Here is a 54,020-nt window from a genome sequence, read left to right on the forward strand (position 1 = left end):
GCGATGCTGATGCACCTGACGCTGGTGCCGTACATCGCCACCGCTGGCGAAACCAAGACCAAACCAACTCAGCACTCGGTAAAAGAGCTGCGTTCGATCGGTCTGCAGCCGGACGTGCTGGTGTGCCGTTCCGATCATCCGATCGACATCTCGTCGCGTCGCAAGATCGCTCAGTTCACCAACGTTGAAGAACGTGCGGTGATCGCGCTGGAAGACGCCGACACCATCTACAAGATCCCGGGCATCCTGCACTCGCAAGGTCTGGACGATTTCGTCGTTGAGCGTTTCGGTCTGCAATGCGGCAGCGCTGATCTGTCCGAGTGGGAAGCGGTGGTTGACGCCAAGCTGAACCCGGAACACGAAGTGACCATCGCCATGGTCGGCAAGTACATGGAACTGCTGGACGCCTACAAATCGCTGATCGAAGCGATGAGCCACGCCGGCATCAGCAACCGCACCAAGGTCAACCTGCGTTACATCGATTCCGAAGACATCGAAAACCAGGGCACTGCGCTGCTCGACGGTGTCGACGCGATCCTCGTGCCGGGCGGCTTCGGTCTGCGCGGCGTGGAAGGCAAGATCACTGCCGTTCAGTACGCTCGCGAAAACAAGGTTCCGTATCTGGGCATCTGCCTCGGTATGCAAGTGGCGGTCATCGAATTCGCCCGTAACGTGATGGGCTGGAAAGACGCCAACTCCACCGAGTTCGATCGCACCAGCGGCCATCCGGTTGTCGGTCTGATCACCGAGTGGGAAGACGCGACCGGTGCCGTTGAAGTGCGTACCGAATCGTCCGACCTGGGCGGCACCATGCGTCTCGGCGCTCAGGACTGCCTGCTCGAAGCCGGCTCCAAGGTGCACGACTGCTATGGCAAGGACGTGATCGTCGAGCGTCACCGTCACCGTTACGAAGTGAACAATAACCTGCTGCCACAACTGATCGAAGCCGGCCTGAAAATCTCCGGTCGCTCCGCTGATGCTGCGCTGGTTGAAGTGGTGGAGGCGGCCGATCACCCATGGTTCGTCGCTTGCCAGTTCCACCCTGAGTTCACCTCGACACCACGCGATGGCCATCCGCTGTTCAGCGGTTTTGTCAAAGCCGCTTTGGCTCAACACCAGAAGAAGGCGTAACCCCGATGGCACAGAAGATCATCCGCGTCGGCGACATCGAGATTGCCAACGACAAACCCATGGTGCTGTTCGGCGGCATGAACGTGCTGGAAAGCCGTGACATGGCCATGCAGGTTTGCGAAGAGTACGTGAAGGTCACCGAAAAACTCGGTATCCCTTACGTGTTCAAGGCCAGTTTCGACAAGGCCAACCGTTCTTCTGTGACCTCCTATCGCGGTCCTGGACTGGAAGAGGGCATGCGCATCTTCCAGGACATCAAACAAGCCTTCGGCGTGCCGATCATCACCGACGTCCATGAGCCTGAGCAGGCCGCGGTCGTCGCTGAGGTCTGCGACATCATTCAACTGCCGGCCTTCCTGTCGCGCCAGACCGATCTGGTCGTCGCGATGGCCAAGACCAATGCAGTGATCAACATCAAGAAAGCCCAGTTCCTCGCACCTCAGGAAATGAAACACATCCTGAACAAGTGTGTGGAAGCGGGTAACGATCAACTGATCCTCTGCGAGCGTGGTTCGAGCTTTGGCTACAACAACCTCGTGGTCGACATGCTCGGCTTCGGCATCATGAAGCAGTTCGAGTACCCGGTATTCTTCGACGTGACCCATGCGCTGCAAATGCCGGGTGGTCGTGCCGACTCCGCAGGCGGTCGCCGTGCACAGGTTCTGGATCTGGCCAAGGCCGGCATGAGCCAGTCGCTGGCGGGTCTGTTCCTTGAGGCGCATCCGGATCCGGACAACGCCAAATGCGACGGCCCTTGCGCATTGCGACTGGACAAACTGGAGCCATTTCTGGCCCAGCTCAAAGCTTTGGACGAACTGGTGAAGAGTTTTCCGACGGTAGAAACCGCGTAACACTCAATTCTCCGGTAAAGTACCGCACGATTTGTCGCTCATGCCTTCGGGCATGAGCGTTATCGTCTGCAAGTCTGCCCGCTGCACACCCCTTGCCGACGGTAAAAAGATTTCCTCTAGCTGCGTCGTTTTCGTCAACTTTGGAGTGTTTACAACAATGGCAAAAATCGTCGACATCAAAGGTCGTGAAGTTCTCGACTCCCGTGGCAATCCCACCGTGGAAGCGGACGTGCTTCTCGACAACGGCATCATCGGCAGCGCTTGCGCGCCGTCCGGTGCATCCACTGGCTCGCGTGAAGCGCTCGAGCTGCGTGATGGCGACAAGAGCCGTTACCTGGGCAAGGGCGTGCTCAAAGCGGTAGCCAACATCAACGGTCCGATCCGCGATCTGCTGCTGGGCACCGACCCAAGCGACCAGAAAGCCCTGGATCACGCGATGATCAAGCTCGACGGTACCGAAAACAAGGCAACCCTGGGCGCCAACGCCATCCTCGCTGTGTCCCTGGCTGCGGCCAAGGCTGCTGCACAGGATCAGGACCTGCCGCTGTACGCACACATTGCCAACCTCAACGGCACGCCGGGTGTGTACTCGATGCCGGTGCCGATGATGAACATCATCAACGGTGGCGAGCATGCCGATAACAACGTCGACATCCAGGAATTCATGGTGCAGCCGGTTGGCGCCAAGTCGTTCTCGGAAGGTCTGCGCATGGGCACCGAGATTTTCCATCACTTGAAAGCCGTGTTGAAGGCCCGTGGCCTGAGCACTGCCGTTGGCGACGAAGGCGGTTTCGCACCGAACCTGGCGTCCAACGAAGACGCGCTGAAAGTGATCTCCGAAGCTGTTGCCAACGCCGGTTACAAGCTGGGTACCGACGTGACGCTGGCTCTGGACTGCGCGGCCAGCGAATTCTACGAAGACGGCAAATACAACCTGTCCGGCGAAGGCCAGGTGTTCACCGCTGAAGGTTTCGCTGATTACCTGAAAGGCCTGACCGAACGTTATCCGATCATTTCGATCGAAGACGGTCTGGACGAGTCCGACTGGGCTGGCTGGAAGATCCTCACCGACAAGATCGGCGAGAAGGTTCAATTGGTAGGCGACGACCTGTTCGTGACCAACACCAAGATCCTGAAAGAGGGCATCGATAAAAACATCGCCAACTCGATCCTGATCAAGTTCAACCAGATCGGCACCCTGACCGAAACCCTGGAAGCCATCCAGATGGCCAAGGCTGCCGGTTACACCGCAGTGATCTCGCACCGTTCGGGCGAAACCGAAGATTCCACCATTGCCGACCTGGCTGTGGGCACCTCGGCTGGCCAGATCAAGACCGGTTCGCTGTGCCGTTCCGACCGCGTTTCCAAGTACAACCAACTGCTGCGTATCGAAGAGCAGTTGAATGGCAAGGCCAAGTACAACGGTCGCAGCGAGTTCCGCGGCTAAGTACAAATCGATGGAAGGACACCGGATTGTGTCGAAAAAGTCGTGACAGCGATGGATTTGCCACTAATCTGATGCCTTAACAGCACAAGCCTGGATCTTTCCAGGCTTCGTGCTATCAGATGCTTCAAAGTTTTGGCGTGGCTGTCTTTTTTCACTGGATACCTGATATTCGATGCGCAGTCCTTACTGGTTGTTTCTCGTTTTGCTCTTGCTACTGGCCGGTCTGCAGTACCGCCTGTGGGTGGGCAATGGCAGTCTGGCGCAAGTCGCCGAGCTGAATCAGCAGATTGCTGATCAACACGCCGAGAACGAAGGTTTGCTGGAGCGCAATCGGGTGATGGACGCTGAAGTCAGCGAGTTGAAGAAGGGCATGGAGACCGTTGAAGAACGGGCTCGTCACGAACTGGGCATGGTCAAGGACGGCGAAACCCTTTACCAGTTGGCCCAATGATCAATTCCCTGCCGGCCTTCTGGGCCGTGATTCCTGCCGCGGGCGTCGGTGCCCGAATGGCCGCGGACCGTCCCAAGCAATATCTGCAACTGGGCGGGCGCACAATTCTCGAACACAGCCTCGGCTGTTTCCTTGATCACCCAAGCCTCAAGGGTTTGGTGGTCAGTCTTGCGGTTGATGATCCTTACTGGCCGAACCTGGCCTGCGCCAGCGATCCGCGAATTCAGCGAGTTGAGGGCGGGGCCGAGCGTTCTGGCTCGGTGCTCAATGCCTTGCTGCACTTGCATGCGCAGGGTGCCGATGATGAGGATTGGGTGCTGGTGCACGATGCGGCGCGACCGAATCTGAGTCGTGAAGATCTCGACAAGTTACTTGATGAGCTGGCGGATGATCCGGTGGGCGGTTTGCTCGCGGTGCCGGCGCGCGACACGTTGAAGCGGGTCGACAAGCACGGGCGCGTGGTTGAGACCGTGGATCGCAGCGTGATCTGGCAGGCGTACACGCCGCAGATGTTTCGCCTCGGTGCGTTGCATCGGGCGTTGGCGGACAGTCTGGTGGCGGATGCCGTGATTACCGATGAAGCTTCGGCGATGGAGTGGGCCGGGTTGGCGCCGCGACTGATTGAAGGGCGGGCGGATAACCTCAAGGTCACCCGGCCGGAAGATCTGGAGTGGTTGCGACAGCGTTGGGCTAACCGCCGCTGAGTGCAGTGGCGTTTTTCAGATTGCATTCACCGCCGATCCCCTGTGGGAGCGAGCCTGCTCGAGAAAGCGATAATTCAGGCAACCCATCACTCAGCTTCGATACTCTGGCCGCTCAGCCAACCCTTCCTTAAGAAAATCCACCAACTTGCGCACCTTCGGCGACAAGTGCCGTTGCTGCGGATACAGCGCCCACACTGCCGTATTCGGCGGCTGATGCGCCTCCAACAGCGAAATCAGCGCGCCACTGTGCAAATGCTCGAGCACGTAATAATCCGGCAACTGACACAACCCGACTCCCTGCAACGCCGCATCCAGCACCGCTTGCCCACTGTTGCAACGCCAGTTGCCCTGCACCCGCTGGGAAAACTCCCGCCCGTTTTGCTCAAGTTGCCAGATGTCCGAGCTGCCGATCAGGCAATTATGGCGAGAGAGTTCCGACAAACTGTGTGGGCGACCGTACCGTTCAACGTAGGACGGTGAAGCGCAGAGATACATTCGCCGAGGCGCCAGGCGTGTCGCGACCAACCGCGAGTCCTGCAAACGACCCAAGCGAATCGCCAGATCCAGCCCTTCATGCACCAGATCGAGTTGGCGATTGCTCAGCTCGATATCGACGCGCAGCTGCGGATACAGGCCCATGAACCGCGTCACTAGCGGCACGATAAAACGTTCGCCATATGCGACGGCGCAGGTCATGCGCAGCATGCCTTTCGGTTCGCTGGTCAGATCGCCGACGGCGCGCAATGCTTCCTCGCGACCATCCTGCAAGCGTTGGCAATGTTGCAGAAAGGTCTGCCCGGCCTCGGTCAGTGTCACGCGACGGGTACTGCGATAAAGCAGGCGCGTCTGCAAGCGCTCTTCCAGCCGTACGATTTGTCGACTGACGTGCGAGGACGAAACCCCGAGACGTTCGGCGGCGGCAGTGAACTGGCTGCATTCAGCAACGGCGACGAACTCGTCGATGCCTTCCCAGCGATTTTCGGACATCCTGATTATCCCTGTATGGCAATAATGTTTTGCTTTTGTCCGGATTATTCATCGTAGAGCCATGTATTACACTCCTTGTCTGGTTTTTTTATTCAATGGATTCACTGGAGAGTCAGCATGATCAAGTCGCGCGCCGCCGTTGCCTTCGAGGCCAAGAAGCCGCTGGAAATCGTAGAAGTCGATGTCGCCATGCCCAAGGCCGGTGAAGTGTTGCTGCGCGTAGTCGCTTCCGGGGTTTGCCACACTGACGCCTACACCCTGTCCGGCGCTGATCCGGAAGGTATTTTTCCTTCGATTCTTGGCCACGAAGGTGGCGCCATCGTTGAAGCGATCGGCGAGGGCGTGACCTCGGTTGCCGTTGGCGATCACGTCATTCCGCTGTACACCCCGGAATGTGGTCAGTGCAAATTCTGCAAGTCGGGCAAGACCAACCTGTGTCAGGCGATTCGCGCCACCCAAGGCAAAGGTTTGATGCCGGACGGCACTTCGCGTTTTTCCTACAAGGGCGAAACGATTTTCCACTACATGGGCACTTCGACATTCTCGGAATACACCGTGTTGCCGGAAATCTCCGTGGCCAAGATCTCCAAAGATGCGCCATTGGAAAAGGTTTGCCTGCTAGGCTGCGGCGTCACCACCGGTATCGGGGCGGTGCTCAACACCGCCAAGGTCAAACCGGGTGACACCGTGGCCATCTTCGGTCTGGGCGGCATCGGCCTCTCTGCGGTGATCGGCGCGGTGAAAGCCAAGGCTGCGCGCATCATCGCCATCGACATCAATCCGGCCAAGTTCGAGATTGCCAAGCAACTCGGCGCCACCGACTGCGTGAACCCGAAAGATTTCGATCGTCCGATCCAGGAAGTGATCGTCGACATGACCGATGGCGGCGTCGATTTCTCCTTCGAATGCATCGGCAACGTGCAACTGATGCGCGCCGCCCTTGAGTGCTGCCACAAGGGGTGGGGTGAGTCGGTGATCATCGGTGTTGCCGGTGCTGGTCAGGAAATTTCGACCCGTCCGTTCCAGTTGGTGACGGGTCGCGTCTGGCGCGGTTCGGCATTCGGCGGCGTGCGCGGTCGTACCGAGTTGCCCAGCTATGTCGACATGGCGCAAAGCGGCGAGATCCCACTGGATACTTTCATTACCCACACCATGGGCCTGGAAGACATCAACAAGGCCTTCGACCTGATGCACGAAGGCAAGAGCATCCGTACCGTCATTCATTTCTAAAAGCAGCCCCAAGTTACAAGCTTCAAGCTGCAAGCAAAGGCGCTTTTGCCTTTTCTTGAAGCTCGAAGCTTGCCACTTGCAGCTGGGAGAATCCCATGAATCTGGAAAACATCTCCTGCCAGAAAAGTTTTGGCGGTTGGCACAAGCGTTATCGCCATCGCTCTGACGTGCTGGGTTGCGACATGGTGTTTGCCGTGTACCTGCCGCCGCAGGCGGAGCAGGGCGGCAAGCTGCCGGTTCTGTATTGGTTGTCCGGCCTGACCTGCACCGACGAAAACTTCATGCAAAAGGCCGGCGCGATGCGCATGGCCGCTGAACTCGGCTTGATCATCGTTGCGCCTGATACCAGCCCACGTGGTCCTGATGTGCCGGGTGATCCGGACAACGCTTGGGATTTCGGCCTCGGCGCCGGGTTCTATCTGAATGCCACGCAGGAACCTTGGTCGCGTCACTACCGGATGCATGAATATGTCGTGCAGGAATTGCCTTCACTGGTTGAAGCGCATTTCCCGGCGTCGGACAAACGCAGCATCAGCGGCCACTCCATGGGCGGTCACGGTGCGTTGGTCTGCGCGTTGCGCAACCCAGGTCGCTATCAATCGGTGTCGGCGTTCTCGCCGATCAACAATCCGATGGATTGCCCATGGGGGCAAAAGGCGTTCTCCCGTTACTTGGGCGAAGACCGTTCGAAGTGGAAAGAGTGGGATGCCTGCGCACTGATCGCCGAAGCGGATGAAAAACTGCCGCTGCTGGTCGATCAAGGGGATCGCGACGACTTCCTCGCCACTCAGCTCAAACCCGAAGCCTTGCAACAAGCGGCAAAACAAGCGGGCCATCCGCTGACATTGCGCCTGCAACCGGGCTACGACCACAGCTATTTCTTCATCTCAAGCTTTATAGACGACCACTTGCAGCATCACGCACGCGCTCTGCGCGGTTAATGCGGGTAGAATCACGCCCTGACAAAAATCGGGGCGTTTTTTTTATGCGTATTGGCCACGGCTATGATGTGCACCGTTTCGCTGAAGGCGATTTCATTACTCTGGGCGGCGTGCGCATTGCACACAGCTTCGGGCTGCTCGCTCATTCCGACGGTGACGTCCTGCTGCATGCCTTGAGCGATGCCTTGCTCGGCGCTGCGGCGCTGGGTGATATCGGCAAACACTTCCCGGACACCGATCCGCAATTCAAGGGTGCCGACAGCCGTGCGTTGCTGCGTCATGTGGTCGCGCTGATCCATGCCAAAGGCTGGAAAGTCGGCAACGTCGACAACACCATTGTTGCCCAGGCGCCGAAAATGGCCCCGCATATCGAATCGATGCGCGCGCTAATCGCAGCGGATCTTCAAGTTGAGTTGGATCAAGTGAACGTAAAAGCTACCACCACCGAAAAGCTTGGCTTTGTCGGTCGCGAAGAAGGTATCGCCGTGCACTCCGTTGCCTTGTTGCTGCGCGCATGAATGAACTGCAATTGCTCGGCCCGCGCGCCTATGGCGAACCATTGGGCACCGCGGTACTGAAAGCCATCGCTGAAGATTTTCAGGTCGATGAAGTCCTCGACATCCCGTTCAGTGGCGACGGTGAACACTTGTGGATCTGGGTCGAGAAACGCGGCCTGAACACTGAAGAAGCTGCGCGGCGTATCGCCAAGGCTGCCGGCGTGCCGCTGCGCACGGTCAGCTATGCCGGTCTCAAGGATCGTCAGGCGCTGACCCGCCAGTGGTTCAGCGTGCAATTGCCGGGCAAGGCCGATCCGGATCTGTCGGCGGCGGAAAACGACACGCTGAAAATCCTCAAGACCACGCGCCATAAACGCAAACTGCAACGTGGGGCGCATTCGGCCAATGGTTTCACCTTGCGCTTGACTCAGTTCGCTGGCGATAAAGACGCGATAGAACAGCGACTGCAACTGATCACCAGGCAAGGCATCCCCAATTATTTCGGCGCCCAGCGTTTCGGCCATGACGGCGGCAACGTCGTTGATGCGCGTGCGTGGGCGGTGCGCAAGGCTTTGCCGGAGCAACGCAATGTGCGTTCGCGCCTGCTCTCGACCGCGCGCAGTTTTCTGTTCAACAAGGTACTTGCCGCACGTGTGGCCGATGGCACCTGGCAAAAAGCCCAGGTCGGCGATCTGCTGGCCTTCACCGACAGCCGCAGTTTTTTCCCGGCCGGTGAGGCCGAGTGCAGCGACCCGCGCCTGGCGATTCTTGACCTGCATCCGACCGGCCCGCAGTGGGGCGAAGGTGACTCGCCGACCGCAGGCGCTGTCCATGATCTGGAGCAGGGGATTGCCGCCGGTGAAGCAGATCTGCGCGATTGGTTGATCAACGCCGGTATGAGTCACGAACGTCGCATCCTGCGGCTGCCCATTGGCGGGTTGACGTGGCATTATCCCCAGCCTGACATTCTGCAACTGGAATTCGTCCTCCCGGCCGGATGCTTCGCCACTGTATTGGTGCGCGAACTCGTTGATCTGGTGCCGGTGGGGCAGACGGACAGCCCATGCGTATTCTGATTTCTAACGACGATGGGGTAACCGCACCCGGTCTCGCCGCGCTTTATGCTGCGCTGGCGGATTATACCGAGTGTGTGGTTATCGCCCCGGAGCAGGACAAAAGCGGCGCCAGCAGTTCGCTGACGCTCGACCGTCCGCTGCACCCGCAATATCTGGCCAACGGCTTTATCAGCCTTAATGGCACACCGACCGACTGCGTGCACCTGGGCCTCAACGGCTTGCTGGAGCGCGAGGCGGACATGGTGGTTTCCGGGATCAACCTCGGGGCCAATCTGGGCGATGACGTGTTGTATTCCGGAACCGTCGCGGCAGCGCTCGAAGGGCGCTTCCTCGAACGTCCGTCGTTTGCCTTCTCGCTGGTCTCGCGTCAGGTGGATAATCTGCCGACAGCGGCGTACTTTGCGCGCAAACTGGTTGAAGCCCATGCCGGGCTCGATCTGCCACCGCGCACGGTGCTCAACGTGAACATTCCCAATCTGCCCATCGATCACATTCGTGGCATCCAGCTGACCCGACTCGGCCATCGCGCCCGCGCGGCGGCGCCGATGAAAGTGGTCGATCCGCGTGGCAAGGCCGGTTACTGGATTGCCGCTGCCGGCGATGCCGAAGATGGCGGCCCGGGCACAGACTTTCATGCGGTGATGCAGGGCTATGTGTCCATCACGCCTTTACAGCTCGATCGCACCTTCAACGATGCCTTTAGAAGCCTCGATGGCTGGCTGGAGGGACTGCGCTGATGGCCCGTGAGCACGAAGACCGACTGCGCAGCGGTATCGGCATGACCTCGCAGCGAACCCGTGAGCGTCTGATCCAGCGCCTGTACGAAGAGGGTGTGTCCAACGCCAAGGTGCTGGAAGTGATTCGGCGCACGCCGCGTCACCTGTTCGTCGATGAAGCACTGGCCCATCGCGCCTATGAAGACACGGCGCTGCCGATAGGCAATAACCAGACGATTTCCCAGCCTTATATGGTGGCGCGCATGAGCGAGCTGCTGTTGGAGGCGGGTCCACTGGATAAAGTGCTCGAGATCGGCACCGGATCCGGTTACCAGACCGCGGTGTTGTCGCAACTGGTTGAGCGAGTGTTCTCGGTCGAGCGCATCAAGGTGCTGCAGGACCGTGCCAAGGAACGTTTGGTCGAACTGAACCTGCGCAACGTGGTGTTCCGCTGGGGCGATGGCTGGGAAGGCTGGCCGGCGCTGGCGCCGTATAACGGCATTATCGTCACCGCCGTGGCCACGGATGTACCGCAAGCCTTGCTCGATCAATTGGCTCCGGGCGGGCGCATGGTGATTCCCGTGGGCTCGGGAGAAGTGCAGCAATTGTTGCTGATCGTGCGTGAGGAAAACGGCTTTTCCCGGCACGTTCTGGGCGCTGTTCGCTTCGTGCCTTTGCTTAATGGGCCACTGGCCTGAGCATTTGTTTGCGTACGCTGAATTCCTTTCGTTCGCCTGTGTCTTACTCCGGCAGCGATGGTTTAAACGCAGCAGATTGCCAACTTGCAAACGTGTGCGCGAAGCGATTTCGCTTCATTAAAGGTAAAGCCGATCCGGCCCGTTATACTTGCGACACCTCATGCCGGAATCCGGCATTTCACATTTTTCAGCCACCACAAAGGGAGCGGCGGGTGAGTCTCACAGTCATTGCGCAGCGTATGGGTAACACGAGCTTTCAGCGCCTGGTGACTGGCCTTGTCTTGAGCACCTTGCTGGTCGGTTGCTCCAGCACCAAATCGAGCAATGTCCGGGTGGTCGATCGCAACAATGCGGTGGCCCAGCGTCCTACCGTAACGACCGGACAGTATGTAGTCCGTCCGGGCGATACGATGTTTTCAATCGCGTTTCGCTATGGTTGGGACTACAAAGCCCTCGCGGCCCGGAACAATATTCCTACGCCGTACACGATCCATCCGGGTCAGACGATTCGCTTCGATGGTCGCACCGGTTCAACGCCGACGGCGGTGGTCAGCAACAGCAGTTCTTCGCCTTCTTCTTCGAGTAAAACCACGGTAATCCGGCGCCAGGCAAATGGCACGACGACCACCACAACCACCGGTTCTGCTGGCGGTTCGGCAGGCGTTGCACCGTCCGTCGCCAACAAGCAAACACCCGCGCCCTTGCCTCCGGCAGGTCCGGCCCCGACCGGCTGGGGATGGCCATCTAATGGCATTCTGATTGGAAAATTCTCTTCAAACGGTAGTTTGAATAAAGGAATTGATATCGCCGGAGATTTGGGACAGCCTGTTTTAGCTGCGTCTGATGGGACGGTGGTATACGCCGGGAGTGGCTTAAGGGGCTACGGCGAATTAGTCATCATCAAACACAGCGAAACCTACGTCAGTGCCTACGGCCATAACCGCAGGCTGTTGGTTCGGGAGGGACAGCAGGTCAAGGTCGGACAGACAATTGCCGAAATGGGGTCAACGGGTACAGACCGGGTGAAACTGCATTTTGAGATTCGCCGCCAAGGTAAACCTGTAGATCCGCTGCAGTTCCTGCCAAGACGTTGATTTGTAAGCCAGCCTGTTCCGTCACGTAGAGGGGACAGGCTCCAGCGCTGCCAAGGATAAAGGCGTCGCTTGAGCTTGGGGTCGAACTCACCAAAGGACTATAACAATGGCTCTCAGTAAAGAAGTGCCGGAGTTTGACATCGACGATGAGGTTCTCCTTATGGAGACCGGCATCGATTCGGAATCTTCGATGTCGAATGATGAAGGGGCTGCTCCACCTTCCGTTCGTTCCAAATCCAAACACTCCGCTTCACTTAAACAACATAAGTACATCGATTACACACGTGCACTTGATGCCACGCAGTTGTATCTCAACGAAATCGGCTTTTCCCCATTGCTCTCCCCGGAGGAAGAAGTTCATTTTGCGCGCTTGTCGCAAAGTGGCGATCCGGCCGGGCGCAAGCGCATGATTGAAAGTAACCTGCGGCTGGTGGTCAAAATCGCCCGGCGTTACGTCAATCGGGGTCTGTCGCTGCTGGATCTGATCGAAGAGGGCAACCTCGGGCTGATCCGGGCGGTGGAAAAGTTCGATCCCGAGCGCGGCTTCCGTTTCTCGACCTACGCGACCTGGTGGATTCGTCAGACCATCGAGCGCGCGATCATGAATCAGACCCGGACCATCCGGTTGCCGATTCATGTGGTCAAGGAACTCAACGTGTACCTGCGGGCTGCACGGGAGCTGACGCAAAAGCTCGACCACGAACCTTCACCCGAAGAAATCGCCAACCTGCTGGAAAAACCGGTGGGCGAGGTCAAGCGCATGCTGGGCCTGAACGAGCGGGTTTCTTCGGTCGACGTCTCGCTGGGTCCGGATTCGGATAAAACCCTGCTCGACACCCTCACCGATGATCGTCCGACCGATCCGTGCGAACTGTTGCAGGATGACGACCTGTCGCAGAGCATCGATCAATGGCTCTCGGAGCTGACCGACAAGCAGCGCGAAGTGGTTGTACGCCGCTTCGGCTTGCGCGGTCACGAGAGCAGTACGCTGGAAGACGTAGGCCTGGAGATCGGTCTGACCCGGGAACGGGTGCGGCAGATCCAGGTGGAGGGCCTCAAGCGCCTTCGTGAAATCCTCGAGAAGAATGGCCTGTCGAGCGAATCGCTGTTTCAGTAAGCGCCTCTCACGTCCGCTCGCAGAAAGCCCCGACTGGTTCGGGGCTTTTTTGTTGGTCTGGATTTAATGGTCATCTCGCAAGCCTTTTTTATTGTCAGACGTACGGTTGCCATTTCCATCGTTTGTAGTCTCGCAGTGTAAGCCTTGGCTTACTCTTTCGTAAGTGTTCACTATCTTTACAAGACGGCAGACGTCGATTGGCTTCCATGTCGCTGCATAACGCATTGATTTATATATTTATTTTTTAATGTGAAGTGCTTATTACAGCGCTTCTTCGGTTTCAGGGACGATTGCTCTTGGCAGGGAACTCTTTAGTATCTGGGTTGTGTCGACGGACAGACACGCCCTTCAAGGAAGAGGGGAACGGACATCGCAGGAAGCGATTCATCAGGATGATGAAAAGGAATACAGGGAATAGGGAAAAAATGTGGGCGGGTCATACCGCCCCTTTTTTTGCCCGTAAAAAAGCAAATGACAGAAAAGCAAAAAGGCCCGCAAGGGGCCTTTTCATTCGAGCGCGGGGCAGATCAGCGTTCGAGGTCTTTGATCTTGCCCTTGACGCCATCCCACTCTTCGGCATCCGGCAGCGATTCTTTCTTCTCGGTGATGTTCGGCCAGATTTCAGCCAGCTCAACGTTCAGTTGAATGAACTCCTGCATCTCTTCCGGAACTTCGTCCTCGGAGAAGATTGCTACAGCCGGGCATTCCGGTTCGCACAGGGCGCAGTCGATGCACTCATCCGGGTGAATCACCAGGAAATTCGGGCCTTCGTAAAAGCAGTCCACCGGACAGACTTCTACGCAGTCGGTGTACTTGCACTTGATGCAGTTGTCGGTGACGACGAAGGTCATTTCTAATTTTCTCCTCAGGCGGCGGCAGCGTTGCCCCTTCACGGTTGGGGTCGCCAGGTTCGGGAGCGATACCTGCTGGCCAGGCTATTAGCCAGCAGCATCCCAAACCGCGCGAGATTCTAACAGCTTGAAGCCGTTTGCGTTATATCCGCTTCTTCAGTGCTTATATCCGGTTCTTCAGTGCATAGAGCATTTCGAGTGCACGGCGCGGGGTCAGGTCATCCAGATCCAGTTTAGCCAGCTCATCGAGTACCGGGTGCGGCAGGCTGGCAAACATGTCGCTTTGCTGTGGCGTCGCCGGTTTGCCCTTGGCGGCAGGTTTCGGCGCTTCATGCGGCAAAGCGGTTTCTTCCAGTCGGCTCAGGTGCTCGCGGGCGCGCACGATGACTTCGCTTGGCACGCCGGCCAATTGCGCCACCGCCAGACCGTAGCTCTGGCTGGCAGGCCCCGGCAGCACGTGGTGCAGGAAGACGATGCGTTCGTTGTGCTCGGTGGCGTTGAGGTGGACGTTGGCCACCAATGGCTCGGCTTCCGGCAACACGGTCAGTTCAAAGTAGTGCGTAGCGAACAGCGTGTAGGCGCGCAGATGGGCCAGACGCTCGGCCGCCGCCCAGGCCAGCGACAGACCGTCGAAGGTGCTGGTGCCGCGACCGACTTCGTCCATCAGCACCAGGCTACGCTCGGTGGCGTTGTGCAGGATGTTGGCGGTTTCGCTCATTTCCACCATGAAGGTCGAACGACCACCGGCCAAGTCATCACTGGAGCCGATGCGGGTGAAGATGCGATCGACCAGCGACAGTTCGCAACTGGCCGCCGGTACAAAGCTGCCGATATGCGCGAGCAGCACGATCAGTGCGGTTTGGCGCATGTAGGTGGATTTACCGCCCATGTTCGGGCCAGTGATCACCAACATGCGCGTGTTGTCGTCCAGGCTCAGGTCGTTGGCCACGAACGGCGTGGTGAGTACTTGCTCGACCACCGGGTGACGACCCTGGGTGATGCGCATGCAGGGCTCGCTGACGAAGCGCGGACAGTTCAGGTCGAGGTTCAGCGCACGCTCGGCGAGGTTGCTCAACACGTCGAGTTCGGCCAGCGCACCGGCGGTGTCCTGCAACGGTGGCAACTGGCTGATCAAGTCTTCCAGCAGCGCTTCGTAAAGCATCTTCTCGCGGGCGAGAGCACGGCTCTTGGCCGACAGCGCTTTGTCTTCGAATTCCTTCAGTTCAGGCGTGATGAAACGCTCGGCGCCTTTCAGGGTTTGTCGACGGATATAGTCCGCCGGTGCCGACTCGGCCTGTTTGCTCGGCAATTCGATGAAGTAGCCGTGAATGCGGTTGTAGCCGACTTTCAAGTGGCTCAGACCGGTGCGGGCTTTCTCGCGGGCTTCGAGATCGATGAGGAACTGGCCGGCGTTTTCGCTCAGCGATTGCAGCTCGTCAAGTTCGCTGTCGTAGCCGGTTTTCAACACGCCGCCGTCACGGATCACCGCCGGCGGGTTGTCGATGATGGCTTTTTCCAGCAGCGCCGCCAATTCCGGGTAAGTGCTGGTGGTGGTCGCCAGACCTTGCAGGTGCGGCGCTTCCAGATCGGTCATCGCCATTTGCAGTTCAGGCAGTGCGCCAAGGGCGTCGCGTAGCCGGGCAAGGTCACGAGGACGCGCGTTGCGCAGGCCGATTCGCGCGAGAATTCGCTCGATATCGCCGATTTCCTTGAGCTGCGGTTGCAGCTTTTCGAAACGATAACGATCGAGCAGGCAAGTGATCGAGGTCTGGCGCGCCAGCAATACCGTCAGATCGCGCAACGGGCGATTCAGCCAGCGGGTCAGCAAACGGCTGCCCATGGCGGTCTGGCAACGGTCGACCACCGATTGCAGGGTGTTGTCGCGGCCACCGGCCAGGTTGGTGTCCAGTTCCAGGTTGCGCCGGCTCGCACCGTCCAGCACCACGGTGTCGTCGAGACGTTCGTGGCGCAGGCTGCGCAGGTGGGGCAGGGCAGTACGCTGGGTCTCCTTAGCGTAGGCCAGCAGGCAACCGGCAGCGCCGATGGCCAGGGTCAGGTTCTCGCAGCCAAAGCCCTTCAGGTCTTGGGTGGAGAACTGCTGGCACAGGCTTTTCAGTGCTGAGTCACGCTCGAAATCCCACGGCGCACGACGACTGACGCCACGGCGTTTTTCCGCTGGCAGGTCCCTTGGCCAGTCATCCGGGATCAGCAACTCAACCGGATTGATCCGCTCCAGTTCCGCGAGCAGGTTCTCCCAGCCTTTGATTTCTGACACGCTGAAACTGCCGCTGGTGATGTCCAGCACGGCCAGACCGAACAGACGCTCATCACCCAGCAGCGCAGCGATCAGGTTGTCGCGGCGCTCGTCGAGCAGCGCCTCGTCACTGACCGTCCCCGGCGTGAGGATCCGCACTACCTGACGTTCCACCGGGCCTTTGCTGGTCGCCGGGTCACCGACCTGCTCACAGATCACCACCGACTCGCCAAGCTTGACCAGTTTCGCCAGATAGCCTTCCGCCGCGTGGTAAGGAATGCCACACATCGGAATCGCCTGCCCCGCCGACTGTCCACGGGCGGTCAGGGTGATGTCCAGCAACTTGGCTGCCTTCTTCGCGTCTTCGTAGAAGATCTCGTAGAAGTCGCCCATGCGGTAGAACATCAGCTGATCTGGATGCTGATTCTTCAGGCGCCAGTACTGCTGCATCATCGGCGTGTGGGAGGACAGGTCTGAAATAGCTTTATTCATCAGGGGTTTAGCTTTACCGGAAAAAGTGACAAGGCAAAAACGGGGTCGTTCGCATCTACGAAATGGCGAGTGTTTGCCAGCGATGCGGCCCGTGGGTTGATTCAGTGGGGCTGAGTATGAAGTTTTTTTGAGGTGGATGCAGCAACGCGCGGCCGCTCGGGTTGGCATTGTGTCCTATAGTGCCGAAAAGCTATCGAATGATCAGAACGCGTGGGCGCAAGGCAAGTCGAGGAAGCAGCTTGGAACAGTCAGAGGGCATCGGCTCACAAGCGTCAGCGAGCGATTGTTACTACGATGCAGAGAAAATGACCCTCAGCCGGGCGCGGCGGTCAGCCTTGCTGGGCAGTAATGAAAGTGACCTGCTGCTAGCACTTATAGCCGGCGTGACCGATAAGGAACAACTCATCTCCAGGGTCTGGGGGGAGCGCGGGCTGGTGATTTCCGACAGCAGTTATTACAAGACCCTGCACATGCTCCGCGCGCATTTCGCTGACGTTGGTTTGCCACGGGACAGTCTCAAGACTTTGCCACGCCGTGGCGTGGTGCTGTTGTGTGAAATCCGGTTGGTCAGCGCGCAGACTCAAGCCTCTGAGTCGACGCCTGCGTTGGTAAACGATGCTGAACCGTTCTTCGTCGACGCTCCCACGGTGAAAAAGCCATTCAGTCGTTACAGGCGCTACCTTTTGCCAGCAATCCTGGTGCCGGCGATTGCTCTTCCGCTCTTTTACGCTTATCTGGTGTTTAAAAAGCCCGCTGATCTGGAGGAGTGGAAACTCATCTGGCAAGAAGGCGAAGCGAAATTGTATGTAGAAGAAAGTGAACGAATGTCCAAAGAGGATATTGTCAAAGCGCTCAGCGAGTTCGAACCACCCATTGTATTGTCCGATATTAACTACTATGTGCGTAAACCGCTCTCTCAATTACTGGTCAAGTGTATCAAACCGGAAAGTAAAGGGGAGGCCATATGCGTGAACTACCAACTCGTTGGAAAAAAATAATCGCATTGTTTGGCGTCTCGTCTGCATGCATCTTTGGTGCTCTGGTTATCAAGTATTTCTATTTTATTAATCGCGATATTCCACGCGCACCCTGTTTTGCATCCATCGATTTTGTCCATACTCATGATCACAAAGTTCGTTGGCATGGCGTTGGTGATATGACGATCGATCCAAGGGAGGGCGCTCTCTATGTGTATTACGTCGTCAAAACACCTGAGGGAAAAGTTTATACCTATGATCGCAAGTTCGAAATTTCACTAACACATCTGGACACTTCCAGGTTTCTGTTCAAGACGCGTTCGATTGTAAAGTTTGACGCGGATACTGCCGGCGATGAACTTCCGTTCATGGAAAGAGGCTTTCAAGGCGGTATGGTGACGTTCAATTACTTCTCCGATGCCGAGTATTACTACAACATCAATAATCTAATCAATGGCGTATGCCACGTCCCTCGCTAGCGCAAACCCCGGGTGCAAGGCCGACGGCGACTAAGTAAGACTGAGTAAGACGCCAGTAAGGCCTCAACGGCTGCTCGTTGTTAATGTGATCCAAATCAACTCAACAGCCCCTGCGACTGCCGGAGAGTCAGCGCAGTGCGGCTGTTTAGTTGCCTTGAATAACATGATGATGTTTAGGCTGTTGAGGAACGTTATAAATGCTCTGGTTTTGCGTGCGCAGTTCTCATGGGGCCAAGTCTCCCGCCTGGAAACGATCAATTGCAATAAGCCGGGAAGGTATTGTGTTTGTGCCGGCGGTTATTGCTGGAAAAGAAAAGGATGTGAGTATTTCCACATTGTGTGATCGCACTCCTGTTCTGCTGTGTTTCGATCATGTTTACGTACCAGTAGCATGGATGGTCGAGCATTTTCCAACGTGTAGGGCTCGCTGTCGCGACATGATGATGGCGGCACTTTCTGGTGTACAGGAAACGTTAGGTGGTCGTAATGCATGGTCTCGGGTGAGCAACTTCCGTAGCCGCGCTGGAGAAAAAAATTATCTGGGATCTTTCTCATGAGACCGAGTCTTTTTTGCAATCTGTCTCTGCTGATTGGTAGCGTTTTGATCATCGATAGTTCATGGGCTGGTGCGCGAGAAAGTTGCGCGCAGCGCCGTACCGAACTTGTGTTCCAGATTGAGCGCGCTGAGGCGGCGGACAATGTTTATCGCATGTCCGGTCTAGAGCAGGCACTTGCCAATGTCGAGCGCTATTGCCAAGAACCCTCCGCGCAAGATGACCGTTCAAGCGCCATCCAGAAGGCCCAAGCCGAAGTGCGACGCAGACAGAACTATCTGGAGGCCGCGCGTCAGTACGGAGATGTGAAAGTGATCAAGAAACAGGAAGCGAGGCTCGAACGGGCTCAGACAAAACTGCAAAAGCTTATGGATGAGTAAAGCGTCAATCACCGCCAAAGATTCGCGGGGTGTGTTCTTTCTTCAACCCTGCAATTCAACGTGTTCATCAGTGACACCGGGAAATCGAATATGAAAAACATCCTTATCTTTTCTTCAGTCTTTACTTCTGCTGTGCTGATTTCTGGCTGTACCGCCACCGACTGGGTGCACGCTGCCGGGGGAATCATGGGCGCCAAGGACGATTACGACAGGAAGGCCAGAACTGATCGACTTAAAAAAGCCAATGCTGCTGCGCGTCGCGTCAAAGGCTGACCACACGTTGGAGCTGGGCCGTTATTCAATGCAGAGTGATGGCTCGGCAATATCATTTTGCAGCTGAATTCATATTTATGCGTTAATTATGCAAATCAGCATTTGTCTTAACGAATAACTTCAAGCACTATGCGCGTTATGCAAAAACGCAACGTAGCCTCCGTCTTAAGAGCACTGCTCGACCAGCACGGGATCTCCCCCACGGAGCTCCACCGTCGCACCGGCGTGCCTCAATCAACTCTCTCGCGAATTCTCAGCGGGAAGATCGTCGATCCCTCGGATAAACACATCTCGAAGATCGCCGAGTACTTCGCCGTGAGCACCGATCAATTGCGTGGGCGCGCGGATGTCGCGCCATCGGCCGGTGCCGCGCGTGATGACGTACACGCGGAACTCAAGGACATAATGCTGTGGGACGACGATACGCCCGTCGATGATGACGAAGTATCGGTGCCGTTCCTTCGCGAGGTTGAATTGGCTGCTGGATCAGGAAGATTCGTCATCGAAGAGAGCGAACGCTCTAGCCTGCGCTTCGGCAAGCGCAGCCTGCGCCATAACGGTGTGCAGTTTGACCAGGCAAAATGCGTGACCGTACGTGGCAACAGCATGTTGCCGGTGTTGCGTGATGGCGCCACTGTGGGCGTCAACGCGGGCAAGTGCGGCATCGGCGACATCATCGATGGCGACCTGTACGCGATCAATCACAACGGCCAGTTGCGCGTAAAGCAGCTTTACCGCCTGCCTACCGGCATTCGTCTGCGCAGCTTCAATCGCGATGAGCATCCGGACGAGGACTACAGCTTCCAGGAAATCCAGGAAGAGCAGATCGTCATCCTCGGTCACGTCTTCTGGTGGGGCATGTACGCCCGCTAACCCGACCTCTTCAGAAAACCCGCCATTGGCGGGTTTTTTTTCGCCTTGATGAAACCGGAAAACCCTTGAGCTGCGGGGCTTTCATGCGTCTGCGCATTTATCATGCATAAATAAATGCATTTACGCATTGACTGCATATGCATACATGCATATCCTTGCCACCAAGCCGCTCGACAAAGCGGCTGGCAAGAAAGCTCTTTAGTTCCACAAGAACAGGCAGCGATGAACCGGCCTCAACGGTTCAGAGGGTTGGCAACTGACCCGGGTGTGCAGCGTAAAGCACCAGAAGCAGTTATCCGGCGGGCAGGGACCGCGGTCGGAAAAACAATTTGAACGGACTCGTACCGCGCCAGTAGCGCCGAACAGTCAGCTTCCTTCTTGAACACAGGATTTGAAGGAAGGCGAAGGAGCGCATTACTGAAAAGCCCGGTGCATAACCGGGCTTTTTGGAATGCCTACCGGATTCAACATGGAATGGCAGGATCTCTGGAGATGAATACATCTTCGGGAAACATCAAACCAAGGAGTTATGCAATGCATCTGTTTGCGCTAGTACAAGGATCGAAAGTTACCCGTTTGGTAGAAAGTGAAGAGATGCCGGGTACGGCTTCGCCCTTTGACACCTGGGTTGATGTAACCGGCAACACGGAAGTTGCAGTGAATGACCGCGCTTCCTTCAACGGTGGCTGGACATTCACAAAACCAACCAACGCGGAACTGATCAGCGAGATCAACTATGAATCGCTGATGCGGTTGAGAGACATTGATAACCGCCTGCTTCTGAGTTCCGCACAGTTCAAGGTCGATCTTGGCGTCGCCGATCTGGCCGATGTGGTGTTGTTGCAGACGTGCAAGCAATACGCCATTGCCATCAGTGATATCAACAAGCAACCCGGTTACCCACAAACCGTAAACTGGCCGGTTGCTCCGTTCTAATTCAACGGCAAGCCCGGTACCGGGAACGCATGACTGAAAAGCCCGGCCTCAGCGCCGGGCTTTTTCAAATGCTCGTCTGAGCAGACCCCCTGCAATGAATGTTGTAGAGAGCGGGAATGAGTTAAACAAATATAAGGACATTGGAATGAATCGTTATGCACTGATGGAATTGATCAGCGGCTACAGCTTTTATCTGGTTAATCAAATCGTGGAGGCTGAAAGCACGCCGCCACTTCCTGCACACACAGGCTTGATGGACTACTGGATGGATGTCACCGCCAATCCAGCGGCTCAAGTTGGTTTGATCTACAAATACCTCGGTTCGCAAGAGGTCTTTTTGCAACCCGTTTATGGGGACTACGTTGCCATTGCCGTTTCCCGCAAGAAGCAACGCTTTGAAATGGCGGCCAGTTGGCTGACTTATAACCCGCAGCAGTACCGAGTAGAGCTTGGCGCTGCGACCCCGGCGGAAGTAGCACAGTGGCAAGCCTACAAACAGTACGTCGTCGATCTGAGTGAGATTAACAATCAGCCGGGCTATCCGACAGCGGTGAATTGGCCAGCAGCTCCGTTTTGATGCCATTGGAAATCGGCATTGAGCGTTGAATGCTTAACGAAAAATCCGGCATTTTGTCGGGTTTTTCGGCATGACTTGCACCATCGGAATGCGCGTCATCACTGAACAAGGCACAACTTGCGGGTATTCCTTGAGTATCCGCTTTTTAGAGAGATCGATTGAAACAACACACATCAATCACATCAGGAGGCGTGACATGACAACCGAGCAACAAGCGTTGGCAGACATGCCGATCTGGCTGGTCATCCTCCTTGCCGTCGTCGGCGGAGTCTCCGGCGAAATGTGGCGCGCCGACAAGGAGGGTGCTCGCGGCTGGCCGCTTATTCGACGTCTGGCCCTGCGCTCCGGCGCCTGCATGATCTGCGGCGTGTCGGCGATCATGCTGCTGTATGCCGCCGGCATGTCGATCTGGGCGGCCGGCGCGTTTGGTTGCCTGACAGCGATGGCTGGCGCTGACGTCGCCATAGGCTTGTACGAACGCTGGGCCGCGAAGCGCATCGGCGTCTGCGAAGTCCCGCCCCGCGACCAACCTTAACCGTATTAATTCTCCGTGCCGCCATTTTGGCGGCAGGGCTGCGCGTGGACGAATGAAAAGGAGGTCATGTATGCCCACACCGATTCAGCTGCCGTCGCAACTGTTCACCGCCATCGCGACGACGCTGCGCAACACCGCCGGGCTCAATATCAGCGTCGGCAAGCACGGCGATTTCACGGCACCAGGCGATCAGGCCTGGGTGCTGATCGACTTCGATCGAAATGCCTCGGGATTGCGCGCCGCTGATGGGCGTATCGCTCATGTCATGACGCCATCGCTGCAAGTCATCCCGGCGCTTTCAGCGACCGCGTTTGCCGCGTGCGATCTGATCGCCGTGCTGAAAAACCTGATCACCGACAATCGCTGGGGCCTGCCCGGCAATCAGTGTGATCTGCCGATCGATATCGATGGTTTGCCGTCATTGCTCATCCGCGCCGACCAGCAATACAAGGCCTGGACCCTGACGTTCAACCAAACCCTCTACCTCGGCCCGACCTTGCTCGACGATCCGCTGGGCACGCCGAAATTTGCCCGCACCTGGGAAGTCAGCAACATCGACGACCCCGACCAATACACCGCGCTGGAGGCCTGAACGATGTTCGACGCATTACTGCGTATGCAACTGGGTCCGATCATCGAACGCCTGGCTGAGATGGAAGCGGAAATCGACGACCTGCACCGCCGCGCGGAAAGCTTTTGCCGCATCGGCATTTGCCAGACAGTCGACGCCGCGAGCAACAGCTGTCAGGTCAGTCACGGTGGCTTGCTCACGCCGGCGATCAAGTTTTTCAACCCAAGTGCCGGGGCGCAAAGTGAGTCGCGGATTCCAACAGTGGGGGAGCAGTGTCTGCTGTTCAACTACGGCAGCGGCGAAAGCGGCGCACAAAGCGTGGCGTTGTTCGGCTTGAACAGCGATCGCTTTCCGCCAGCCTCGACGGTGCCGACGCTGACCCGTCGAGTGCATCAGGACGGCAGCGAAAGTGGTTACGACGATGCTTCGCACACCCTGCACTGGCAAAACGACCCGGCAGCCTTCAGCGGTTCTCGCGAGTCGCTGGAACTGAGCATCGGCCCGGCGCGACTGGCGATGACGCCACAACTGATCACCCTGCAACTGGGTGCGGTCGGCATGACCATCGACGCTTCTGGCGTGCACTTCAGCGGTCCATTGGTCGATCACCAGGGCCGCGTCATCAGCCCCTGATTCAAGAGCCTCCCATGATCGGAATCGATAGAGACAGTGGGGCTACGGTCGACGACTGGCTGCAATTCGTGCAGCGCGCGACCCGGGCCCTGACCACGCCGCTGGGCACCCGGCAGAAACGGCCCTTGTATGGATCGCTTATCCCCACACTGTTGGGGCAGAACCTCGGCGATGACGTTCTGCTGTTGGCCCAAAGCCATGCGGCGCAAGCGTTCTACAACAAGCAAAACGGCATCGACGATTTTCAGCCACAAGTGATCGTCGCCAGCCGTCAGGGCGCCGGTCTGCTGCTGCGCTTCGCCGGCACCTGGAAAAACCGTCAACAAACCTTCGAGGTCGTGACATGAGCATGTTGATCCCCGGTCAGAATCAATTGGCCGAACCCGCACTGATCACCGTTGAAGCCTTTGAAGACTTGCTCGCCGAGTTCAAGACGTTCGTCATCGAATACGTCGGTGTGCGTTCGCCGGACAGTGCCGCGAAACTCAAGACCAGTCTGGAAAACGAAAGCGAACTGCTGACCCTGGCGCTTGAGGCTTTCTGTGTCCGGCTGCAAACCCACGAACGCAAATACAACGCACGCATCAAACAGATGCTGGCGTGGTGGGCGACGGGCACCAACCTCGATGCGCGGCTGGCGGACATGGGCCTGGAGCGGCAATTGCTGGATCCGGGCGACCCGGCGGCATTCCCGCCGGTGCCAGCGATTTATGAAAGCGACGATGACGCCCGCCTGCGTTATTACCTGGCGCCACACGCTCCGGCGGCGGGCTCACGGATGCAGTATCGCCGTGAAGTTTTCACCCTTGGCGAGCGTCCTACGGTGCAAGTCGAATCCACCGAGGCGGGTGTGGTGAATGTCACTTACACGTTCAACCCGGACGGCCTCGCCGCGCAGGTCAAGGATGGCAATGCTCGGCGCACCGCGCCGGGCGAAGTACAGGTCACTGTGCTGTCCCGCGACGGCGATGGCACGCCTTCCGCGACATTGCTTGACGGCGTTCGTCAGCACTTCGCACGGCCTGATGTACGACCGGAAACCGACCTTGTCACGGTCAAGGCAGCCGACATTCAGCGCTACAAGATCCGCGTTGTCGCCAAGATAAATTCCGGCCCCGATTCGGGCCTGACCAAAGTCGCCGCGCAACAACAATTGCAGGCTTACGCTGACAGTTGCCATCGCCTCGAAGGTCGGGTTGATCCGAGCTGGATCGACTACACGCTGCACAGTGCCGGCGCCGTGCAACTGCAGATTCTCGAACCGCTGACGCCGATCGTGACCACCGCGTTTCAGGCGCCGTACTGCACAGCGGTCGAAGTTGAGGTGCTGACGCTATGAGTGAAAAGACTCAGCGCCCGACGCTGTTGCCGGCCAACAGTTCGGCACTCGAACGAGGTCTGGATCTGGGCTTCGGCGCACTGCTTGATCGCATCGCGCCGCCATTTCCTGAACTGATGAACCCGAGCGAAACGCCGGTCGCATTCCTGCCGTATCTGGCAGCGGATCGCGGTGTTGCTGAATGGAGCACCGCTGCACCGGAAGCGGAAAAGCGCCTGACCGTCGAACTGGCCTGGCCCACGGCGCGCCAGGCCGGCACTCGCAAGGCGCTGGAAAACGCTGCCAAGGGTTTGCAACTGCGCCCGGAAATCCGCGCCTGGTACGAACAGACACCGCCCGGTGCGCCTTACAGCTTTTCCGTACGCGCCTTCAGCGACCAACCCTACAGCGAAGAAATCGACGCCCGTCTCGACCGACGTCTGGCCGATGCCAAGAGCGAACGGGATGTGTTGACGGTCTCGGTCGGCTTGAGCGCTTTCGGCAATCACGTCATCGGCGCCGCGACGTTCTGCGGTGAGCTGACCACGGTTTATCCGGTGTTCATCGAAGGGCTCGAAACCTCGGGAGAGGCGTTCATGGCCGCCGGCATGTACACCGTCGAAACATCCACTATTTATCCTCAGGGGGCCTGAATGGCTGACTATTACACCCTGCTCACCAACGCAGGGATTGCCTACGAAACGGCGTGCAAGGCCGCGGGCACGCCGATCAAGTTGACGCAGATATCCGTCGGCGACGGCGGCGGCACGGTCTACAACCCGGCCGCGACCGCCACCGCGCTGAAACGCGAAGTCTGGCGCGGGCCGCTCAATGCGCTGTTCCAGGACGAGAAAAATCCGAGCTGGCTGCTCGCCGAAGTGACCATTCCGCCGGATGTCGGCGGCTGGTATGTGCGAGAGGCGGGGCTGTGGACCGACACCGGGATTCTCTACGCCATCGTCAAATATCCGGAGTCGTTTAAACCGGTTCTGGCGACGTCGGGTTCCGGTAAAGAGTTCTACATTCGCTCGATTTTTGAGACCAGTAATGCGTCGCTGGTGACGTTGTTGATTGATGACACCGTCGTCAAAGCCACGCGTGCCTGGGTCATGAGTTACCTCGCCGAAGAACTCGGCAAACTGGATGGCAAGCAATCCGTGCGTGTTGCTGCATCCAGCAACATCGTGCTGAGCGGTGCGCAGCAAATCGACGGGGTCGCAGTGATCGCTGGTGATCGTGTGCTTGTTGCGAACCAGACCCTGGCCAAGGACAACGGCTTGTGGATCGTCGCCAATGGCGACTGGGTGCGGGCGACCGATGCAAACTCCAGCGCCAAGGTCACACCGGGACTTACGGTCATGGTCGAGGAGGGCACGGCGAACGGAGATTCGCTGTGGCACCTGACCACGAATGCGCCGGTCAACCTCGGCACTACCGCTTTGACATTCAAGATGCTGGCCGGGCGTACCGGGATTGCGGCCGGGACTTACAAGAGTTTGACGGTTGATGAATATGGCCGAGCGACTGCGGGGGCGAATCCCAATACTTTGGCCGGCTTCGGGATCACTGACGCCCTTGGCATCAATGCGACTGCGGTAGCGGCTCGCAAGCTTGAAACGGCGCGCAGTATTGCCATTTCCGGCGCGGCTAGCGGTAGCACTTCGTTTGACGGCTCGGCAAACGCCAACATTTCACTGGCGCTGGCTGACTCGGGCGTTTCTGCCGGTACTTACACAAAAATTGCCGTCAATGCCAAAGGGTTGGCTACCAGTGGCGGGAACCTGATTGCATCGGATATCCCCGCTCTGGACTGGAGCAAGATCAGCTCAGGAAAACCCAATACGCTGGCGGGCTACGGAATTGTCGACAGCTATACCCAAGGCCAGACCAACAGCGTTGTCAGCACTGCTTTCGCGAACTTCTCCACGACTACCCTCCAGGTTCCAGCCTTTATCAACGGCTTCACCGACAACCATTCCTCCCGATACTGGAGAGCCAATGGCAATATCTATGTGAGTCTCGATGTTGCTCGCTGGGTCAGTAGCGGTACCGATGCATTGGTCATGTTCACGCTTCCACCGGGCTTTCGACCCCTCAGCAGAATGAGCGGCGCAGGCGGTTGGGCGACCAGTGGTCAGCTTGGGTTCGGTTTGTTGTCGTGGCGCGCGGAAACCACGGGCGAGGTTGTCCTGGACTACTCGATTGGATCGGCGTCGGGCGTAAGTGGCTATCGCTGCCAGTTCAGTTTCTGCGTTCAAGCGGCTTAAGGGGGCAGCATGATTTTTGTCATTGATCAAACCGGGCTATTTCTCTACGCCACCGATGCCCCGGTCGGGGCCGAAAACTGGACGGCTGTCCAGTTGCCTCAACCTTGCTGGAATCCTCGATTCAAAGGTAGGCGAATCAGTGATGACGGCGAATGGGAAGGCCAATGGGAACATGATGGCGAGCCTGCGCCTACCGTTGCTGACCTGTGCGCGAGAATTGATAACTACGCCGACCAGGCTCGGCGGATGGTTGCAGTCGATCCACTCCGGGCGGTCGAATACGAACGAACGGCCGCCGAAGCACAAGCATTCAAAGACGCCGGTTATCCCGCAGATGCGGTACCGCGCACTGTGGCTGCCTGGGCAATCGCAGGCCGTACGCCTCAAGAATCTGCCGACGGCATCCTGATCGAAGCCGGCCGCTACGCAGAGGCCCTATACCTGATTCGGGAAAGGCGCCTGGAGGCGAAGGAACTGATTAAGGCCAGGATTGCAGTTGATGCAATCGATGAAGCCAGACAGATCGCCGACGAAGCAATCAAGGCTTTCCAGGTGACGGTGACTGGCATTGATCGTGTGCAGGGTTGACGGTGCGCGTAGTACGTCTGTGGTTTCGCAGCGCGGATAGTCCGATGAGTGCACTGATTCGTGAGCTCGTCACCCAGGTGGATCCTGATACCTGAAGTACCCACCGGTTCAACTTGAACCGGCAACTCAACAAACGCCCCGAACCCGGAGCGTTTTCTTTCCCTCATAAAACACTCAACACCCGCCAAGCCCCTCCCTAAGAGGGGCTTTCCCGTTTATGGAGAAACGAAAAATGGCAACCCGCCAAACCTACACCGTGCTCGTCCCATTCCCCACCGGTGGTGGGCACTGGTCGAGCATCGGTCAAGACCTTGATCTGCTCGACGTCGAGGCCAGTGCACTGCACTTCGCCGGTCGACTGGAACTGAAAACCCCAACCACCCTGGCCAAAAAGGCCGCTGCCAAGAAGGCTGACTGACTATGGCTGAAGTTCTGAACTTCGAGCACAACGGCATTACCGTCAATGCCACCGAATCCCCCGAGGCCATGGGTGGCCTGGGTGACAACGTTATCGGTCTGGTTGGCACCGCGCCGAAAGCCGATCCGCTGATTCCGCGCAACGCGCCGTTCCGCATCAACAGCTTCACTACTCACGCGTTGCTCGATCCGACCGGTTCGGAAGAAGGCACCCTGTACCACGCGGTTTACCAGATACTCAAAGTGGTCAAGGTGCCGGTGTACGTGGTGATCGTCGAAGCGGGCGCGACCCCGGCCGACACCGTCAACAACGTGATCGGCGGTGTTGATCCGCTGACCGGCCGCAAGCTAGGGCTGGCTGCGCTGGGCAGCGTTCCGGAAGACCTGACCATCATCGGTGCGCCGGGCTTCACTGGCACTAAAGCGGTGGCCAGCGAATTCGCTTCGTTCGGCAAGCGCATCAAGGCCCGTGTGGTGCTGGACGGCAAGGACGCCTCGGTCGCCGATCAAGTGTTGTACAGCCAGGAACTGGGCGGTGCGGATCTCGGTTTCGACCGTTGCCTGGTGGTGCACAACATGCCGGCCGTGTACTCGAAAGCCGCGAAGAAAAACGTCTTCCTGTCGCCTTCCAGCCTGGCGATTGCCGCATTGGCCAAGGTCAAGCAGTGGGAGAGCCCGGGCAACCAGGTGACCTACGCCGAGGACGTTTCGCGGGTCGTTGAATACAACATCCTCGACACCTCCACTGAAGGCGATCTGCTCAACCGTTATGGCGTCAGCTACTACGCCCGTACCGTGCTCGGCGGCTTCTCGCTGCTGGGTAACCGCTCGATCACCGGCAAGTTCATCAGCTACGTCGGCCTCGAAGATGCGATCAGCCGCAAGCTGGTAAAAGCTGGCCAGAAAGCCATGGCCAAGAACCTGACCAAGTCGTTCATGGATCAGGAAGTCAAACGCATCAACGACTGGCTGCAAACCCTGGTTGCCGACGAAACCATTCCTGGCGGCAGCGTTTATCTGCACCCGGAACTGAACAGCGTCGAGAAGTACAAGAACGGCACCTGGTTCGTGGTCATCGACTACGGCCGCTACGCGCCGAACGAACACATGGTTTATCAACTCAACGCCCGCGATGAAATCATCGAGCAGTTCCTGGAGGACGTTCTCTAATGTTTACCAACCGCGTAAGACAGGCCATCGCGGCCACCCTGCAAGGCCTGCCGCTGTCGGCGACCGTTGAAGAATTCACCCCGCCGAAGATTGAATTCGACGTGGAAGAAATGCGTGGCGGCCGCTTCATCGTCGAGGAAATGGCCAAGGGCGGTAAAGCGCTCAACGCCAAGCTGACCCTGCAAGGTCTCGGCGCCGAAGTCATGCTGGCACTGGGTGTGAAGCTGGGCGACGACATCCTGCTGAACGTGCGTGAGGCCGGTCAGGATCAGGATGGCAACACCTGGTTCACCTATCACACCGTCGGCGGCAAGCTGAAATCCCTCGAAGAAACCGCCGTGAAAATGGGTGAAAAACCCAAGACCAATCTGGAGCTGTCCTGCCGCACCTACAACCGCCTGGAAAACGGCGTGCCGGTGATCGACATCGACGTGCGCACCCAGAAGTTCGTGCTCAACGGCGTCGACATCCTCGGCGATGCGCGGCGTGCGGTGCTGATGCCGTAACTCACGGCTTACACGCAATCACAAAACCCTGTGGGAGCGAGCTTGCTCGCGAAGCCTTTGGCACATTCAACATCAATGTGACTGAACGACCGCTTTCGCGAGCAAGCTCGCTCCCACAGTGGGCCAGTGTGACTGGCAGAAATTGAGTAACCCCCAAGAATCACCAAGGAATTCATACATGTCGTGGATGCCACCCCAGCATGACCTGTTGTCGCCGATCACCGGCGACGACGGTTCGCATATCGAGACAATCCAGCTCAAGCCACTGTTCTACGCCGCGCAAAAAGAAGCGCTGGAGCGTGCCGGTGATGACGAAGACGATCAGTTCTTCGAACTGGCGCTGCTCGCCACCGGCCTGTCGGTCAAGGAACTCGACCAGCTCAAGCGCCCGGACTACGTGAGCATCGCCCAGTACGTGCATGAGATGTCGACCCAGCCTGCGTCGTACTTTCTCGAGCAGGTCGAAGACGCGGAAAAATCCGCCGATGCCGACCAGGTGCAACTGCTGCAACCGCTCGCCGTGACCGGCCGCACCGTGACCTCGCTGAGCCTGGAAATGCCGGTGCTGCGCGCCACCAAAGTGATGAAAAAACTGAAAACGGCCAAGGAACGCGCCGAGTTCATCACCGCCCATTGCACCGGCCTGATGATCCCCGATCTGGCCCTGATGACCGTCCCGGACTGGACGCAATTGCAGGTGCGCATCGACGATTTTTTAAACCAGCCGGCGGCCTACTTTCGGAACGCGACATCGAAGTAATCCTCGATATCGTCCCGCTCATTTACCCGGTAAGTGAAGCGGAGATTCTGGAATGGGACGCCGAAAAGGCGTTGCGCCGCTACGACATAGCGATCACTCGCCTTGGCGTAAAACAGGAGTAGAGCGGCAATGGCAGAGAGCAAATATGCGCCGACGTACGCCGATCTGAGTGGCAACACCGCAGACGCGCTGCCGGCGAGTCTCGGTAAACCGCTGCAGGATTTGAATCTGACGCTGTCCCTGGCAAGCGTGGACATTCGCTTGCTGACCCAAGAGCAGATCAAGCTGCGCGAGTTGCTGGTCAGCCAGCAATCGTTGTTCAAGGTCGTGGCAGCGGCGCCGGCTGCCAACAGTGAGCCGAAGTCGAAGCTCAAGGCTGAGATCGAACAGCGTCCGCCACCGAAGCTCATGCAACCAGCGATGGCCAACGAGACTGCGCTGGTTGAACTCAATCAGTTGCTCAAGATGAGCAACGGGCAGTTGCAAGCGCATTCACAAAGCACGCTGGAACTGGCCAGCGAGAAACAGGTAGCGGCCAGTGGTGCAACCAACGCTGACCTATTGCAAGTTCAAGTCGCCGGAGCACGATCCGGTATCGCCGATGGAGCCAACGGTGACCAGCGTGCGAATGAGCTGAAGTGGTTCTCTCGTGATGCCGCGATCAACGCATCGGCGTTCAGGATGGACGTCAAAACGGCTGGCGAGATGTTGGCGGCCTGGCGTTCATCGCTGAAGCTGGATCGCTATCAGAGCCAGGATCTGGCCGATGCGACGAGCTATCTCGGCAACAGTGGCCTGGATGCCAAGGCCGCCGACATCGGTTCGGTCGTGCAACGCTCCGGCGAGACCGCAAACACTGCCGGCATGACCCCGGAACAGGTGGCCGCATTTGCGGCGGCGCTGCTCAACAGTGGCGCCGACAAGGAGGGCGCCAGCGCCGCGCTGAAGGGCATTACTTCGGTGCTGGCCAAGGGCGCAGATGCATCAACGGAACAGCGTTCGGCTTACACCCGCTTAGGGTTCAATCCAGAAACGTTGGCGGACGAGATGCGCAAGGACGCTCCCGCTGCCATCAACTCGGTGCTTGCTGCGCTCAATAAGCAACCGGGGCAAGAGCGGGCAGCACTGACGAAGACGCTGTTTGGCGAAAACGACGTCAGAGTTCTTGAACTGCTGAAGAAACCCGAGGATGTACAAAACGCATTCTCGCAGGTGGCTGACAAGCGTAAATATGCGACATCGGAGCTGGGTGCTGATTCGGGAGCTGCCGCGAAATCCGCCGAGGCGTTTGGCAATACGTCGCAAGGGCGTTGGAATTCGCTCGATGCGAGTCTCACCCGATTGTCGACGGCATTTGGCACGGCACTGGCTCCGTTGGCGGATGGTGCCGCAGTGGTGCTCACCGCGCTGGTCAATGGCGTGAGCAGCGCGGCGGAGGCTTTCCCGGCGCTTACTGCAGGATTGGTTCTGCTGGGGGCCGCAGCCCTTCCTTTTGTGGGAGGGGCGCTGAAAACCGGCGTTGCCTCAGTCCTCGACACCGTTTCCGCGAAGCTGTTACGCCTGGCGACGACGCGATTACCCGCCGATATTGCTGATGCCATCGTCGGTGACGATGTCTCTGATGGCGGGCGGAAAAACAAACGATCGGGTCGTCGACCGGGTCGACGCTCGCAGGCCAGAACATCGGCGCGTACGACAGTTCCACGCGCCAGTGGGAGCAGTCGTTTGGGGGGGCTCACGGCCAAGGTCGCGCCTCTGTTCGATGACATCAAAATGGGCTTCAAACTGTTCGCCGATGGCCTGGGCAACAACGAGCTGGCATCGCGACTCAAAGGGCCTGTTGCCAAGCTTATGCCCTTGGTCGAAAGCGTCGGCGCCAAGGTCATGCCCAAAATCGCCCAAGCGCTGCCGGCGGTAAAACTGGGAGCGCCGCTGGCCATTGCGCACGCGGCCTATACGGGACTGAAAGGTTGGCGCGAAGGCGATGACCAAGCGGTCAAAGGTGCCGCCGGCGAGCTGGCCGGCACCGCCATCGGTGCCACGATCGGCACGTTCATTGCGCCCGGCATCGGCACCTTCATCGGGGGGACGCTGGGCGCAATGCTCGGTTCTTACGTCGGTGAACAATGGGGCAAGCCTGCCGAGGACAAACTCGCGCCTCCCGCGCAAGTGGCCAAGGATCTGAGCAACGCTCAGACGCAAAACCAGCAGATCACCTATGCACCGTCGATTCAGATCAGCGGCAGCGAAATAGCCAGCTCGGAAAAAGTCGGCGCGGTGATTTCGCAAGTCATGCAAAACCATTTCAACACTCAGTTTATTTCCTCGATGAGTACCAACCCTCTCGGCACCCGCCGTGACGCAGCCCTGACCGATGGAGTCGCCTGATGAAACAACAAATGGCATTGGGCAGTTTCATCTTCGGCCTCTCCCGCAGCTTTGCGTACCACCAATTGTTGCGCAAGTCCGATGGCGGCTGGACGGAAATACAGATTCTCACCAGCAAACCCAAATCCAGTCAGACCGGCCAGAAACCGGAAACCCTGACCATCACCGGCAAGTCGATGTATGCCGTGGCCATGGATCGGCTCGACGAATTGCGCGCCTTGCAGGCGCTGCGTATCCCGCTGCCATTGATCGACGGCATCGGTCGTAACTGGGGTTTGTGGCGGATCAACAACGTTCAGGAAACCCAGACCCAGATCATCGATGACGGCACGGCGATGGTGGTCGATTGGATCATCGAACTGGCGGAGTTCAACAATGCGTAAGGTTCGAAGCGTGGCCGGTGATTCGGTGAATCTGCTGCTCTACCGCGAAACGGGGCGCAGTGATGACGCCGCTGAGGAAGCCCTGTGGAAGCTCAACCCGACCCTGGCTGAGCACGGCCCGGTTCTGCCTGCTGGCATCTGGGTCGTGCTGCCTGAACTCGACAGCAAACCCGCTGCGATCAAAGCGCTCACGGCGTGGGATTAAGGAGCTTGTATGGCACTGGGTTTTACTCCGGTCGTTGAGATTTATGGCGAAAACGCGAATCTGCTCAACCAGCGTCTGATCAGTTGGGAACACATTGATGCGGCCGGTATCGAGTCGGATCAACTGACCCTGACCATCGATCTGGAAGGCCTCGAAGGGCTGCCAAATCTGGGCGGTAAAATCGGCCTGCGGGTGGGTTACCTGGAAATGGAAGAGATGGTCGATAAGGGCCAGTTCAAAGTCACTCGCCTGACACCGACGCTGTTTCCGTTTCGCTTGACCCTGGTGGCCACGGCAGCGCCGTTCAGCAAGGATGACGAGACCGGTTTCAAGCAGCGCCGCACCGCCAGTCATGGACCGACGACGCTCGGTCAATTGTTTAGCCAACTGGTGTCGCAGCACGGTTTTTCATCGCGTGTCGCTGCGGACGTGTCGATGATCAAGATCGCCCACGTCGACCAGTCCAATGAAACCGACATGGGCTTTCTGACGCGGCTGGCAAAGAAGTACAACCTGGTCGCCAAACCTTATGGCGATGCGTATGTGCTGGCGCGGCCCGGGCAGATCAAATCCATCTCGGGCCAGAAACTGCAGGATGTGACGTTGTCGGTCACCCACAACAATCGTCCCGGCGATCACGCCTTCATCAGCGCCACGCTGGAAGAGGCCGCCCGCGAACAGGCCAAGGGCTGCAAGACCTGTTTTGTCGATGCTGTTACAGGCGTTTTGCATTGGGTCGAAACGGGACTTGCGCCGTTCAAGACCATCCGCCAGAAGCAACCCAATGAAGCCGACGCCATTGCTGTCGGCGAGGGTGAAGTGCGCAAGATGCTCCGGCAAAAGTTCAAGGTGAAGATCACCTGCCCGGGCGATCCGCGACTGGCCGCTGAAGGCCTGGTACTGCTCGATGACACCTGGCCGGACTTCATGCGCGGGCGCTGGTCGATCGACAAGGTCACCGCCAGTGGCAATCGCGAGAACAGCTATCGCTGCCTGATCGATGCGTCGTGCCTCGACCCGAAAGCCGAGTCCAAAGACTGACGACCAACTCCCTGTGGGAGCGAGCCTGCTCGCGAAGAGGCCGGAACATCCAACATTGAAAGCGACTGACACACCTCTTTCGCGAGCAGGCTCGCTCCCACATTGGGTCCTGCGCAATTCTCATCATTCTGGAACACCCTCATGAAGATCACCCCGATCCTCACGCAACTGCGTGGGCAATGCCCTGACCTTGCCAATCACATTTCGGTGGGCGTGGATCTGGCGTTGCTGCAAGGCAATCCCGATCTGCCAATGCCTTCGGCGCATGTTCTGCCGCTGGCGGATCTGGCCAGCACCAGCACTGCACAAAACCTCACCGCGCAACCGATTCGCGAGCGCTTCGAAATCGTCCTCGTGCTTGACGCCAGCGACGCTACAAAAGCGCTGGATCTGTTGCACGACCTGCGCGCTGAACTGTGGCGCGCATTGGTGGGGTTCAAGCCGGACAAAGACTACAGCGCCATCGCCTATGACGGCGGCGAAATGGTCTCGATCAACAGCAGCCGCGCCTTCTACCGGCTGCGCTTTTTTGCCGAGTTCCAGCTTGGCCGCAATCTGCCGAGTCAGCCTGCGGAGAGTTGGCACGAACGCGAACTGGACGGTTTGTCGTCCTTTACCGGGGCCACCGTGCGGGTCGATGCGATCGACCCGGCCGACCCCAACCTGAAACGCCCGGGCCCCGATGGGCGCGTGGAAATGACTTTCTCTGGAGACGTAACCCCATGAGCAATCGCATCACCGTACTGCCGGCCGAAGGCCGTGTCGTACCTGACCCGGAGGCCGGCGATCTGCTGCCGCTCGAAGGCCGTGAAGTGCTGGACAGCGCCTGGTGGCGCCGACGTCTGGCCGACGGCGATATCACCCTCAAAACCGCACCAGCCAAACAAAAGGGAGCCAAATAATGGCGATCGGATTCAGCAACATCCCTGCGGACATTCGTGTACCGCTGTTCTATGCCGAAATGGACAACTCGGCCGCCAATAGCGCGAGTTCGACCCTGCGTCGTTTGATCGTCGCTCAGGTCAACGACAACATTGCCCCGACCGAAGTCGGCAAACTGGTTTTGGTCTCCAGCGTTGCGCTGGCCAAGAGCATCGGCGGCCAAGGCTCGATGCTCGCCTCGATGTACGAGACCTTCCGCAAGGCTGACCCGATCGGTGAGATCTGGTGCCTGCCGCTGCACAACGCCGAAGGCGCGATCGCCAAAGGCGTGCTGACCCTGACTGGCGCCGCCACTCAGGCTGGCGTGTTGAATCTGTATGTCGGCGGCGTGCGTGTGCAAGCCACCGTGGTCAACGGTGCCACCGCTGCTCAGGCGGCCACCGCCCTGGCGCAGAAAATCAACGCCACCGCCGATCTGCCGGTCAGCGCTGCCGCTGCCGAAGGTGTGGTCACCCTGAGCGCCAAATGGACTGGCGACAGCGGTAACGACATCAGCCTGCAATTCAATCGCCTGGGCAAGAGCAACGGCGAAGACACCCCGGCCGGCCTGACCACTGCGATCACCGCCATGACCGGCGGCGCCGGTGTGCCGGATCAGGTGGCGGCGATTGCCGCGTTGGGTGACGAGCCGTTCGAGTTCATCGCACTGCCATGGTCCGATCTGTCGACCCTCAACACCTGGCAAGCGGTCATGGATGACAGCACCGGTCGCTGGTCGTGGGCCAAGCAACTGTTCGGTCACGTCTACAGCGCCAAACGTGGCACCGTCGGCACGCTGGTCGCAGCAGGCCAGGCACGTAATGATCAGCACATGACCATTCAGGCACTGGAGCCGGGCGTTCCGCAACCGTTCTGGGTACAAGCCGCTGCACTGGCTGCACGCACCGCGGTGTTTATTTCCGCCGACGCCAGCCGTCCAACCCAGAGCGGCAGCCTGCCGGGCGTTGATCCGGCGCCGGCCAGCGAACGCTTCACCCTGACCGAGCGTCAGTCGCTGCTCAACTACGGCATCGCCACCGCGTACTACGAAGGCGGCTACGTGCGCATCCAGCGCTCGATCACCACTTACCAGAAAAACGCCTACGGGCAGGCCGACAACTCCTACCTGGACAGCGAAACCATGCACCAGTCGGCGTTCATCGTGCGTCGTCTGCAAAGCGTGATCACCAGCAAGTACGGTCGCCACAAACTGGCCTCCGACGGCACCCGTTTCGGCGCCGGCCAGCCAATAGTCACCCCAGCGACCATTCGCGGTGAGCTGATCGCGCAGTACGCAAAGCTCGAACTGGAAGGCCACGTAGAGAACGCCGAGCTGTTCGCCGAACACCTGATCGTCGAGCGCGACGTGCAGGACCCGAGCCGCGTGAACGTGCTGTTCCCGCCGGATTACATCAACGGTCTGCGCGTGTTCGCACTGCTCAACCAATTCCGTCTGCAGTACGACGACGCGGCTTGATCCGCGCGTTTGACGGCAAGTTATCAGCCCACCTCGCGTGGGCTTTTTTATTCAAGGGAGTAACACCATGGGTCAACTGATTGCAGGCACCTGCTACGTCAAAGTCGACGGCGCGCAACTGACTATCAATGGCGGCTGCGAAGCCCCGCTGATGGCCGTTAAACGCGAAACCGTCGTACCCGGTTTCTACAAGGAAACCGACATCGCGCCGTCGTTCAAAGTGACCGCGCTGCACACCGCCGACTTCCCGCTGAAGAAGCTGATCGAAGGCACCGACATCACCGTCACCTGCGAATTCAGCAACGGCAAAGTCTACGTGCTGGCCGGTGCCTACCTGGTCGAAGAGCCAGTCTCCAAAGGCGATGACGCCACCATCGAACTGAAATTCGAAGGCATCAAGGGGACCTGGCAATGAGCGGCGCCGTGAAGCTTCAGGTTGCGATCGAAGCTCACGGCGAGCCCCTGACCGAACTCGTCCTGCGCCGTCCGACGGTGCAGGAAGTGCGAGCGATCAAGGCGCTGCCGTACAAGATCGACAAGAGCGAAGAAGTCAGCCTCGACATGGACGTGGCGGCCAAATACATCGCCGTGTGCGCCGGCATCCCACCGTCGTCGGTCAACCAGTTGGATCTGGCTGACCTCAATGCGCTGAGCTGGGCGGTTGCGAGTTTTTTCATGAGTGCGGCGTCGGCGCCATCACCGACCTGATCGCCGTCGCCTATGACCTGGCCTGGTTCTGGAAGGTTGACCCCGAACAGATGATGGCCAAGCCACTGGATGTGCTCCGCGAATCGCTGGAGCACGCGCAACGGATCAATGCGATGCAGCAGGTGCAGTGATGGCAGACGAAGAGAAAAAAGTGAAAACGCCGGTGCTGATCACGGGCATCGATGAGCTATCGCCCAAGCTCGGCGCCCTTCAGGCCAAGGTCGGCAGTTTCAAGAAAAATCTCGAGCAGGTCGGCCTCGACAAATTGGACATCAGCGGGCTGTTCAAGGGCGGCAGCGTGATCACGCCGTTTGTGGATGGCATCAAGTCGGCAGCAGCATTTCAGGGCAAATTGACCGAAGTGGGCGACGCTGCAAAAACCGTCGACCTGCCCGCCACACCGAAAGTCGCCGCGCAGAACATGAACGTGTTCAGTGCATCGATGGAAAAGGTTTCCGCAGCCGTGGACGCGGCACTGGTACCGGCGGTGGGGGCGTTGGTGGTCGGGCTGGAACCGATGCTGACCCAGGTCGGCAGCCTGCTCGCCGACAACCCGAAGCTGGTCGAGGGCCTGGCGGCGGGGGCGATTGCCTTCTCCGCCATGCAAACCGCTGTCACCGGTATGACCCAGGTGATGGACGTGATGAGCATGGTGCTCAAGACCAATCCGATCATGTTGATCGCGATGGGCATCGCGGTGGCGGCCGGTTTGATTTATGCCAACTGGACGCCGATCAGCGCCTTCTTCAAAGGCATGTGGGAGGGCGTGAAAAACATCGGGGTGAGTGCGATGGCGACGTTGCGCTCGATCCTCGATTGGCGACCGCTGGATGCACTGGCGGCGCTGTGGTTACCGGTCGCGGGATTTTTCTCCGGGATCTGGGACAAGGTCAAAGCGGTCACCGCGCCAGTGTTCGACTTTTTCAAGTCGGTGTTTTCGTGGACGCCCGCCGGCATGATCTTGGAAAACTGGACGCCGCTGACCGGTCTGTTTTCGGCGATCTGGGACTTGCTCAAGGCCTTGAGTGTGCCGGTGATGGCGTTCCTCAAAGGTCTGTTCGACTGGACACCGTTGGGGATGATCATCAACAACTGGGGGGCGATCACCGGGTTCTTTGCCTCGATCTGGACGGCGCTGCAACCGGCGGCACAAGCCATCAAGGACTTCTTCGGCACGTTGTTCGATTACTCCCCGCTGGGCATGATCGTCAACAACTGGGGCAGCATCGTGACCTTCTTCGAACCGATCTGGGCCGCATTGCAAGTGTCGGCGCAGCAGATCAAAAGCTTCTTCCAGAGCTTGTTCGAATGGTCGCCGCTGGAACAGATCGCGATGTACTGGCAACCGATCAGCGAAGTGTTTTCGGCGCTGTGGGGCGTGGTGCAAGCGTTGGCCGCGCCGGTGCTGGAGTTTCTGCACAGCATGTTCGAATGGACGCCGTTGGGGCAGATCATCAAGAACTGGGGGCCGATCACCGAGTGGTTCGGCGAGTTGTGGCAAAAACTGCAAACCGTCATTGCGCCGATCAAGGAGTTGTTCGACGGTGGCTTTGCCGGACTGATCGCCAAGGTCACCGGCAAGGTTGAAACGTTCACCGAGGCGCAACGCCAGACCAATGCCGAAGGCAAAGGGGAGCTGGCGCCGGCGTTCTTCGGGGCGACGCCGCAAGCAGCGGGTAACGGTGCACTGCAAAGTGGTTCGTTGCCACAGACTTCCGGCGCACTGATTCAACAAAGCGCAATCAACAACCGCACGCAACTCGAAGGCGGCCTGACCGTGCGCTTCGAAAATGCGCCGGCCGGATTGCGCACCGATCAACCGCAAAGCAATCAACCGGGCCTGGCGCTGTCTTCGCGCATTGGCTATCGCTCGTTGTCGGCAGGAGGTTCCAATGAACTGGCGTGACCGTTTGTTGCCGGCATCCTTTCGTGGTGTCGGTTTCTGGATCGATCAGGCGAAAACCCCGGTCGGTCGCAAAGGTCAGTTGCACGAGTATCCGCAACGTGACCTGCCGTACTTCGAAGACCTCGGCCAGCAGGCCAGGATTCACGACGTCACCGCATTCATCATCGGCGCCGATTGCCTGGAGCAGCGCGACAAGCTGCTCAAGGCATTGGAGGCGGGCAGTGGTGAACTGGTGCATCCGTGGCTGGGGCGACTGCAAGTCAAGGTCGGTGAATGCGACATGACCCACACCCGCCAGGACGGCGGGTTGGTGACCTTTACTCTGAAGTTCTATCCCGATCAGCCGTTGCCGTTCCCGACTGCCAGCGTCAGCACGCAGAAAGTCTTGCTGGTCAAGGCAGACACACTGCTGGGTTCGGCGGTGGCACGCTTCGAACAGGCGATGACGCTGATCAAGGCTGCGCGGATCGGCATCGCCAATCTGCGCAACAGCCTGACCGGGGTTTATGAGGTGATCAAGGAGCAGCTCAAACCGCTGATCGAGCAGTACAAACAGATCACTGAACTGGTTAAAGCCGTGAAGGAGTTGCCCAAGGAAGTGGCAGCGGAATTCAAGGGTTTGCTCGGCGATATCAAGGCGCTCAAGGAGTTTGCGAAGGAGGGTTACCGTGGCGTGATTGCCGACGTCTCCCAGCAACTCGAAGCCATCCGCAAAGCTGATGCGCCGAAGATTACCACCGGCAAGGACACCAACGCCGCGGCGCAAGCCATGGCCGATCTGGTGCAGGACACAATGCTGGTCAAAGTGGCGCAGTGGGTGGCGTCGATGCCAGTGGCGACCCCCGCAGTGAAACTGTCGTCGACACCTTCGGTGGCTCATCAAGCGGATCAACCGGTGACCCGTCAGGAAGTACCGGTGACCGATGAAATGAAAGCGCTGCAGAAGGCGGTCGGGGTGGCCATTGATCCGATGCTGGACAAGGCCGATCCCCAGCACCACCAGGCAATCAACGATGTCAAGGAAGCACTGCTGGCGCATCTCAAGGCAGTGGCGTCATCCGGTGTGCGACAGGTCACCAAATCGTTCCAGGAAAGCCTGCCGGCGCTGGTTGTGGCCTACAAGCAATTTGCCGATGCCACACGGGTGACTCAGGTGACTCAGAGCAACGCGATGAACCATCCGGGCTTTTCCCCCAACGACGTGAAAGTGTCCAGGGAGTGAACCATGAGCGAGATGGATAACCGCGTCACGTTGACCGTCAACAACATGGAATACGGCGGCTGGAAAAGCGTGGAGATCACGGCCGATCTGGAGCGCCAGTTCCGCACTTTCAAACTTGACATCACCTGGCAGTGGCCGGGGCAGACGGTGGACCAGCGGATCAAGCCGGGTGACCCCTGCGAAGTGAAAATCGGCCAGGACCTGGTGCTCACCGGCTACGTGTTCAAGGCTCCGATCAGCTATGACGGGCGCCAGATCAGCCTGAGCATCGAGGGCAGTTCCAAGACCCAGGACCTGGTCGATTGCGCGGCCACCAACCGGCCCAATCAATGGCAGGAGCAACCGTTGCTGAGCATCGTGCAGGCGCTGGCCATGGAATACTCGTTGATGGTGGTCAATGAAATTCCCGAGACCGCGCGGCTCGCCAAGCACACCATCGTGCCGGGCGAAACGGTGTTCCAGTCGATCGACCGGTTGCTCTCGCTGTTCCGGGTGTTTTCTACCGATGACGCGCAGGGCCGGCTGGTGCTGGCCAAGCCTGGCAGCGGTGGGCGGGCCAGTGATGCGCTGGAGCTGGGCAAGAATATCCTGTCGGCCAACGCAGCTATGGATCAGAGCCAGGTGTTCTCCGAATACCGGGTGATCGGCCAGCAGAAAGGTTCGGACAAGAAGAGCGGGGCGGCAGTCAGCGAGGTTGAATCCAGCGCGACCGATCTGAGCTTCAAACGTCGCCGCACCACCATCATCAACGAGGGCACCGCGCTGACATTCGAACTGGCCCAGCAACGCGCCCAGTGGGAGAGCACCACCCGTATGGGGCGGGCGCAGACCACCACATATCAGGTGCAGGGCTGGCGTCAGGCCAACGGTGATCTTTGGCGGCACAACACGCTGGTCAAAGTCACGGATCCGGTGCTTGGATTTGATGGCGACATGCTGATATCCAAGGTCACTTATTCACTGTCGGCACAAGGTTCGGTGACCACGCTGCAAGTGGCGCCACCGCATACCTTCGACGCCAATCCCAGCCCCCCGAAAAAACCATTAGCCTGACGCCCGACCCTGTGGGAGCGAGCTTGCTCGCGAAGGCATCGGCACTCTCAACATACGTGTATCTGACCCACCGCTTTCGCGAGCAAGCTCGCTCCCACAGGGATCGGCATCAACCTCACCACTGAGGACAATTCATGAGCCTACTGACACGCCTGCTGGCGCGCGGCACTGTCGTGCTCGCCAATTCGGCATCCAAGCTGCAATCGCTGCAAATGCGCCTCACCGCCGGCGAAGTGAACGACGACATGGAGCACTTCGAACCTTACGGCTTCACCAGCCATCCGCTGGCCGGTGCCGAAGGTGTCGTCACCTTTCTCGGCGGCGACCGTTCCCACGCCATCGCCCTGGTCATCGCTGACCGCCGCTATCGCCTGCAATCGCTGGCGTCGGGCGAAGTGGCGATCTACACCGACGAGGGCGACAGGATTCACTTCAAGCGCGGGCGGATCATCGATATCGAAACCGCCACGCTGAACATCCGTGCCAGCAGCGCGGTGAACTTCGATACGCCGGTGATCAACCAGACCGGCAAGATCGTTTCCACCGGCGATCAAATCGCCGGTGGCATCAGCCAGATCAAACACGTGCACGTCGGTGTACAGCCCGGCAGCGGCCAGACCGGCGCGCCGGCAGGAGGCAAGTGATGCTGATCAGCCAAAACCTCCACGCTGCACTGACGCGCTCCGTACTGATCAGCCTCTTCACCTGGCGCCGCGCCGCCGATGACGACGCCCTCGACGACGAAGAGCGCTTCGGCTGGTGGGGCGACAGCTTTCCTACCGTGGCCGACGATCGTATCGGCTCGCGGCTGTGGCTGCTGCGCCGGGTCAAGCTGACCCGACAAACGCAGATGGACGCCGAGTTCTATGCCCGTGAAGCCTTGCAGTGGCTGATCGACGACGGCCACTGCAGCGCCATCGACATCATCAGCGAACGCCTCGACGCCCAGCGCCTGAACCTGCGCACGGTCCTGACGCTGGCCGACGGCGAACGTCTGGACATCAACCCCGATAACAGTTGGCAGGTGATCTATGCCGTTTGAAACCCCTTCGCTGCCGGTGCTGATCAAACGCACCCAAAGCGACCTGGCCGGCGATTCGCTGCGCCAGTCCGATGCGCAAGTACTGGCCCGAACACTCAGTGGCGCCGCGTATGGCTTGTATGGTTATCTCGACTGGATTGCCGAGCAGATCCTGCCGGACAAGGCCGACGAGTCGACCCTGGAGCGCATTGCCGCTCTGCGTTTGAATCAACCGCGCAAACCCGCGCAAGTCGCCACCGGCAGCGTCAGTTTTACCGCTACTGCCGGCGCGGTGCTCGACGCCGATACGCTGCTGCAAACCAATGACGGCCGCACCTACAAGGTCACCGCCGCGCGCACCACGGCCAATGGCAGCAACACCACCACCATCGCCGCACTCGATGCTGGCAGCCTGGGCAATGCCGACGCCGGGCTGGCGCTGACACCGGTGCAGCCAATTGCCGGTGTGGTCGGCAACAGCTTTGTCGTGCTGGCGCCGGGACTCAGCGGCGGCGTGGCGCGGGAAAGTCTGGAGTCGCTGCGCTCGCGGGTGATTCGTTCCTACCGCGTGATTCCCCATGGCGGCTCGGCCAGCGACTACGAGACCTGGGCACTGGAAGTGCCGGGCGTGACCCGCGCCTGGTGCCGTGGTGGCCTGCTCGGGCCGGGCACGGTGACGGTATTCATCATGCGTGACGAAGATCCGCAACCGGTGCCAAACGATGAGCAACTGGCGGAGGTTCAGGACTACATCGAACCGCTGCGTCCAGTGACGGCGGAAGTGCACGTGCAGCGGCCGATTCAGGTGCCGGTGGTGTATCGCTTCAAGAGCGTCAATCCGGACACCAGCGCCGTGCGCGCTGCGATTGAAGCGCAACTGCGCGACCTGCACAACCGCGAGGCCGATCTGGGCGTGCCGTTGCTGATCAGCCATATCCGCGAAGCCATCAGCAGCGCCGGCGGTGAGTACGATCACACGCTGACCGCGCCGGCCGCTGACGTGCCTGCCGGGCAAAGCGAACTGTTGACCTTCGGAGGTTGCGTATGGGGGGCATAAGAACCGCCGCGCAATATCAGGCGCAACTGCGCGCCTTGCTGCCCACTGGCCCGGCGTGGGACCCGGAGCGCGTGCCGGAGCTGGAAGAAGTGCTGCAAGGCGTCGCCGTCGAACTGGCGCGCCTCGATGCCCGCGCCGCCGACCTGCTCAACGAGATGGACCCGGCCGGCGTCAGCGAACTGGTGCCGGACTGGGAACGGGTGATGAACCTGCCCGACCCGTGTCTGGGCGCCACGCCACTGTTCGACGACCGCCGCCTCGCCGTACGCCGGCGCTTGCTCGCGGTGGGGAGCCAGGCTGTCGGTTACTACATCGACATCGCCAAAAGCCAGGGTTACCCCAACGCGACCATCACCGAACTCGAAGCCCCACGCATGGGCCGCTCGCGTTTCGGTTCGGCGCATTGGGGCACGTGGGAAGCGCAGTTCATGTGGACGCTCAATACCGGCGGGCGCTTGCTGCTCGGTCGGCGTTTCGGCGCGAGCTACTGGGGCGAGCGCTTCGGCGTCAATCCGGGCTCGGCGCTGGAGTGCCTGATTCATCGCAGTGCCCCGGCGCATACCAAGGTGCATATCAATTATGACTAGGGAGGAATAAGCCATGGATTATCCGAAGAGTGTGCCCAGTTCCGGGCTGGTGAATGGCAAATTTGTTGATGAAAACCCATTGATGGGAACGCCGGGTTCATTGATTCCGGCGCGATGGGGCAACAGCGTTACCGATGAAGTCATCAACGTGATCACTGCCGCCGGACTAGTCCCCGACGAGGGCGACACTGCGCAACTCAAAGCGGCGATTTCGGCAATTGTCGAGAAAGGCAGAAATGACTCTCTGGCAAGCAAGGATGAGGCCGAGGCGGGTACCAGCAGCAGCCGTCTGATGACGCCGCAACGGGTGTTCCAGGCGATCGAAAAGAAAGTGGTGCAAGCCACTGAAACGGTTTTTGGCTGGGCGCGGATCGCGACTCAAACTCAGGTCAATGCGGGGGCGGATGACACCACTTTCGTCACGCCGAAAAAGCTCTGGTTTGGCGTTTCCTACAGTATTGGCGCGAACGGCTATATCGCTTTTCCGAGCTGGCTGGGCGGCTTCATGATCCAGTGGGTCGTGATCACCATCGCTACAGATAAAACCTATGTTGCAAAACCGTGGCCGGTGGCTTTCAAGACCCAGTGCGCCGCTACCTGGGCAAGTTACTCGCACAGCGGCAACGCACCCTTTTTCGATATCGTCACTCCGCCCTTGGTGACCTATTTTGATCCCAGCCAGGTTCAAGTCTTGAGTAATTCCGGTGGCTCCGGTTTTGTCACTGTCCTGGGGGTGGGGAACTGAAATGAAACGTTTCTATAGCCGTACCACCGGCAACACTTATTTGTCGGGTTATCACACCAGCCTTCCGGACGATGCCGTTGAAATTGACGAGGCACGTTATGAGTCGGTGATCGCAAATCCTGTAGCGGGTACAGAGCGATCCCATGACGAGCAAGGTCTGCCGATCCTGGTCGAGTTGACAGCTCTTTCAGATGAGCAAACGTCGACCCAAGCCAAAACATGGCGCGATCAGGAATTCAACCGGATTGTCTGGTTACGCGATCGTCACCGTGACGAAGTGGAACTGATGAAGGCCACCACGCTGTCCGACGCTGAATACCTGACGCTGCTGACCTACCTGCAGGCGCTGCGCAAGTGGCCCCAGGCGAAGAAATTTCCCGCCAAACGCTCTCGACCGAAAAAGCCTGCCTGGATGACTGCCGAGTGACTGGATGCTGCTTTGTCGGCATCGCCTATCAATATTCCAGGTATAGGAGAAACAATTATGGATTATCCAAAAAGCGTCCCCAGCGTCGGCTTGATCGATGGTCGTTTAGTCGATGAAAACCCGGTGGCGGGAACGCCGGGGTCGTTGATTCCGGCGGTTTGGGGCAACAGTGTGACTCAGGAGATTCTGAGTGTGGTTACCGGCGGCGGGTTAGTGCCGTCCGAGGCGGATACCGGGCAGTTGTACAAGGCGATTCAGTCGATCATCGGCAGCACGAGTCCGATGCGTTCGGTCATCACCCGATTGGCCGCGTCGAAAACTCTGACCGATGCCGAACTCGGCCTCGTCCTGATCGATGGCAGCCCCGGCCCGGTGACCTTGCTGCTACCACCGGCCAACATCGCACTCGGTGTGCGTGATGTGATTGTTCGGCGGGTGGACAACAGCGGCAACCGTATGGTCATCCAGGCATCGGGCACGGATCGCATTCGCTTTCATACGCATCTGGCGGCCAGCGGTTATCCATTTTTCGTGTTGATGGGCGGCGGAGACTGGTGGCATTTGCGCAGTGATGGGGCCGGGAGTTGGTGGCCGGTCGGACGCTTCGACAATACCCCGCTTGGCCGGCCGTTTTTCGAGACAACCGTCATGCTCAGCCCAGGCGGATACGGCGCGCTAAATGGCTCTGTCATGAAGCGCGCGGAATGGCCGTGGCTGTGGGATCACGCCCAGCAATCAGGCATGTTGGGCGCTGAAGCCTTTCGGGCGAGCACCGAGGGCAAATGGACCACAGGTGACGGTACGACAACGTTTCGCGGTCCTGATGGGCGAGGGGAGTTCCTTCGGGTTCTGGATGAAGGTCGTGGTGTGGATACCGGACGCGGGATGGGTACTTTTCAGCCTGGATCGACGCACTCTTATGCGATGGGGGCGAATGGTGGCGGTGCCGTCGGGTCGCGCTGGACGGACAGCCTGACGGCAGTGGGGGCGGATACTCGAGAGGAGCCTCAGTACGTATCGGGGCTGAGCAATGGCGGCCCGATTTATCCAGCGGGTACCAGTTATCAAATGGACCCGTCAGCGACACTGCTCTACGCCTTCAAATCCCGCCCGCGCAACATGGCCTATCCCGGCCGCATCAAACTCATCTGAGGCGCTTTATGTTCAATTATCTATTTGATGGTTCGGGCGCTCTGTCCGGGCCTGTCGAGTTCATTGCCACGCCAGGCATCGGCGTTCAGTTGCCCGGTAATGCTGTTGAGCTGGCTTACGAGTTGCCTGAGCCGGAAGCCGGTCGCAGTTGGGCGCTGATCAACGGTGTCCCCCGTGAAGTGATCGATCGTCGGGGCATGGTTTATCGCAAGGACGGCGGTACCCATCAGATCTGGACCGAGCTGGGAGAGTTGCCAGACACCCTGACCGCACAGCCCTGGCCAGGGGAGTTCCATATCTGGCGCGACAACGCCTGGGTACAGGATGAGCAGGCTCGCTTGGCGAGCGTAAGACAGCAATGCCTCAATCAGCGCGACGCACTGCTACGCGATGCCGTGCTGCGCATCGCGCCCCTGCAATACGCCGAAGACATCGGCGATGCCAGCCATGACGAACAACTGCTGCTGATCGAATGGAAGCTCTACAGCGTCGAGCTGAACCGCATCGAAAAACAGGCCGGTTTTCCCGATGAAATTACCTGGCCGGTCGCACCCGGCGCAACCGTAGCCAACTGATTTCAGCACAGGAAGCAGTGCAATGGATTATCCAAAAAACATTCCCGGCGTGGGGCTGGTCAACGGCGGCTTTGTCGATGAAAACCCGCTCGCCGGAACACCGGGATCGTTGATTCCGGCTGCGTGGGGCAACAGTGTCACGCAGGAAATTCTCAACGCGATCAAGGCCGCCGGATTGACACCGGATGAAGCCAGAACCGATCAACTGGCCAGCGCAATCGGTGCACTGGTCGACTTCAGCAAACTGAAAAATACCCCAACCACATTGGCTGGTTACGGCATTACCGATGCAGTGGGGCGGTTGCTGGCAGTCAGGCAGTTCGAATCCGTCGGAATCACGCTCTACAAACCACATCCCAGAGCGAAACGCATACGTGTGCGCTTGGTCGGTGCGGGTGGTTCCGGTGGAGGCTGTGAGCCCGTCCCCGCCAATAATCACCGAATCGGTGGTGGCGGTGGTTCCGGTGCCTATGCGGAGAGTCTCTACGACGTGACCGCGCAAATGCTGGCTGGCGTGCCTGTGTCTTTGGGGGCTGGCGGCACTGCAGTCAATACGACCGGGATGACCGGGGGCGGTGCTTCCTTCGGCACCTATATGAGTGCCGCTGGCGGTGCAGGCGGGCAAATCCTTTCATTCCCGGTGACAGCAACGACGGTCGGTTTCGTCATGGGCGGCGCTGGCGGACAAATCGTCACGGGTGGTGGTTTGGCCAACGCTCGTGGCACCCCTGGTGAGTTCGCGATGTACAACTTCAATTGGGGTGTGGTTTCCGGGGCCGGGGCTGCCAGCCCGTTTGACGGTGGTGGCACACGTGTAGGCGTCAATGGAAATGGTATCTCCGGCGGGCGAGGCTCTGGTGGCAGCGGGTCCTGTTCGTCGAATGCCTCCGCTTCAGTCGTCAGCGGTGCCGGCGGGCACGCCTTCTGTGAAATCTGGGAGTACGAGTAATGGCCGTTTATGCACGGATCGAAAACGGCGTGGTTGTGGAACGGATTGACACCGGTGACTACGCGATCAGCCAACTGTTTGCGCCGGCTTTTGTCGAGGCGATGGTGCAGGTGCCGGAAGGCATGCACGTTGATATCGGCGCGCCTCTCAGTGAACTGCGCCATGAGGTCACACCGTTGCCGGACATGGGCAAGTCTGTGGTCATGCCTGAAACGGTCGTCGAGGAGCAAGAGCCTTTGGCGGTAGCGCGAACGTGGCGTCAGTCAAGCCTGTTGGCCACTGAATGGTGGGTGACGCGGCATCGCGACGAGCAGGCGCTGGGGCGTGGGACGACGATCAAGGCCGCGCAGTATCTGGAGTTGCTGGAGTACCGCCAGGCGCTGCGTGACTGGCCTGATTCAAGCCAGTTTCCTTCGCCAGTTTCCCGGCCTTCGGCCCCCGAGTGGCTCGCCGCTGATGTTGGTTAACGCCATCAAGTTGCATGTATTTTCAGAGCAGGAGATGAGTAATGGATTATCCAAAAAGTGTTCCCAGTGCGGGTCTGGTGGACGGCAAGTTTGTCGATGAGGATCCGGTAGCGGGTAAACCGGGATCGTTGATTCCGGCGAGTTGGGGAAACGGCGTCACGCAGGAATTACTGAAGGTCATCCAGACTGCCGGTCTTACACCTGCAGAATCCGCCAATGATCAGTTGTTGGGGGCTTTACGCAGTAACAGGTTATTTGTGACTGCGCCGCAATTCGACAGTGGCAAATCGGTTGCAACGACTGAATTCGTAACCCGAACGGGTTTGCAGTTTTCCGGTTTCGCGTCGTATGGAGCGAGCACAGTTCTGAGCGCTGCCAATATCGGTGGAGTCGCCAGCTTTGCGAGTAACTCGCCAATCACGGCGACTTTGCCTTCAATCAACGGAATTGCCCACGCCAGTACCCTTCACTTAATCAATGCGGGCACCGGTATTTTGACGATCAGTCCGGCAGCCAATGAACAGATCGAAACCTGTAATGGCACATTCGGACCGCTGAAGCTGGATATTGGTGATTCCGCTTATCTGATCAAGTTGAGCAATCAGTGGCGTTTATATGGGGGATCGGTCAGCGATAGGTACGCCACAGCACATTCCGGTGTCGTAGGTAACGTCGGCTATCAACGCTATCCCAGCGGTAACATCGACCAGTGGGGCGTTGGCACCACGGATGCCAAAGGTGACGTAAATGTCAGTTTCCCTATCTCTTTTCCCAACGCGTTTTCATCGATCGTGGCCATCCACTCGGGGGGCGACGGCGCGATGGTCATCATGTACTCCAACTCTGCGACGAAACAGGGCTGCCGGCTGAAGGTTCGCAGCTACACCGGTGACGTCAGTGCGAACTGGGGTGTTTTTTACCTTGCAAAGGGCTACTGAATGAATCCGTTCAATGTTTTGTTCAGCGCCAGTACCCGGGGCGCCTATGTACCGGGTATCAATTCAGTGGACATTCCCGACGACGTTATCGAAATTCCTCAGGGCTACTGGATCTCGCTGCTGCAGCAGATGGCGGTCATCCCGAAAGTGATCGGCGTGCGTGCCGATAACGGCTATCCGATTCTCGTCGATCCACCGCCGCCTTCACCGGATGAAGCTGCTGACATAGAGCGCTCGTGGCGTACGGCGCAGCTCGCCGCCACCGACGGTCTGGTGGCCCGTGATCGTGATGAGCTGGAGGACGGCGGCGGCACCACATTGACCACCGAACAGTACGCCGAATTGCAAACCTATCGCCGTGAATTGCGGGACTGGCCCCAGGGTTCTTTTTTTCCGTTCGGCGAGCATCGGCCGGTAGCGCCGAAGTGGTTGGCTGCTGCGCTGTAAGTCATCAGGGAAGTTGAAATGGACTATCCAAAAAGCGTTCCCAGCGTCGGGCTGGTGAATGGCAAATTCGTCAATGAAGACGTCGTCGCGGGATTGCCCGGATCGTTGATCCCGGCGATCTGGGGCAACAGCGTCACCGATGAGTTGTTGAACGTCGTCAAATCCGCCGGCCTTGAACCGAGCGAAGCCGATGCAACCCAGTTGTTGCAATCGATGAAGAAGCTCAGTCAGGCAGGTGAAGACAAACATGCCACTGACATCGGCGCGGCCAATCTCTATATGGCTAATTATGTGCCTGCTGTCACTGTATTGAAGGACGGCTTGGCGCTGCGCTTTACTGCCGGTAATGCCAATAGCGGGGCGAGTACGTTTGCACCGAACGGCTTGATGCCCAAGCCACTGGTCAGTCTTGCAGCGAGTGCATTGCGCCCTGCCGAGATTGTCGGCGGCAGTGTGTGTTCGGTGGTGTACAGCGCAGCACTGGATAGTTGGGTGCTGGTGTATGCGAGTGGTGGCAATGCTGCAAGTGGCCGGCTCTTGGGGATCAAGACGTTTACCGCATCCGGCAACTATGTGCCGTCAGTGGGAATGAAGAACGTATGGGTCACCATCGTCGGCGGAGGTGGTGGCAGCTCGGGAATCGGTGCGACGAACTCTACCCAGGTTTCCCTTACAGGCGGTGGCGCTTCCGGTAGCTACGCACAAGCCTGGTTATCCTCTGCCGCGATCGGGCAGAGCCAAATCATTACCGTGGGGGCTGGGGGCGCGGCGGGTGCTGTTAGCGCAGGCGGGGGAAGTGGTGGAACAAGTTCGCTTGGCTCACTGGTTTCGGCCACCGGCGGTGGTGGTTCTCCCTGGAGTTCCCCGCTCACGCTTCCTGGATTCGGCTTGTATGTGGGTGGGTTTCCCAGCCAAGCCTCAACTGGAGGCAACATTATCAATTCGGCAGGTTCGGCCGGCAGTCCAGGGATGTGCCTCACCGGATCAACCCTTGCCGGGCATGGCGCAAACTCACCTCTTGGCAGTGGTGGTTATGCGAGCAGTGTCGCATTGAGTGTGGCTGCGCCCGGTTCAGGTTATGGCTCAGGCGCGGGCGGGATTGCTAACACCACCAACCAGCCGGGTAGACCGGGCGCAGCAGGCGCTCCCGGTGCCGTGATCATCTACGAGTACGCCTGATGAAAACCTACGCACGCATCACCCAGAACACCGTGGTCGAACTCTTCTCCACCGACGGCAACATGGCCGAGATGTTTCATCCGGATCTGCTCTGGATCGACATCACTGAAATCGCTCCGGCACCGCAAATCGACTGGACCGCCAACTTCGGGACCCTCGGTTGGGTCTTCGCATCCCCCGAAGAACTGACGCCGGACAGCACCCTGAAAACTCTGGCAAAAAAATGGCTGAGCGGCATTGGCCTTCAACCATGATTCAATCGGGGCACTATCCAGGGAGGATCAAGCATTATGCAAATAACTGAAAACAACCTTATCGACATCATGCCCAACGCCCGCTCCCAAGCGGGCGTTTTTGTTTCTGCACTCAACAGCGCCATGGCTCGCCGCTACATCGACTCTCCCAAGCGCGTCGCGGCGTTCCTCGCGCAAGTCGGACACGAGTCCGGGCAACTGCGCTATGTGCGCGAACTGGGCAATAACCAATACCTGAGCAAATACGACACAGGTACGTTGGCCTTGCGTCTGGGCAACACGCCTGAAGCCGACGGCGACGGGCAAAAATACCGAGGACGCGGGTTGATCCAGATTACCGGCCGTTCGAATTACCTTCAGTGCAGTGTTGGCCTGTTCGGCGATGAGCGGCTGCTGTCGTTGCCCGAGTTGCTGGAACAGCCGCAATGGGCCGCCGAGTCCGCGGCATGGTTCTGGGAGCAGAAGGGTCTGAACGCACTGGCCGACCGCGACGAGTTCAACACCATCACCCGGCGCATCAACGGCGGGTTGAACGGCTTGCAGGATCGCCTGGAGATCTGGGCGCGGGCGAGGGCGGTGCTATGCCAATCCCCTGGCGAATGATCGGCATTGTGTTGCTGGCCGCTGCTGCTTTTGCCGCGGCCTGGCAGTTTCAGGAATGGCGCTACGAACGGCAATTAGCCGAGCAGGCCCGGTTAAACACTGAAACCCTTAATCAACTGACGCAGACTGCCGCCACCGTGCAACAGGCCGAGCAGGATAAACGTCTGGCGCTGGAGCAACGGCTCGCGTCCAGTGAACAAAACCACTACCGAGCGCTGAGCGATGCCCAACGTGATCAGGATCGCCTGCGCGATCGCCTTGCCACTGCTGATGTGCGCCTGTCAGTCCTTCTCGACGCCAGCGACGTTACCCCAGGCTGCAACGTGCCAGCAACCGCCGGCGCCAGCGGCGTGGATCATGCAACCGTACGCGCCCGACTTGACCCGGCGCATGCTCAACGAATTATCGCCATCACCGCTACCGGCGACCGTGGACTGATTGCCTTGCAGGCTTGTCAGGCGTATGTCAGAGCGTTGGCGCCTGCACATTTTGAATGAGTCTGTGTATTGAAAGCGCAACCGGGTCGTGTACGGTGGAGGCATTCCACACGATCCGGAGCACGCCGTGAAAGAGATCACTCAACTGGCCGCTGACCTTGGCCGACGTCTGCAACTGCTCAATGCCCACGTCACCACCGCTGAATCCTGTACCGGTGGCGGGATTGCCGAAGCCATTACGCGGATTCCGGGCAGTTCGGCGTGGTTCGAGGCGGGTTATGTGACCTACTCCAACCGACAGAAAACCCAGCAACTGAATGTGCCGGCCGAGTTGTTCGAAACGGTGGGTGCGGTCAGTCGCGAGGTGGTTGAAGCGATGGTGCGTGGGGCACAGGACAAAAGCCTGGCGCGATTTGCCGTAGCGGTGAGTGGTGTGGCCGGCCCGGACGGCGGCTCGCCGAACAAACCGGTCGGCACGGTGTGGCTGGCCTGGGGTGTTGGCGAAACGGTCACCAGTGAGGTGCAGCACTTCCCCGGCAACCGCGATGAAGTCCGCCGACAAACGGTGAAGGCCGCGCTAGAGGGGCTCCTGCGACTAGCGGCACGAGAAATCGAAAATCAGGGGTAGGCGATCCGCGAACGCTGTGGAATAATACTGGCTACTTATACAGGTGTTGGCCGTCAGGCCTTATTGATTACGTGAGGACTTTAATGGACGACAACAAGAAGAAAGCCTTGGCTGCGGCCCTGGGTCAGATCGAACGTCAATTCGGCAAGGGTGCCGTGATGCGTATGGGCGATCAAGACCGTCAGGCGATCCCGGCTATCTCGACTGGCTCTCTGGGTCTGGACATCGCGCTCGGCATTGGCGGCCTGCCAAAAGGCCGTATCGTTGAAATCTACGGTCCGGAATCTTCCGGTAAAACCACACTGACGCTGTCCGTGATCGCCCAGGCTCAGAAAGCCGGCGCGACCTGCGCATTCGTCGACGCCGAACACGCCCTCGACCCAGAGTACGCTGGCAAACTGGGCGTCAACGTCGACGACCTGCTGGTGTCGCAGCCGGACACCGGCGAACAGGCCCTGGAAATCACCGACATGCTGGTGCGTTCCAACGCCGTTGACGTGATCATCGTCGACTCCGTGGCTGCCCTGGTACCGAAGGCTGAAATCGAAGGCGAAATGGGTGACATGCACGTGGGCCTGCAAGCCCGTCTGATGTCCCAGGCGCTGCGTAAAATCACCGGTAACATCAAGAACGCCAACTGCCTGGTGATCTTCATCAACCAGATCCGCATGAAGATCGGCGTGATGTTCGGTAGCCCGGAAACCACCACCGGTGGTAACGCGCTGAAGTTCTACGCTTCGGTTCGTCTCGACATCCGCCGTACCGGCGCGGTGAAGGAAGGCGACGAAGTGGTCGGTAGCGAAACCCGCGTCAAGGTTGTGAAGAACAAGGTCGCTTCGCCGTTCCGTCAGGCCGAGTTCCAGATTCTTTACGGCAAGGGCATCTACCTCAATGGTGAG

66 protein-coding genes (2 of these 66 only partly in view) are annotated in these 54,020 nt (G+C 58.8%); 63 read left to right on the forward strand and 3 right to left on the reverse strand.

The features are described 5' to 3' along the window. From ACZ0A4_RS00765 to ispD, 5 genes are all read left to right on the forward strand, one after another. A protein-coding gene (locus ACZ0A4_RS00765; RefSeq protein ID WP_463572671.1) for a CTP synthase crosses the window boundary here: on the forward strand, positions 1-1,131 show its 3' portion. 501 nt of this gene lie to the left of the window's left edge; only the last 1,131 of its 1,632 coding nucleotides appear in the window; its start codon lies beyond the left edge, outside the window; it ends in the stop codon at positions 1,129-1,131. A 5-nt stretch (positions 1,132-1,136) separates the two neighbouring features. Continuing rightward, positions 1,137-1,982, forward strand: a complete 846-nt coding sequence (gene kdsA / locus ACZ0A4_RS00770) for a 3-deoxy-8-phosphooctulonate synthase (RefSeq protein ID WP_007908840.1) — start codon at positions 1,137-1,139, stop codon at positions 1,980-1,982. A gap of 157 nt (positions 1,983-2,139) precedes the next feature. Next, entirely contained in the window at positions 2,140-3,429 is a 1,290-nt protein-coding gene (gene eno, locus ACZ0A4_RS00775) for a phosphopyruvate hydratase (protein ID WP_007908839.1), read from the forward strand. Positions 3,430-3,601: 172 nt separating this feature from the next. Further along, complete coding sequence (gene ftsB / locus ACZ0A4_RS00780) at positions 3,602-3,880, forward strand: cell division protein FtsB (protein ID WP_007908838.1); 279 nt, start codon at positions 3,602-3,604, stop codon at positions 3,878-3,880. Continuing rightward, positions 3,877-4,584, forward strand: a complete 708-nt coding sequence (gene ispD / locus ACZ0A4_RS00785) for a 2-C-methyl-D-erythritol 4-phosphate cytidylyltransferase (protein WP_463557000.1) — start codon at positions 3,877-3,879, stop codon at positions 4,582-4,584. Before ftsB ends, ispD begins: the two co-directional genes overlap by 4 nt. 90 nt (positions 4,585-4,674) lie before the next feature. On the opposite strand, the gene ACZ0A4_RS00790 is transcribed toward ispD, so the two are convergent. After that, entirely contained in the window at positions 4,675-5,571 is an 897-nt protein-coding gene (locus ACZ0A4_RS00790; protein ID WP_463572672.1) for a LysR substrate-binding domain-containing protein, read from the reverse strand. 117 nt (positions 5,572-5,688) lie between these two features. On the opposite strand from ACZ0A4_RS00790, the gene ACZ0A4_RS00795 reads away from it, so the two are divergent. From ACZ0A4_RS00795 to rpoS, 8 genes are all read left to right on the forward strand, one after another. Continuing rightward, on the forward strand, positions 5,689-6,801 hold the full coding sequence (locus ACZ0A4_RS00795) for an S-(hydroxymethyl)glutathione dehydrogenase/class III alcohol dehydrogenase (protein WP_008081726.1): 1,113 nt from the start codon (positions 5,689-5,691) through the stop codon (positions 6,799-6,801). A 95-nt stretch (positions 6,802-6,896) separates the two neighbouring features. Further along, positions 6,897-7,742: an S-formylglutathione hydrolase gene (gene fghA, locus ACZ0A4_RS00800; RefSeq protein WP_463572673.1), complete on the forward strand. Its 846-nt coding sequence runs from the start codon at positions 6,897-6,899 to the stop codon at positions 7,740-7,742. A gap of 44 nt (positions 7,743-7,786) precedes the next feature. Beyond that, positions 7,787-8,260: a 2-C-methyl-D-erythritol 2,4-cyclodiphosphate synthase gene (gene ispF, locus ACZ0A4_RS00805; protein WP_034149878.1), complete on the forward strand. Its 474-nt coding sequence runs from the start codon at positions 7,787-7,789 to the stop codon at positions 8,258-8,260. Next, a complete protein-coding gene (truD, locus tag ACZ0A4_RS00810; RefSeq protein ID WP_463572675.1) occupies positions 8,257-9,315 on the forward strand; it encodes a tRNA pseudouridine(13) synthase TruD in 1,059 nt (352 codons plus the stop codon). The genes ispF and truD overlap by 4 nt, the downstream gene beginning before the upstream one ends. Further along, a complete protein-coding gene (gene surE / locus ACZ0A4_RS00815; protein WP_007908831.1) occupies positions 9,303-10,052 on the forward strand; it encodes a 5'/3'-nucleotidase SurE in 750 nt (249 codons plus the stop codon). Before truD ends, surE begins: the two co-directional genes overlap by 13 nt. Positions 10,053-10,093: 41 nt before the next feature. Then, positions 10,094-10,729 (forward strand): protein-L-isoaspartate(D-aspartate) O-methyltransferase, encoded by a 636-nt coding sequence (locus ACZ0A4_RS00820; protein ID WP_171057346.1) that lies wholly within the window; start codon positions 10,094-10,096, stop codon positions 10,727-10,729. A gap of 212 nt (positions 10,730-10,941) precedes the next feature. After that, on the forward strand, positions 10,942-11,823 hold the full coding sequence (locus ACZ0A4_RS00825) for a peptidoglycan DD-metalloendopeptidase family protein (protein WP_463577468.1): 882 nt from the start codon (positions 10,942-10,944) through the stop codon (positions 11,821-11,823). 106 nt (positions 11,824-11,929) lie between these two features. After that, positions 11,930-12,940: an RNA polymerase sigma factor RpoS gene (gene rpoS / locus ACZ0A4_RS00830; protein WP_038357938.1), complete on the forward strand. Its 1,011-nt coding sequence runs from the start codon at positions 11,930-11,932 to the stop codon at positions 12,938-12,940. Positions 12,941-13,467: 527 nt separating this feature from the next. Here rpoS and fdxA read toward each other — a convergent pair. Together fdxA and mutS are read right to left on the reverse strand one after the other, a co-directional pair. Next, the gene (gene fdxA, locus ACZ0A4_RS00835; protein WP_007908827.1) at positions 13,468-13,791 is read right to left on the reverse strand and encodes a ferredoxin FdxA; all 324 of its coding nucleotides are present in this window, start codon (positions 13,789-13,791) and stop codon (positions 13,468-13,470) included. Positions 13,792-13,954: 163 nt separating this feature from the next. Next, the gene (gene mutS / locus ACZ0A4_RS00840; RefSeq protein WP_171057345.1) at positions 13,955-16,525 is read right to left on the reverse strand and encodes a DNA mismatch repair protein MutS; all 2,571 of its coding nucleotides are present in this window, start codon (positions 16,523-16,525) and stop codon (positions 13,955-13,957) included. A 251-nt stretch (positions 16,526-16,776) separates the two neighbouring features. Here mutS and ACZ0A4_RS00845 point away from each other — a divergent pair, with 251 nt between their 5' ends. The 50 genes from ACZ0A4_RS00845 to recA form a co-directional block, all read left to right on the forward strand. Then, positions 16,777-17,535: a winged helix-turn-helix domain-containing protein gene (locus tag ACZ0A4_RS00845; RefSeq protein WP_463572677.1), complete on the forward strand. Its 759-nt coding sequence runs from the start codon at positions 16,777-16,779 to the stop codon at positions 17,533-17,535. Beyond that, positions 17,502-17,993 carry a hypothetical protein gene (locus ACZ0A4_RS00850; RefSeq protein ID WP_463572678.1) on the forward strand — a complete coding sequence of 164 codons (492 nt, stop codon included), beginning with the start codon at positions 17,502-17,504 and terminating at the stop codon, positions 17,991-17,993. The genes ACZ0A4_RS00845 and ACZ0A4_RS00850 overlap by 34 nt, the downstream gene beginning before the upstream one ends. Positions 17,994-18,190: 197 nt before the next feature. Then, positions 18,191-18,550 carry a hypothetical protein gene (locus ACZ0A4_RS00855; RefSeq protein ID WP_463572679.1) on the forward strand — a complete coding sequence of 120 codons (360 nt, stop codon included), beginning with the start codon at positions 18,191-18,193 and terminating at the stop codon, positions 18,548-18,550. Further along, positions 18,547-18,927: a DUF1090 domain-containing protein gene (locus ACZ0A4_RS00860; RefSeq protein ID WP_463572680.1), complete on the forward strand. Its 381-nt coding sequence runs from the start codon at positions 18,547-18,549 to the stop codon at positions 18,925-18,927. The genes ACZ0A4_RS00855 and ACZ0A4_RS00860 overlap by 4 nt, the downstream gene beginning before the upstream one ends. A gap of 90 nt (positions 18,928-19,017) precedes the next feature. Next, positions 19,018-19,200 carry a hypothetical protein gene (locus ACZ0A4_RS00865; protein WP_064393161.1) on the forward strand — a complete coding sequence of 61 codons (183 nt, stop codon included), beginning with the start codon at positions 19,018-19,020 and terminating at the stop codon, positions 19,198-19,200. Between the two features lie 138 nt (positions 19,201-19,338). Next, the gene (locus ACZ0A4_RS00870) at positions 19,339-20,073 is read left to right on the forward strand and encodes an XRE family transcriptional regulator (RefSeq protein WP_007908821.1); all 735 of its coding nucleotides are present in this window, start codon (positions 19,339-19,341) and stop codon (positions 20,071-20,073) included. A 534-nt stretch (positions 20,074-20,607) separates the two neighbouring features. Further along, positions 20,608-21,009, forward strand: coding sequence for a tail fiber assembly protein (locus ACZ0A4_RS00875; protein ID WP_463572681.1), 402 nt, complete (start codon positions 20,608-20,610; stop codon positions 21,007-21,009). Between the two features lie 145 nt (positions 21,010-21,154). Then, complete coding sequence (locus ACZ0A4_RS00880; protein WP_463572682.1) at positions 21,155-21,586, forward strand: tail fiber assembly protein; 432 nt, start codon at positions 21,155-21,157, stop codon at positions 21,584-21,586. A gap of 196 nt (positions 21,587-21,782) precedes the next feature. Next, positions 21,783-22,121, forward strand: coding sequence for a phage holin family protein (locus ACZ0A4_RS00885; protein ID WP_463572683.1), 339 nt, complete (start codon positions 21,783-21,785; stop codon positions 22,119-22,121). Between the two features lie 70 nt (positions 22,122-22,191). Continuing rightward, positions 22,192-22,713 (forward strand): hypothetical protein, encoded by a 522-nt coding sequence (locus ACZ0A4_RS00890; protein WP_463572684.1) that lies wholly within the window; start codon positions 22,192-22,194, stop codon positions 22,711-22,713. A gap of 3 nt (positions 22,714-22,716) precedes the next feature. Beyond that, positions 22,717-23,325: a phage baseplate assembly protein V gene (locus ACZ0A4_RS00895; RefSeq protein ID WP_463572685.1), complete on the forward strand. Its 609-nt coding sequence runs from the start codon at positions 22,717-22,719 to the stop codon at positions 23,323-23,325. Between the two features lie 14 nt (positions 23,326-23,339). Then, positions 23,340-23,672, forward strand: a complete 333-nt coding sequence (locus tag ACZ0A4_RS00900) for a phage baseplate protein (RefSeq protein ID WP_016985063.1) — start codon at positions 23,340-23,342, stop codon at positions 23,670-23,672. Further along, positions 23,669-24,664 carry a baseplate J/gp47 family protein gene (locus ACZ0A4_RS00905; protein ID WP_463572687.1) on the forward strand — a complete coding sequence of 332 codons (996 nt, stop codon included), beginning with the start codon at positions 23,669-23,671 and terminating at the stop codon, positions 24,662-24,664. Before ACZ0A4_RS00900 ends, ACZ0A4_RS00905 begins: the two co-directional genes overlap by 4 nt. Continuing rightward, complete coding sequence (locus ACZ0A4_RS00910; RefSeq protein WP_160056257.1) at positions 24,661-25,296, forward strand: phage tail protein I; 636 nt, start codon at positions 24,661-24,663, stop codon at positions 25,294-25,296. The genes ACZ0A4_RS00905 and ACZ0A4_RS00910 overlap by 4 nt, the downstream gene beginning before the upstream one ends. Beyond that, positions 25,297-26,910 carry a phage tail protein gene (locus tag ACZ0A4_RS00915; protein WP_463572688.1) on the forward strand — a complete coding sequence of 538 codons (1,614 nt, stop codon included), beginning with the start codon at positions 25,297-25,299 and terminating at the stop codon, positions 26,908-26,910. 9 nt (positions 26,911-26,919) lie between these two features. Next, complete coding sequence (locus tag ACZ0A4_RS00920) at positions 26,920-27,498, forward strand: hypothetical protein (protein WP_463572689.1); 579 nt, start codon at positions 26,920-26,922, stop codon at positions 27,496-27,498. Between the two features lie 232 nt (positions 27,499-27,730). Further along, positions 27,731-27,916 carry a hypothetical protein gene (locus ACZ0A4_RS00925; protein ID WP_463572690.1) on the forward strand — a complete coding sequence of 62 codons (186 nt, stop codon included), beginning with the start codon at positions 27,731-27,733 and terminating at the stop codon, positions 27,914-27,916. Between the two features lie 2 nt (positions 27,917-27,918). Beyond that, positions 27,919-29,085, forward strand: a complete 1,167-nt coding sequence (locus ACZ0A4_RS00930; protein ID WP_150646974.1) for a phage tail sheath protein — start codon at positions 27,919-27,921, stop codon at positions 29,083-29,085. Continuing rightward, positions 29,085-29,591, forward strand: coding sequence for a phage major tail tube protein (locus ACZ0A4_RS00935; RefSeq protein WP_016985055.1), 507 nt, complete (start codon positions 29,085-29,087; stop codon positions 29,589-29,591). Before ACZ0A4_RS00930 ends, ACZ0A4_RS00935 begins: the two co-directional genes overlap by 1 nt. A gap of 178 nt (positions 29,592-29,769) precedes the next feature. Then, complete coding sequence (locus ACZ0A4_RS00940) at positions 29,770-30,351, forward strand: phage tail assembly protein (protein ID WP_463572692.1); 582 nt, start codon at positions 29,770-29,772, stop codon at positions 30,349-30,351. A 129-nt stretch (positions 30,352-30,480) separates the two neighbouring features. Then, positions 30,481-32,739: a phage tail tape measure protein gene (locus ACZ0A4_RS00945; protein WP_463572693.1), complete on the forward strand. Its 2,259-nt coding sequence runs from the start codon at positions 30,481-30,483 to the stop codon at positions 32,737-32,739. Beyond that, a complete protein-coding gene (locus ACZ0A4_RS00950; protein WP_463572694.1) occupies positions 32,739-33,122 on the forward strand; it encodes a phage tail protein in 384 nt (127 codons plus the stop codon). The genes ACZ0A4_RS00945 and ACZ0A4_RS00950 overlap by 1 nt, the downstream gene beginning before the upstream one ends. Further along, entirely contained in the window at positions 33,115-33,327 is a 213-nt protein-coding gene (locus ACZ0A4_RS00955; RefSeq protein ID WP_064393145.1) for a tail protein X, read from the forward strand. The genes ACZ0A4_RS00950 and ACZ0A4_RS00955 overlap by 8 nt, the downstream gene beginning before the upstream one ends. A 9-nt stretch (positions 33,328-33,336) precedes the next feature. Then, positions 33,337-34,368: a phage late control D family protein gene (locus ACZ0A4_RS00960; RefSeq protein ID WP_463572695.1), complete on the forward strand. Its 1,032-nt coding sequence runs from the start codon at positions 33,337-33,339 to the stop codon at positions 34,366-34,368. 141 nt (positions 34,369-34,509) lie between these two features. Continuing rightward, a complete protein-coding gene (locus tag ACZ0A4_RS00965; protein WP_463572696.1) occupies positions 34,510-35,094 on the forward strand; it encodes a phage tail terminator protein in 585 nt (194 codons plus the stop codon). Then, positions 35,091-35,270 (forward strand): DUF2635 domain-containing protein, encoded by a 180-nt coding sequence (locus ACZ0A4_RS00970; RefSeq protein WP_007908782.1) that lies wholly within the window; start codon positions 35,091-35,093, stop codon positions 35,268-35,270. Before ACZ0A4_RS00965 ends, ACZ0A4_RS00970 begins: the two co-directional genes overlap by 4 nt. Next, positions 35,270-36,766, forward strand: a complete 1,497-nt coding sequence (locus tag ACZ0A4_RS00975) for a phage tail sheath subtilisin-like domain-containing protein (protein WP_141128798.1) — start codon at positions 35,270-35,272, stop codon at positions 36,764-36,766. Before ACZ0A4_RS00970 ends, ACZ0A4_RS00975 begins: the two co-directional genes overlap by 1 nt. A 67-nt stretch (positions 36,767-36,833) precedes the next feature. Next, the gene (locus ACZ0A4_RS00980) at positions 36,834-37,181 is read left to right on the forward strand and encodes a phage tail tube protein (RefSeq protein WP_007908779.1); all 348 of its coding nucleotides are present in this window, start codon (positions 36,834-36,836) and stop codon (positions 37,179-37,181) included. Beyond that, positions 37,178-37,474: a phage tail assembly protein gene (locus ACZ0A4_RS00985; protein ID WP_007908778.1), complete on the forward strand. Its 297-nt coding sequence runs from the start codon at positions 37,178-37,180 to the stop codon at positions 37,472-37,474. Before ACZ0A4_RS00980 ends, ACZ0A4_RS00985 begins: the two co-directional genes overlap by 4 nt. Before the next feature lie 130 nt (positions 37,475-37,604). Continuing rightward, positions 37,605-39,380, forward strand: a complete 1,776-nt coding sequence (locus ACZ0A4_RS00990) for a phage tail tape measure protein (protein ID WP_463572698.1) — start codon at positions 37,605-37,607, stop codon at positions 39,378-39,380. Beyond that, positions 39,367-40,602, forward strand: a complete 1,236-nt coding sequence (locus tag ACZ0A4_RS00995) for a DNA circularization protein (protein ID WP_463572700.1) — start codon at positions 39,367-39,369, stop codon at positions 40,600-40,602. Before ACZ0A4_RS00990 ends, ACZ0A4_RS00995 begins: the two co-directional genes overlap by 14 nt. Before the next feature lie 3 nt (positions 40,603-40,605). After that, complete coding sequence (locus ACZ0A4_RS01000) at positions 40,606-41,655, forward strand: phage baseplate assembly protein (protein ID WP_463572702.1); 1,050 nt, start codon at positions 40,606-40,608, stop codon at positions 41,653-41,655. Between the two features lie 134 nt (positions 41,656-41,789). Further along, positions 41,790-42,299, forward strand: coding sequence for a phage baseplate assembly protein V (locus tag ACZ0A4_RS01005; RefSeq protein WP_463572703.1), 510 nt, complete (start codon positions 41,790-41,792; stop codon positions 42,297-42,299). Continuing rightward, on the forward strand, positions 42,299-42,697 hold the full coding sequence (locus ACZ0A4_RS01010) for a phage GP46 family protein (RefSeq protein ID WP_018926967.1): 399 nt from the start codon (positions 42,299-42,301) through the stop codon (positions 42,695-42,697). The genes ACZ0A4_RS01005 and ACZ0A4_RS01010 overlap by 1 nt, the downstream gene beginning before the upstream one ends. Next, positions 42,687-43,733: a baseplate J/gp47 family protein gene (locus ACZ0A4_RS01015; protein WP_463572705.1), complete on the forward strand. Its 1,047-nt coding sequence runs from the start codon at positions 42,687-42,689 to the stop codon at positions 43,731-43,733. Before ACZ0A4_RS01010 ends, ACZ0A4_RS01015 begins: the two co-directional genes overlap by 11 nt. Continuing rightward, positions 43,721-44,320 carry a YmfQ family protein gene (locus ACZ0A4_RS01020; protein WP_077571357.1) on the forward strand — a complete coding sequence of 200 codons (600 nt, stop codon included), beginning with the start codon at positions 43,721-43,723 and terminating at the stop codon, positions 44,318-44,320. Before ACZ0A4_RS01015 ends, ACZ0A4_RS01020 begins: the two co-directional genes overlap by 13 nt. Before the next feature lie 13 nt (positions 44,321-44,333). Beyond that, positions 44,334-45,065 carry a hypothetical protein gene (locus tag ACZ0A4_RS01025; RefSeq protein WP_463572707.1) on the forward strand — a complete coding sequence of 244 codons (732 nt, stop codon included), beginning with the start codon at positions 44,334-44,336 and terminating at the stop codon, positions 45,063-45,065. A 1-nt stretch (position 45,066) separates the two neighbouring features. Next, complete coding sequence (locus tag ACZ0A4_RS01030) at positions 45,067-45,492, forward strand: phage tail protein (RefSeq protein WP_463572708.1); 426 nt, start codon at positions 45,067-45,069, stop codon at positions 45,490-45,492. A gap of 57 nt (positions 45,493-45,549) precedes the next feature. Beyond that, a complete protein-coding gene (locus ACZ0A4_RS01035; RefSeq protein ID WP_463572710.1) occupies positions 45,550-46,644 on the forward strand; it encodes a phage tail protein in 1,095 nt (364 codons plus the stop codon). A gap of 8 nt (positions 46,645-46,652) precedes the next feature. After that, positions 46,653-47,219, forward strand: a complete 567-nt coding sequence (locus ACZ0A4_RS01040; RefSeq protein WP_463572711.1) for a tail fiber assembly protein — start codon at positions 46,653-46,655, stop codon at positions 47,217-47,219. A 22-nt stretch (positions 47,220-47,241) separates the two neighbouring features. After that, positions 47,242-48,168, forward strand: a complete 927-nt coding sequence (locus ACZ0A4_RS01045; protein WP_463572712.1) for a glycine-rich domain-containing protein — start codon at positions 47,242-47,244, stop codon at positions 48,166-48,168. Beyond that, positions 48,168-48,635 carry a phage tail assembly chaperone gene (locus tag ACZ0A4_RS01050; RefSeq protein ID WP_463572713.1) on the forward strand — a complete coding sequence of 156 codons (468 nt, stop codon included), beginning with the start codon at positions 48,168-48,170 and terminating at the stop codon, positions 48,633-48,635. The genes ACZ0A4_RS01045 and ACZ0A4_RS01050 overlap by 1 nt, the downstream gene beginning before the upstream one ends. A gap of 41 nt (positions 48,636-48,676) precedes the next feature. After that, positions 48,677-49,573, forward strand: coding sequence for a gp53-like domain-containing protein (locus tag ACZ0A4_RS01055; RefSeq protein WP_463572714.1), 897 nt, complete (start codon positions 48,677-48,679; stop codon positions 49,571-49,573). Next, the gene (locus tag ACZ0A4_RS01060; RefSeq protein WP_463572715.1) at positions 49,574-50,020 is read left to right on the forward strand and encodes a tail fiber assembly protein; all 447 of its coding nucleotides are present in this window, start codon (positions 49,574-49,576) and stop codon (positions 50,018-50,020) included. 18 nt (positions 50,021-50,038) lie between these two features. Further along, positions 50,039-51,199 carry a glycine-rich domain-containing protein gene (locus tag ACZ0A4_RS01065; protein ID WP_463572716.1) on the forward strand — a complete coding sequence of 387 codons (1,161 nt, stop codon included), beginning with the start codon at positions 50,039-50,041 and terminating at the stop codon, positions 51,197-51,199. Next, positions 51,199-51,453 carry a hypothetical protein gene (locus ACZ0A4_RS01070; protein ID WP_160056301.1) on the forward strand — a complete coding sequence of 85 codons (255 nt, stop codon included), beginning with the start codon at positions 51,199-51,201 and terminating at the stop codon, positions 51,451-51,453. Before ACZ0A4_RS01065 ends, ACZ0A4_RS01070 begins: the two co-directional genes overlap by 1 nt. Before the next feature lie 36 nt (positions 51,454-51,489). Next, entirely contained in the window at positions 51,490-52,056 is a 567-nt protein-coding gene (locus ACZ0A4_RS01075; RefSeq protein WP_463572717.1) for a glycoside hydrolase family 19 protein, read from the forward strand. Beyond that, the gene (locus tag ACZ0A4_RS01080) at positions 52,035-52,553 is read left to right on the forward strand and encodes a lysis system i-spanin subunit Rz (RefSeq protein ID WP_463572718.1); all 519 of its coding nucleotides are present in this window, start codon (positions 52,035-52,037) and stop codon (positions 52,551-52,553) included. The genes ACZ0A4_RS01075 and ACZ0A4_RS01080 overlap by 22 nt, the downstream gene beginning before the upstream one ends. Positions 52,554-52,620: 67 nt before the next feature. Continuing rightward, complete coding sequence (locus ACZ0A4_RS01085; RefSeq protein WP_322846114.1) at positions 52,621-53,121, forward strand: CinA family protein; 501 nt, start codon at positions 52,621-52,623, stop codon at positions 53,119-53,121. 83 nt (positions 53,122-53,204) lie between these two features. Then, positions 53,205-54,020, forward strand: partial view of a recombinase RecA gene (recA, locus tag ACZ0A4_RS01090; protein WP_008077164.1) — the 5' portion only. The gene runs 240 nt beyond the window's last position; only the first 816 of its 1,056 coding nucleotides appear in the window; it begins with the start codon at positions 53,205-53,207; its stop codon lies off the right edge, out of view.

The organism is Pseudomonas sp. AC172, assembly GCF_979258595.1.

Excerpts from the sequence above, each read along its gene's own strand:
- ACZ0A4_RS00790 (WP_463572672.1), bottom strand. The coding sequence starts at position 5,571 with ATGTCCGAAAATCGCTGGGAAGGCATCGACGAGTTCGTCGCCGTTGCT.
- fdxA (WP_007908827.1), bottom strand. The coding sequence starts at position 13,791 with ATGACCTTCGTCGTCACCGACAACTGCATCAAGTGCAAGTACACCGAC.
- ACZ0A4_RS01040 (WP_463572711.1), top strand. The coding sequence starts at position 46,653 with ATGTTCAATTATCTATTTGATGGTTCGGGCGCTCTGTCCGGGCCTGTC.
- ACZ0A4_RS00920 (WP_463572689.1), top strand. The coding sequence starts at position 26,920 with ATGATTTTTGTCATTGATCAAACCGGGCTATTTCTCTACGCCACCGAT.
- ACZ0A4_RS00980 (WP_007908779.1), top strand. The coding sequence starts at position 36,834 with ATGGGTCAACTGATTGCAGGCACCTGCTACGTCAAAGTCGACGGCGCG.
- ACZ0A4_RS01020 (WP_077571357.1), top strand. The coding sequence starts at position 43,721 with ATGGGGGGCATAAGAACCGCCGCGCAATATCAGGCGCAACTGCGCGCC.
- ACZ0A4_RS00890 (WP_463572684.1), top strand. The coding sequence starts at position 22,192 with ATGCCCACACCGATTCAGCTGCCGTCGCAACTGTTCACCGCCATCGCG.
- ACZ0A4_RS00955 (WP_064393145.1), top strand. The coding sequence starts at position 33,115 with ATGCGTAAGGTTCGAAGCGTGGCCGGTGATTCGGTGAATCTGCTGCTC.
- ACZ0A4_RS00875 (WP_463572681.1), top strand. The coding sequence starts at position 20,608 with ATGCATCTGTTTGCGCTAGTACAAGGATCGAAAGTTACCCGTTTGGTA.
- ACZ0A4_RS00970 (WP_007908782.1), top strand. The coding sequence starts at position 35,091 with ATGAGCAATCGCATCACCGTACTGCCGGCCGAAGGCCGTGTCGTACCT.
- ACZ0A4_RS00820 (WP_171057346.1), top strand. The coding sequence starts at position 10,094 with ATGACCTCGCAGCGAACCCGTGAGCGTCTGATCCAGCGCCTGTACGAA.
- surE (WP_007908831.1), top strand. The coding sequence starts at position 9,303 with ATGCGTATTCTGATTTCTAACGACGATGGGGTAACCGCACCCGGTCTC.
- ACZ0A4_RS00905 (WP_463572687.1), top strand. The coding sequence starts at position 23,669 with ATGAGCATGTTGATCCCCGGTCAGAATCAATTGGCCGAACCCGCACTG.
- ACZ0A4_RS01010 (WP_018926967.1), top strand. The coding sequence starts at position 42,299 with ATGCTGATCAGCCAAAACCTCCACGCTGCACTGACGCGCTCCGTACTG.
- ACZ0A4_RS01080 (WP_463572718.1), top strand. The coding sequence starts at position 52,035 with ATGCCAATCCCCTGGCGAATGATCGGCATTGTGTTGCTGGCCGCTGCT.
- ACZ0A4_RS00965 (WP_463572696.1), top strand. The coding sequence starts at position 34,510 with ATGAAGATCACCCCGATCCTCACGCAACTGCGTGGGCAATGCCCTGAC.
- ACZ0A4_RS01055 (WP_463572714.1), top strand. The coding sequence starts at position 48,677 with ATGGATTATCCAAAAAGTGTTCCCAGTGCGGGTCTGGTGGACGGCAAG.
- ACZ0A4_RS00935 (WP_016985055.1), top strand. The coding sequence starts at position 29,085 with ATGTTTACCAACCGCGTAAGACAGGCCATCGCGGCCACCCTGCAAGGC.
- ACZ0A4_RS01070 (WP_160056301.1), top strand. The coding sequence starts at position 51,199 with ATGAAAACCTACGCACGCATCACCCAGAACACCGTGGTCGAACTCTTC.
- ACZ0A4_RS00985 (WP_007908778.1), top strand. The coding sequence starts at position 37,178 with ATGAGCGGCGCCGTGAAGCTTCAGGTTGCGATCGAAGCTCACGGCGAG.
- fghA (WP_463572673.1), top strand. The coding sequence starts at position 6,897 with ATGAATCTGGAAAACATCTCCTGCCAGAAAAGTTTTGGCGGTTGGCAC.
- ACZ0A4_RS00925 (WP_463572690.1), top strand. The coding sequence starts at position 27,731 with ATGGCAACCCGCCAAACCTACACCGTGCTCGTCCCATTCCCCACCGGT.
- ACZ0A4_RS01000 (WP_463572702.1), top strand. The coding sequence starts at position 40,606 with ATGAGCGAGATGGATAACCGCGTCACGTTGACCGTCAACAACATGGAA.
- ACZ0A4_RS01015 (WP_463572705.1), top strand. The coding sequence starts at position 42,687 with ATGCCGTTTGAAACCCCTTCGCTGCCGGTGCTGATCAAACGCACCCAA.
- ACZ0A4_RS00950 (WP_463572694.1), top strand. The coding sequence starts at position 32,739 with ATGAAACAACAAATGGCATTGGGCAGTTTCATCTTCGGCCTCTCCCGC.
- ACZ0A4_RS00855 (WP_463572679.1), top strand. The coding sequence starts at position 18,191 with ATGCTCTGGTTTTGCGTGCGCAGTTCTCATGGGGCCAAGTCTCCCGCC.
- ACZ0A4_RS00895 (WP_463572685.1), top strand. The coding sequence starts at position 22,717 with ATGTTCGACGCATTACTGCGTATGCAACTGGGTCCGATCATCGAACGC.
- ACZ0A4_RS00990 (WP_463572698.1), top strand. The coding sequence starts at position 37,605 with ATGGCAGACGAAGAGAAAAAAGTGAAAACGCCGGTGCTGATCACGGGC.
- ACZ0A4_RS00910 (WP_160056257.1), top strand. The coding sequence starts at position 24,661 with ATGAGTGAAAAGACTCAGCGCCCGACGCTGTTGCCGGCCAACAGTTCG.
- ACZ0A4_RS00795 (WP_008081726.1), top strand. The coding sequence starts at position 5,689 with ATGATCAAGTCGCGCGCCGCCGTTGCCTTCGAGGCCAAGAAGCCGCTG.
- ACZ0A4_RS00960 (WP_463572695.1), top strand. The coding sequence starts at position 33,337 with ATGGCACTGGGTTTTACTCCGGTCGTTGAGATTTATGGCGAAAACGCG.
- ACZ0A4_RS01005 (WP_463572703.1), top strand. The coding sequence starts at position 41,790 with ATGAGCCTACTGACACGCCTGCTGGCGCGCGGCACTGTCGTGCTCGCC.
- ACZ0A4_RS01030 (WP_463572708.1), top strand. The coding sequence starts at position 45,067 with ATGAAACGTTTCTATAGCCGTACCACCGGCAACACTTATTTGTCGGGT.
- ACZ0A4_RS00940 (WP_463572692.1), top strand. The coding sequence starts at position 29,770 with ATGTCGTGGATGCCACCCCAGCATGACCTGTTGTCGCCGATCACCGGC.
- ACZ0A4_RS01065 (WP_463572716.1), top strand. The coding sequence starts at position 50,039 with ATGGACTATCCAAAAAGCGTTCCCAGCGTCGGGCTGGTGAATGGCAAA.
- ispF (WP_034149878.1), top strand. The coding sequence starts at position 7,787 with ATGCGTATTGGCCACGGCTATGATGTGCACCGTTTCGCTGAAGGCGAT.
- ACZ0A4_RS00900 (WP_016985063.1), top strand. The coding sequence starts at position 23,340 with ATGATCGGAATCGATAGAGACAGTGGGGCTACGGTCGACGACTGGCTG.
- ACZ0A4_RS00975 (WP_141128798.1), top strand. The coding sequence starts at position 35,270 with ATGGCGATCGGATTCAGCAACATCCCTGCGGACATTCGTGTACCGCTG.
- ACZ0A4_RS01075 (WP_463572717.1), top strand. The coding sequence starts at position 51,490 with ATGCAAATAACTGAAAACAACCTTATCGACATCATGCCCAACGCCCGC.
- ACZ0A4_RS00870 (WP_007908821.1), top strand. The coding sequence starts at position 19,339 with ATGCAAAAACGCAACGTAGCCTCCGTCTTAAGAGCACTGCTCGACCAG.
- ACZ0A4_RS01060 (WP_463572715.1), top strand. The coding sequence starts at position 49,574 with ATGAATCCGTTCAATGTTTTGTTCAGCGCCAGTACCCGGGGCGCCTAT.
- truD (WP_463572675.1), top strand. The coding sequence starts at position 8,257 with ATGAATGAACTGCAATTGCTCGGCCCGCGCGCCTATGGCGAACCATTG.
- ACZ0A4_RS00995 (WP_463572700.1), top strand. The coding sequence starts at position 39,367 with ATGAACTGGCGTGACCGTTTGTTGCCGGCATCCTTTCGTGGTGTCGGT.
- ACZ0A4_RS00880 (WP_463572682.1), top strand. The coding sequence starts at position 21,155 with ATGAATCGTTATGCACTGATGGAATTGATCAGCGGCTACAGCTTTTAT.
- ACZ0A4_RS00860 (WP_463572680.1), top strand. The coding sequence starts at position 18,547 with ATGAGACCGAGTCTTTTTTGCAATCTGTCTCTGCTGATTGGTAGCGTT.
- ACZ0A4_RS00945 (WP_463572693.1), top strand. The coding sequence starts at position 30,481 with ATGGCAGAGAGCAAATATGCGCCGACGTACGCCGATCTGAGTGGCAAC.
- ACZ0A4_RS01050 (WP_463572713.1), top strand. The coding sequence starts at position 48,168 with ATGGCCGTTTATGCACGGATCGAAAACGGCGTGGTTGTGGAACGGATT.
- ACZ0A4_RS00915 (WP_463572688.1), top strand. The coding sequence starts at position 25,297 with ATGGCTGACTATTACACCCTGCTCACCAACGCAGGGATTGCCTACGAA.
- ACZ0A4_RS00865 (WP_064393161.1), top strand. The coding sequence starts at position 19,018 with ATGAAAAACATCCTTATCTTTTCTTCAGTCTTTACTTCTGCTGTGCTG.
- eno (WP_007908839.1), top strand. The coding sequence starts at position 2,140 with ATGGCAAAAATCGTCGACATCAAAGGTCGTGAAGTTCTCGACTCCCGT.
- ACZ0A4_RS01045 (WP_463572712.1), top strand. The coding sequence starts at position 47,242 with ATGGATTATCCAAAAAACATTCCCGGCGTGGGGCTGGTCAACGGCGGC.
- kdsA (WP_007908840.1), top strand. The coding sequence starts at position 1,137 with ATGGCACAGAAGATCATCCGCGTCGGCGACATCGAGATTGCCAACGAC.
- ACZ0A4_RS01025 (WP_463572707.1), top strand. The coding sequence starts at position 44,334 with ATGGATTATCCGAAGAGTGTGCCCAGTTCCGGGCTGGTGAATGGCAAA.
- ftsB (WP_007908838.1), top strand. The coding sequence starts at position 3,602 with ATGCGCAGTCCTTACTGGTTGTTTCTCGTTTTGCTCTTGCTACTGGCC.
- ACZ0A4_RS01035 (WP_463572710.1), top strand. The coding sequence starts at position 45,550 with ATGGATTATCCAAAAAGCGTCCCCAGCGTCGGCTTGATCGATGGTCGT.
- ispD (WP_463557000.1), top strand. The coding sequence starts at position 3,877 with ATGATCAATTCCCTGCCGGCCTTCTGGGCCGTGATTCCTGCCGCGGGC.
- ACZ0A4_RS00885 (WP_463572683.1), top strand. The coding sequence starts at position 21,783 with ATGACAACCGAGCAACAAGCGTTGGCAGACATGCCGATCTGGCTGGTC.
- ACZ0A4_RS00930 (WP_150646974.1), top strand. The coding sequence starts at position 27,919 with ATGGCTGAAGTTCTGAACTTCGAGCACAACGGCATTACCGTCAATGCC.
- rpoS (WP_038357938.1), top strand. The coding sequence starts at position 11,930 with ATGGCTCTCAGTAAAGAAGTGCCGGAGTTTGACATCGACGATGAGGTT.
- ACZ0A4_RS00850 (WP_463572678.1), top strand. The coding sequence starts at position 17,502 with ATGCGTGAACTACCAACTCGTTGGAAAAAAATAATCGCATTGTTTGGC.